This is a genomic window from Pseudomonas fluorescens (assembly GCF_005938625.1).
GTDB classification, from domain to species: Bacteria; Pseudomonadota; Gammaproteobacteria; order Pseudomonadales; family Pseudomonadaceae; genus Aquipseudomonas; species Aquipseudomonas fluorescens_BD.
In genome coordinates, this window is sequence record NZ_VCNJ01000023.1 from 57,672 (window position 1) to 112,318 (window position 54,647).

At 57.4% G+C, this 54,647-nt stretch carries 61 protein-coding genes (1 of these 61 only partly in view); 28 read left to right on the forward strand and 33 right to left on the reverse strand.

The features are described 5' to 3' along the window. Positions 1-46: the 3' end of a LysR substrate-binding domain-containing protein gene (locus tag FGA82_RS14800; RefSeq protein WP_141127631.1), read on the forward strand. The gene continues 839 nt to the left of window position 1, outside the view; the window shows 46 of its 885 coding nt (coding positions 840-885); its start codon lies beyond the left edge, outside the window; its stop codon occupies positions 44-46. 103 nt (positions 47-149) lie between these two features. On the opposite strand, the gene FGA82_RS14805 is transcribed toward FGA82_RS14800, so the two are convergent. Together FGA82_RS14805 and FGA82_RS14810 are read right to left on the reverse strand one after the other, a co-directional pair. Further along, positions 150-1,424 (reverse strand): glucarate dehydratase family protein, encoded by a 1,275-nt coding sequence (locus FGA82_RS14805; RefSeq protein ID WP_141127632.1) that lies wholly within the window; start codon positions 1,422-1,424, stop codon positions 150-152. Between the two features lie 30 nt (positions 1,425-1,454). Continuing rightward, complete coding sequence (locus tag FGA82_RS14810) at positions 1,455-2,822, reverse strand: MFS transporter (protein WP_141127633.1); 1,368 nt, start codon at positions 2,820-2,822, stop codon at positions 1,455-1,457. Between the two features lie 117 nt (positions 2,823-2,939). Between FGA82_RS14810 and FGA82_RS14815 the strand changes: the two genes are divergently transcribed. Continuing rightward, a complete protein-coding gene (locus FGA82_RS14815) occupies positions 2,940-3,839 on the forward strand; it encodes a LysR substrate-binding domain-containing protein (RefSeq protein ID WP_141127634.1) in 900 nt (299 codons plus the stop codon). Between the two features lie 126 nt (positions 3,840-3,965). Here FGA82_RS14815 and FGA82_RS14820 read toward each other — a convergent pair whose 3' ends face one another. Together FGA82_RS14820 and FGA82_RS14825 are read right to left on the reverse strand one after the other, a co-directional pair. Continuing rightward, entirely contained in the window at positions 3,966-4,571 is a 606-nt protein-coding gene (locus tag FGA82_RS14820; RefSeq protein ID WP_141127635.1) for a DUF6338 family protein, read from the reverse strand. A gap of 172 nt (positions 4,572-4,743) precedes the next feature. Then, on the reverse strand, positions 4,744-5,949 hold the full coding sequence (locus FGA82_RS14825; RefSeq protein ID WP_141127636.1) for an NAD(P)/FAD-dependent oxidoreductase: 1,206 nt from the start codon (positions 5,947-5,949) through the stop codon (positions 4,744-4,746). Positions 5,950-6,242: 293 nt separating this feature from the next. On the opposite strand from FGA82_RS14825, the gene FGA82_RS14830 reads away from it, so the two are divergent. Further along, positions 6,243-6,791: an RrF2 family transcriptional regulator gene (locus tag FGA82_RS14830; RefSeq protein ID WP_141127637.1), complete on the forward strand. Its 549-nt coding sequence runs from the start codon at positions 6,243-6,245 to the stop codon at positions 6,789-6,791. 76 nt (positions 6,792-6,867) lie between these two features. Here FGA82_RS14830 and FGA82_RS14835 read toward each other — a convergent pair whose 3' ends face one another. Continuing rightward, the gene (locus tag FGA82_RS14835; protein ID WP_141127638.1) at positions 6,868-7,203 is read right to left on the reverse strand and encodes a hypothetical protein; all 336 of its coding nucleotides are present in this window, start codon (positions 7,201-7,203) and stop codon (positions 6,868-6,870) included. Positions 7,204-7,386: 183 nt separating this feature from the next. Between FGA82_RS14835 and FGA82_RS14840 the strand changes: the two genes are divergently transcribed. Beyond that, positions 7,387-7,626 carry a hypothetical protein gene (locus tag FGA82_RS14840; protein WP_065259780.1) on the forward strand — a complete coding sequence of 80 codons (240 nt, stop codon included), beginning with the start codon at positions 7,387-7,389 and terminating at the stop codon, positions 7,624-7,626. Positions 7,627-7,689: 63 nt separating this feature from the next. On the opposite strand, the gene FGA82_RS14845 is transcribed toward FGA82_RS14840, so the two are convergent. Beyond that, positions 7,690-7,887 (reverse strand): hypothetical protein, encoded by a 198-nt coding sequence (locus FGA82_RS14845; RefSeq protein WP_034152400.1) that lies wholly within the window; start codon positions 7,885-7,887, stop codon positions 7,690-7,692. A gap of 223 nt (positions 7,888-8,110) precedes the next feature. Between FGA82_RS14845 and FGA82_RS14850 the strand changes: the two genes are divergently transcribed. Then, positions 8,111-8,473: an NUDIX hydrolase gene (locus tag FGA82_RS14850; RefSeq protein ID WP_141127639.1), complete on the forward strand. Its 363-nt coding sequence runs from the start codon at positions 8,111-8,113 to the stop codon at positions 8,471-8,473. Between the two features lie 4 nt (positions 8,474-8,477). Here FGA82_RS14850 and FGA82_RS14855 read toward each other — a convergent pair whose 3' ends face one another. The 3 genes from FGA82_RS14855 to FGA82_RS14865 all read right to left on the reverse strand — a co-directional run bounded on the left by FGA82_RS14855 (position 8,478) and on the right by FGA82_RS14865 (position 10,810). Continuing rightward, positions 8,478-8,720, reverse strand: coding sequence for a DUF1652 domain-containing protein (locus tag FGA82_RS14855; protein WP_141127640.1), 243 nt, complete (start codon positions 8,718-8,720; stop codon positions 8,478-8,480). Between the two features lie 111 nt (positions 8,721-8,831). Beyond that, entirely contained in the window at positions 8,832-9,731 is a 900-nt protein-coding gene (locus FGA82_RS14860) for a polysaccharide deacetylase family protein (protein ID WP_141127641.1), read from the reverse strand. 131 nt (positions 9,732-9,862) lie between these two features. Further along, the gene (locus FGA82_RS14865; protein ID WP_141127642.1) at positions 9,863-10,810 is read right to left on the reverse strand and encodes an ABC transporter substrate-binding protein; all 948 of its coding nucleotides are present in this window, start codon (positions 10,808-10,810) and stop codon (positions 9,863-9,865) included. A gap of 293 nt (positions 10,811-11,103) precedes the next feature. Between FGA82_RS14865 and FGA82_RS14870 the strand changes: the two genes are divergently transcribed. From FGA82_RS14870 to FGA82_RS14885, 4 genes are all read left to right on the forward strand, one after another. Further along, positions 11,104-12,084 (forward strand): aliphatic sulfonate ABC transporter substrate-binding protein, encoded by a 981-nt coding sequence (locus tag FGA82_RS14870; protein WP_141127643.1) that lies wholly within the window; start codon positions 11,104-11,106, stop codon positions 12,082-12,084. 60 nt (positions 12,085-12,144) lie between these two features. Further along, positions 12,145-12,987: an ABC transporter permease gene (locus FGA82_RS14875; protein WP_141127644.1), complete on the forward strand. Its 843-nt coding sequence runs from the start codon at positions 12,145-12,147 to the stop codon at positions 12,985-12,987. A 28-nt stretch (positions 12,988-13,015) separates the two neighbouring features. Continuing rightward, entirely contained in the window at positions 13,016-13,696 is a 681-nt protein-coding gene (locus FGA82_RS14880) for an SOS response-associated peptidase (protein WP_141127645.1), read from the forward strand. Between the two features lie 333 nt (positions 13,697-14,029). Continuing rightward, complete coding sequence (locus FGA82_RS14885) at positions 14,030-14,302, forward strand: hypothetical protein (RefSeq protein WP_141127646.1); 273 nt, start codon at positions 14,030-14,032, stop codon at positions 14,300-14,302. A 47-nt stretch (positions 14,303-14,349) separates the two neighbouring features. Here FGA82_RS14885 and FGA82_RS32110 read toward each other — a convergent pair whose 3' ends face one another. Genes FGA82_RS32110 through FGA82_RS14895 form a run of 3 tightly spaced genes read right to left on the reverse strand, consistent with a single transcriptional unit; the run spans position 14,350 to position 15,559 of the window. Then, the gene (locus tag FGA82_RS32110; RefSeq protein ID WP_171057291.1) at positions 14,350-14,496 is read right to left on the reverse strand and encodes a hypothetical protein; all 147 of its coding nucleotides are present in this window, start codon (positions 14,494-14,496) and stop codon (positions 14,350-14,352) included. Positions 14,497-14,549: 53 nt separating this feature from the next. After that, entirely contained in the window at positions 14,550-14,861 is a 312-nt protein-coding gene (locus FGA82_RS14890) for an AzlD domain-containing protein (RefSeq protein WP_171057292.1), read from the reverse strand. Beyond that, complete coding sequence (locus FGA82_RS14895; protein ID WP_141127648.1) at positions 14,861-15,559, reverse strand: AzlC family ABC transporter permease; 699 nt, start codon at positions 15,557-15,559, stop codon at positions 14,861-14,863. Before FGA82_RS14895 ends, FGA82_RS14890 begins: the two co-directional genes overlap by 1 nt. Before the next feature lie 186 nt (positions 15,560-15,745). On the opposite strand from FGA82_RS14895, the gene FGA82_RS14900 reads away from it, so the two are divergent. Further along, positions 15,746-16,120 carry a DUF2784 domain-containing protein gene (locus FGA82_RS14900; RefSeq protein ID WP_141127649.1) on the forward strand — a complete coding sequence of 125 codons (375 nt, stop codon included), beginning with the start codon at positions 15,746-15,748 and terminating at the stop codon, positions 16,118-16,120. On the opposite strand, the gene FGA82_RS14905 is transcribed toward FGA82_RS14900, so the two are convergent. Beyond that, entirely contained in the window at positions 16,121-16,648 is a 528-nt protein-coding gene (locus tag FGA82_RS14905; RefSeq protein ID WP_141127650.1) for a DUF3087 domain-containing protein, read from the reverse strand. A gap of 224 nt (positions 16,649-16,872) precedes the next feature. Between FGA82_RS14905 and ppnN the strand changes: the two genes are divergently transcribed. Then, positions 16,873-18,246: a nucleotide 5'-monophosphate nucleosidase PpnN gene (ppnN, locus tag FGA82_RS14910; RefSeq protein WP_105704980.1), complete on the forward strand. Its 1,374-nt coding sequence runs from the start codon at positions 16,873-16,875 to the stop codon at positions 18,244-18,246. Between the two features lie 205 nt (positions 18,247-18,451). On the opposite strand, the gene FGA82_RS14915 is transcribed toward ppnN, so the two are convergent. Both FGA82_RS14915 and FGA82_RS14920 read right to left on the reverse strand, forming a co-directional pair. Continuing rightward, positions 18,452-19,846 (reverse strand): FAD/NAD(P)-binding protein, encoded by a 1,395-nt coding sequence (locus FGA82_RS14915; protein ID WP_141127651.1) that lies wholly within the window; start codon positions 19,844-19,846, stop codon positions 18,452-18,454. Next, positions 19,847-20,410: a helix-turn-helix domain-containing protein gene (locus FGA82_RS14920; RefSeq protein ID WP_141127652.1), complete on the reverse strand. Its 564-nt coding sequence runs from the start codon at positions 20,408-20,410 to the stop codon at positions 19,847-19,849. An 85-nt stretch (positions 20,411-20,495) separates the two neighbouring features. On the opposite strand from FGA82_RS14920, the gene FGA82_RS14925 reads away from it, so the two are divergent. The 7 genes from FGA82_RS14925 to FGA82_RS14955 all read left to right on the forward strand — a co-directional run bounded on the left by FGA82_RS14925 (position 20,496) and on the right by FGA82_RS14955 (position 27,734). Further along, a complete protein-coding gene (locus FGA82_RS14925; protein WP_141127653.1) occupies positions 20,496-21,431 on the forward strand; it encodes a DMT family transporter in 936 nt (311 codons plus the stop codon). Between the two features lie 245 nt (positions 21,432-21,676). After that, entirely contained in the window at positions 21,677-24,595 is a 2,919-nt protein-coding gene (locus tag FGA82_RS14930; RefSeq protein ID WP_141127654.1) for a monovalent cation/H+ antiporter subunit A, read from the forward strand. After that, positions 24,595-24,939 (forward strand): Na+/H+ antiporter subunit C, encoded by a 345-nt coding sequence (locus FGA82_RS14935; protein ID WP_007910763.1) that lies wholly within the window; start codon positions 24,595-24,597, stop codon positions 24,937-24,939. Before FGA82_RS14930 ends, FGA82_RS14935 begins: the two co-directional genes overlap by 1 nt. Next, a complete protein-coding gene (locus FGA82_RS14940; protein WP_141127655.1) occupies positions 24,936-26,615 on the forward strand; it encodes a monovalent cation/H+ antiporter subunit D in 1,680 nt (559 codons plus the stop codon). Before FGA82_RS14935 ends, FGA82_RS14940 begins: the two co-directional genes overlap by 4 nt. Continuing rightward, positions 26,612-27,100: a Na+/H+ antiporter subunit E gene (locus FGA82_RS14945; protein ID WP_141127656.1), complete on the forward strand. Its 489-nt coding sequence runs from the start codon at positions 26,612-26,614 to the stop codon at positions 27,098-27,100. The genes FGA82_RS14940 and FGA82_RS14945 overlap by 4 nt, the downstream gene beginning before the upstream one ends. Beyond that, a complete protein-coding gene (locus FGA82_RS14950) occupies positions 27,097-27,375 on the forward strand; it encodes a K+/H+ antiporter subunit F (RefSeq protein WP_007910754.1) in 279 nt (92 codons plus the stop codon). Before FGA82_RS14945 ends, FGA82_RS14950 begins: the two co-directional genes overlap by 4 nt. Further along, the gene (locus FGA82_RS14955; RefSeq protein WP_122600082.1) at positions 27,372-27,734 is read left to right on the forward strand and encodes a Na+/H+ antiporter subunit G; all 363 of its coding nucleotides are present in this window, start codon (positions 27,372-27,374) and stop codon (positions 27,732-27,734) included. Before FGA82_RS14950 ends, FGA82_RS14955 begins: the two co-directional genes overlap by 4 nt. Before the next feature lie 96 nt (positions 27,735-27,830). Here the strand turns inward: FGA82_RS14955 and FGA82_RS14960 are convergent, their stop codons facing one another. Further along, entirely contained in the window at positions 27,831-28,271 is a 441-nt protein-coding gene (locus FGA82_RS14960) for a DUF3995 domain-containing protein (protein ID WP_141127657.1), read from the reverse strand. Between the two features lie 94 nt (positions 28,272-28,365). Between FGA82_RS14960 and FGA82_RS14965 the strand changes: the two genes are divergently transcribed. Both FGA82_RS14965 and FGA82_RS14970 read left to right on the forward strand, forming a co-directional pair. After that, a complete protein-coding gene (locus FGA82_RS14965) occupies positions 28,366-28,755 on the forward strand; it encodes a DUF2946 domain-containing protein (RefSeq protein ID WP_141127658.1) in 390 nt (129 codons plus the stop codon). A gap of 92 nt (positions 28,756-28,847) precedes the next feature. Beyond that, a complete protein-coding gene (locus FGA82_RS14970) occupies positions 28,848-30,980 on the forward strand; it encodes a TonB-dependent receptor (protein WP_141127659.1) in 2,133 nt (710 codons plus the stop codon). 96 nt (positions 30,981-31,076) lie between these two features. On the opposite strand, the gene FGA82_RS14975 is transcribed toward FGA82_RS14970, so the two are convergent. The 3 genes from FGA82_RS14975 to FGA82_RS14985 all read right to left on the reverse strand — a co-directional run bounded on the left by FGA82_RS14975 (position 31,077) and on the right by FGA82_RS14985 (position 32,864). Beyond that, a complete protein-coding gene (locus FGA82_RS14975) occupies positions 31,077-32,093 on the reverse strand; it encodes an ABC transporter substrate-binding protein (protein ID WP_141127660.1) in 1,017 nt (338 codons plus the stop codon). 127 nt (positions 32,094-32,220) lie between these two features. Then, the gene (locus tag FGA82_RS14980) at positions 32,221-32,418 is read right to left on the reverse strand and encodes a hypothetical protein (protein WP_141127661.1); all 198 of its coding nucleotides are present in this window, start codon (positions 32,416-32,418) and stop codon (positions 32,221-32,223) included. Beyond that, positions 32,415-32,864, reverse strand: coding sequence for a hypothetical protein (locus FGA82_RS14985; protein ID WP_052178306.1), 450 nt, complete (start codon positions 32,862-32,864; stop codon positions 32,415-32,417). Before FGA82_RS14985 ends, FGA82_RS14980 begins: the two co-directional genes overlap by 4 nt. Positions 32,865-33,286: 422 nt before the next feature. Here FGA82_RS14985 and FGA82_RS14990 point away from each other — a divergent pair, with 422 nt between their 5' ends. Together FGA82_RS14990 and FGA82_RS14995 are read left to right on the forward strand one after the other, a co-directional pair. Continuing rightward, on the forward strand, positions 33,287-33,538 hold the full coding sequence (locus FGA82_RS14990) for a hypothetical protein (RefSeq protein WP_141127662.1): 252 nt from the start codon (positions 33,287-33,289) through the stop codon (positions 33,536-33,538). 48 nt (positions 33,539-33,586) lie between these two features. Continuing rightward, complete coding sequence (locus FGA82_RS14995; RefSeq protein ID WP_141127663.1) at positions 33,587-33,823, forward strand: DUF2789 family protein; 237 nt, start codon at positions 33,587-33,589, stop codon at positions 33,821-33,823. 7 nt (positions 33,824-33,830) lie between these two features. On the opposite strand, the gene FGA82_RS15000 is transcribed toward FGA82_RS14995, so the two are convergent. From FGA82_RS15000 to FGA82_RS15010, 3 genes are all read right to left on the reverse strand, one after another. After that, positions 33,831-34,034 (reverse strand): hypothetical protein, encoded by a 204-nt coding sequence (locus tag FGA82_RS15000; RefSeq protein WP_141127664.1) that lies wholly within the window; start codon positions 34,032-34,034, stop codon positions 33,831-33,833. A 113-nt stretch (positions 34,035-34,147) separates the two neighbouring features. Next, on the reverse strand, positions 34,148-35,752 hold the full coding sequence (locus FGA82_RS15005) for a methyl-accepting chemotaxis protein (protein ID WP_141127665.1): 1,605 nt from the start codon (positions 35,750-35,752) through the stop codon (positions 34,148-34,150). A 228-nt stretch (positions 35,753-35,980) separates the two neighbouring features. Beyond that, entirely contained in the window at positions 35,981-36,385 is a 405-nt protein-coding gene (locus FGA82_RS15010; RefSeq protein ID WP_003225981.1) for a TraR/DksA family transcriptional regulator, read from the reverse strand. A gap of 402 nt (positions 36,386-36,787) precedes the next feature. Here FGA82_RS15010 and FGA82_RS15015 point away from each other — a divergent pair, with 402 nt between their 5' ends. From FGA82_RS15015 to FGA82_RS15025, 3 genes are all read left to right on the forward strand, one after another. Further along, positions 36,788-37,696, forward strand: a complete 909-nt coding sequence (locus FGA82_RS15015; RefSeq protein WP_102902071.1) for a MurR/RpiR family transcriptional regulator — start codon at positions 36,788-36,790, stop codon at positions 37,694-37,696. A gap of 61 nt (positions 37,697-37,757) precedes the next feature. After that, positions 37,758-38,363, forward strand: a complete 606-nt coding sequence (locus FGA82_RS15020) for a glutathione S-transferase (protein ID WP_110720452.1) — start codon at positions 37,758-37,760, stop codon at positions 38,361-38,363. A gap of 2 nt (positions 38,364-38,365) precedes the next feature. Next, complete coding sequence (locus tag FGA82_RS15025; protein ID WP_141127666.1) at positions 38,366-39,472, forward strand: DNA alkylation repair protein; 1,107 nt, start codon at positions 38,366-38,368, stop codon at positions 39,470-39,472. Positions 39,473-39,768: 296 nt separating this feature from the next. On the opposite strand, the gene FGA82_RS15030 is transcribed toward FGA82_RS15025, so the two are convergent. From FGA82_RS15030 to FGA82_RS15075, 10 genes are all read right to left on the reverse strand, one after another. Next, complete coding sequence (locus FGA82_RS15030) at positions 39,769-42,225, reverse strand: hypothetical protein (protein ID WP_141127667.1); 2,457 nt, start codon at positions 42,223-42,225, stop codon at positions 39,769-39,771. A gap of 339 nt (positions 42,226-42,564) precedes the next feature. Then, complete coding sequence (locus FGA82_RS15035; protein WP_007910707.1) at positions 42,565-43,221, reverse strand: DUF2931 family protein; 657 nt, start codon at positions 43,219-43,221, stop codon at positions 42,565-42,567. 11 nt (positions 43,222-43,232) lie between these two features. Further along, entirely contained in the window at positions 43,233-43,886 is a 654-nt protein-coding gene (locus tag FGA82_RS15040; RefSeq protein WP_141127668.1) for a DUF2931 family protein, read from the reverse strand. Further along, positions 43,886-45,427 (reverse strand): T6SS phospholipase effector Tle1-like catalytic domain-containing protein, encoded by a 1,542-nt coding sequence (locus tag FGA82_RS15045; RefSeq protein WP_007910705.1) that lies wholly within the window; start codon positions 45,425-45,427, stop codon positions 43,886-43,888. Before FGA82_RS15045 ends, FGA82_RS15040 begins: the two co-directional genes overlap by 1 nt. Positions 45,428-45,566: 139 nt before the next feature. Further along, the gene (locus FGA82_RS15050; RefSeq protein WP_016982978.1) at positions 45,567-45,929 is read right to left on the reverse strand and encodes a DUF6124 family protein; all 363 of its coding nucleotides are present in this window, start codon (positions 45,927-45,929) and stop codon (positions 45,567-45,569) included. A gap of 575 nt (positions 45,930-46,504) precedes the next feature. Next, a complete protein-coding gene (gene dapF, locus FGA82_RS15055) occupies positions 46,505-47,323 on the reverse strand; it encodes a diaminopimelate epimerase (protein WP_141127669.1) in 819 nt (272 codons plus the stop codon). Next, positions 47,304-47,807 (reverse strand): GNAT family N-acetyltransferase, encoded by a 504-nt coding sequence (locus tag FGA82_RS15060; protein ID WP_141127670.1) that lies wholly within the window; start codon positions 47,805-47,807, stop codon positions 47,304-47,306. The genes dapF and FGA82_RS15060 overlap by 20 nt, the downstream gene beginning before the upstream one ends. Before the next feature lie 13 nt (positions 47,808-47,820). Further along, positions 47,821-48,033 (reverse strand): DUF4287 domain-containing protein, encoded by a 213-nt coding sequence (locus FGA82_RS15065; protein WP_141127671.1) that lies wholly within the window; start codon positions 48,031-48,033, stop codon positions 47,821-47,823. Next, positions 48,030-48,773: a hypothetical protein gene (locus FGA82_RS15070; RefSeq protein WP_141127672.1), complete on the reverse strand. Its 744-nt coding sequence runs from the start codon at positions 48,771-48,773 to the stop codon at positions 48,030-48,032. The genes FGA82_RS15065 and FGA82_RS15070 overlap by 4 nt, the downstream gene beginning before the upstream one ends. Before the next feature lie 141 nt (positions 48,774-48,914). After that, positions 48,915-49,814, reverse strand: a complete 900-nt coding sequence (locus tag FGA82_RS15075; RefSeq protein WP_141127673.1) for a LysR family transcriptional regulator — start codon at positions 49,812-49,814, stop codon at positions 48,915-48,917. A 133-nt stretch (positions 49,815-49,947) separates the two neighbouring features. On the opposite strand from FGA82_RS15075, the gene FGA82_RS15080 reads away from it, so the two are divergent. The 3 genes from FGA82_RS15080 to FGA82_RS15090 all read left to right on the forward strand — a co-directional run bounded on the left by FGA82_RS15080 (position 49,948) and on the right by FGA82_RS15090 (position 54,150). Continuing rightward, a complete protein-coding gene (locus tag FGA82_RS15080) occupies positions 49,948-51,594 on the forward strand; it encodes a GMC family oxidoreductase (protein WP_141127674.1) in 1,647 nt (548 codons plus the stop codon). Positions 51,595-51,764: 170 nt separating this feature from the next. Next, positions 51,765-53,387, forward strand: a complete 1,623-nt coding sequence (locus FGA82_RS15085; protein WP_141127675.1) for an MFS transporter — start codon at positions 51,765-51,767, stop codon at positions 53,385-53,387. Positions 53,388-53,541: 154 nt separating this feature from the next. Further along, on the forward strand, positions 53,542-54,150 hold the full coding sequence (locus FGA82_RS15090) for a hypothetical protein (protein ID WP_141127676.1): 609 nt from the start codon (positions 53,542-53,544) through the stop codon (positions 54,148-54,150). 37 nt (positions 54,151-54,187) lie between these two features. Here FGA82_RS15090 and FGA82_RS15095 read toward each other — a convergent pair whose 3' ends face one another. Then, a complete protein-coding gene (locus tag FGA82_RS15095; protein ID WP_141127677.1) occupies positions 54,188-54,553 on the reverse strand; it encodes a DUF427 domain-containing protein in 366 nt (121 codons plus the stop codon). Between the last annotated feature and the right edge of the window lie 94 nt (positions 54,554-54,647).

Genomic DNA, 54,647 nt, shown 5'->3' on the forward strand with positions numbered 1-54,647 from the left:
GCCGTCGCTGAAAGCGTTTCGGGATTGGTTGATGCATACACTCTGAGGAATTGAGTCGCCCCCTTCGCGAGCAAGCTCGCTCCCACACGTTGGAATGCATTCCCCCTGTGGGAGCGAGCTTGCTCGCGAAGAGGCCAGCGAGAACGACATCAAAACCTCGGTTTGAGCGTCTTCCAGTCCGGCTTATAACGCTGCATCTGCCGCACATCATCACGCTGGCGAATCCCGCACGTCAGATACTGATCATGCAGCTTGCCCAACTGATCCTGGTCCAGCTCCAGCCCAAGCCCCGGTGCGCGGGTGATCTTCACGCAGCCATCGACAATCGGCAGCTTGCCGCCCTTGATCACCTCTTCATCCGGCTCCTGCCACGGGTAATGGGTGTCGCAGGCGTAATCCAGATTCGGTACCGCCGCCGCGACATGGGCCATCGCCATCAGGCTGATGCCCAGGTGTGAGTTGGAATGCATCGACACGCCAACGCCGAACACATCGCACATCTTCGCCAGCGTCTGCGTGTCACGCAGGCCACCCCAGTAATGATGATCGGCAAGGACAATCTGCACACTGTTCTGCGCCACGCTGCGGCGGAACTCGTCGAAATCGGTCACCACCATATTGGTCGCCAGCGGCAGACCGGTGCGCTTGTGCAGCTCGGCCATACCGTCGAGGCCCGGGGTCGGGTCTTCGTAATATTGCAGATCATCGCCGAGCAATTCGGCCATGCGAATTGAAGTTTCCAGTGACCAGTTACCATTCGGATCAATGCGTAACGGGTAACCGGGGAAGGCTTTTTTCAGCGCCTTGATGCACGCCACTTCATGCTCCGGCGGCAATGTGCCAGCCTTGAGTTTGATGCTTTTGAAACCGTACGCCTCGATCATCCGCGCGGCTTGCGCAACGATTTGCTGCTCGCTGAGTGCTTCGCCCCAATTGTCCGGTTTGTACGGCGAATCGACATGCTGCGCATACTTGAAGAACAGGTAGGCGCTGAACGGCACTTCATCACGAATCGCACCGCCGAGCAGATCCACCAGCGGCACATTCAGGTAATGCGCCTGCAAATCGAGGAAGGCCACTTCGAACGCCGAATAAGCATTGCTCACCGCTTTACTGGCGTGGGAACCGGGTGCCAGTTCGGCGCCGGCAAGACTGGCCGGTTTGTTCGCGGCAACGGTGGCCTGCACGATGGCGCGCAACTGGTTGAGGTTGAACGGATCGAGGCCGATCAGCTGTGACTGCAACTGCTGCTGGATTGCCAGCGCCGGGGCATCGCCATAGCTTTCGCCGAGGCCGATGTAGCCGTTGTCGCTTTCGATCTCGATGATCGAGCGCAGGGCGAAGGGTTCGTGGATGCCGCTGGCGTTGAGCAGCGGCGGATCGCGGAAGGCGATCGGAGTAACAGTTACGCGGGTGATTTTCAAGATAACGCTCCTGACAGATCAACAATCAATTCAATGGCTCGCGGCTGGGCTGACCGTCGCGACAACGGCGGTGACCTCATGCGGCTTTGCGAGGTTTTTGCCTTTCGCGCCAGGCGCCGTGCGGGCAAAGAAGATCACCACCGCAGCGACCAGCGATGTCGCCGCCAGGCCATAAAGACCACCCTCGATGGAGCCGGTGGTTTCTTCAAGGAAGCCAAACGCGGTCGGCGCGACGAAGCCGCCGAGGTTGCCGATGGAGTTGATCAGGGCGATCACCGCAGCGGCGATACGCGCATCCAGATAGCTCTGCGGAATCGGCCAGAACAACGCCGACGCAGCCTTGAAGCCGATGGCGGCGAAACAGATGGCAACGAAGGCGAAGATCGGACCGCCAGTGGTCGACATGAACATGCCGATCGCCGCGATCACCAGCGTCAGCGCCACCCAGGCTTGCTGAAATTTCCACTTGCCGGCCATTGCCGCGAAGCCGTACATGGCGACAATCGAGATGATCCACGGAATCGAATTGAGCAGGCCAACCTGGAAGTCACCGAGATTGCCCATCTTTTTGATCATGCTCGGCAGCCAGAACGTCGCGCCGTAAATGGTCAGGGCAATGGAGAAATAGATGAAGCAGAACAACGCAATCTGCCGGTCCGCCAACAGTTTGAACATCGACGGTTTGGCCACCTGCGACGCCTCACGAGCGCGCTGCTCTTCGGCAATCGCCGCCACCAACGCTTCGCGCTCTTCTTCGCTCAGCCACTTGGCCTGACGCGGATGCGATTGCAGCCAGAACCAGACAAACGCGCAAAGCACCACCGAGGCTGCGCCCTCGATCAAGAACATCCATTGCCAGCCATGCAGGCCCAAGCCGCTGATGTGCAGCAGCGCGCCGGAGACCGGGCCGGAGATCACCGAGGCAATCGCCGAGCCGCTGAGAAACACCGCCATGGTCTTGCCGCGCTCGGAGGCCGGTAGCCATTGGGTGAAGTAATAAATGATCCCTGGAAAGAACCCCGCCTCCGCGGCACCGAGAATAAAGCGCAACACGTAGAAACTGGTTTCCCCTCTGACGAAGGCCATGGCCATGGCCGCTGCGCCCCAAGTGAACATGATCCGCGTCAGCCAGACCCTCGCGCCGTAACGCTGCAGGAGCATGTTGGAAGGCACTTCGAACAGCGCGTAGCCCACAAAGAACAACCCGGCGCCCAGGCCATAAGCCGCAGCGCCGATACCCAGATCGGTTTCCATGTGACTGCGCACAAAACCGATGTTGACCCGATCGATGTAGTTGACGATGAACATCACCACGAACAGCGGCAGCACGTGGCGCTTGACCTTGGCGGCGGCACGGGCGAGAACCGTGACATCCAGTGGACTCTGGAGGGTTTTCAAGGGCGACTCCCGATCTTGTTTTTTTAGGAATGGCGTGAAGCGTTGAGCCGATCATGGACGGGGTCATTGATCCCGTCTAATCTAACTTGGCATTCGATTGATACCCGGATTAGATCAATGTTCGAACTGACCCAACTGCGCTGCTTCACCACCGTCGCCACCGAACTCAACTTTCGCCGCGCTGCTGAGCGACTGAACATGACCCAGCCGCCGCTGAGTCGGCAGATTCAATTGCTCGAACATCACCTCGGCGTCGAGCTGTTCACCCGCAGCACTCGCAGCGTCGCGTTAACAGCCGCCGGCCGGGCCTTTTTCATCGAAGCACAGAACCTGCTGGAACGTGCACAGCAAGCGGCCGTCACCGCCCGGCGGTTTGCCGAAGGCGATATCGGGTCGGTGAACATCAGTTTTGTCGGCAGCGCGGTGTATGAGTTTCTGCCCAAGGTGATCGCCGAGGCGCGACTGAAGCAGCCGCAGGTGAAAATCGATCTGTCGGAAATGAACACATACCAGCAACACGAAGCCCTGCGCGCGCGGCGCATCGATCTGGGCATCGCCCGTGCGCCGTTACTGGAGCCGGGGTATGCCACCGAATGTCTTGTGCGCGAGCCGTTTGTACTGGCGGTGCCGAGCGGACATCCATTGGCGACGGCGGCTGAAGTGGCGGTCAGTGATCTGGATAAACAACCGTTTCTGATGTATTCCCACGCCGCGTATCCGCCGTTCAATGAACTGCTGACCGGCATGCTGCGCTCGGCTAGGGTCGCGCCGGATTATGTGCAGTGGCTGGGGTCATCGTTGACGATTCTGGCTCTGGTCAACGCCGGCATGGGCTTGGCACTGGTGCCGCGTTGCGCTACCAGTGTGGTGTTCAAAAATGTGGTATTTCGCGAGATCGATCTGGGCGAAGGGGTGCAGAGCGAGCTGCATCTGATCTGGCGGGAAAACAATGACAACCCGGCGTTCGCGATGTTGCTGGAAGCGATTCGCCGGGCGGTGGCTGAGGGTTGGGGCTAAGGAAATACTAGCTCTTCAGCGGTGGTGGAGCGCTCGGTGCTCTGGGCTGAGCATTTGCCACTGGCTTGCCATCTTTCGTGTAACGACGCGCCACCCATTCTGGCATTGGTTGCGGTGCTCTGGCTGTCATAACGAAACCTCCGATTTCGGGCCGAATTCGACCCACTTGACCTTCCCGGAATCTATCAGCAAAAACTCAGCGCCAAAAGGCACTTCTGCCCCTTCCGCATCCAGCCAACAGGGATTCTGCATCACGAACTGGCCACTGCTGGACTCCGGTGGCCACTCCACGGGCCAGCCAAACACGCGCCTTTCGTCGTTCAAATGCAGTGTGACCAGACGATGGTGCTGGGCAAAAATGCTGAACCAGTCGCTGGGATAGGAAGTTTGTTTCGTGACATTTCGACTACGTAACCAAGCGTGCAACTTGTCATTCGTAGCCAGGTAACAGGAAAGCAACCCGAGCGTCACCGACACAACGAATGCCCATATCGTTTCGGCCTTCGCATTCCAGGGTCCTACAGAAAAACCTTTCGAACCCACCCACAAACACAGAGAGCCAATTCCCCAAACTGCTCCCTGAATCACAAACGTAAAAATCAGCGCCTGCACAATCTGTCCGAACGTATCGGGTCGCTTGAACGCCGTCAGCGAATAAAAAATCCACGCTGACAAAAATCCGGGAATCAAGTACTGCAACAGCGGAATAACTTCTTTGACCAGATCATCCATGATCCGTGGCTCCTTGAAGGTCATGCCGGTCTGACTATCAACCAGCTCCCGAAAGCCTAGTGCACACAACTGCAAACCCTCATGCGCAACTGTCACCGCTCATTTCACGGGAACAGTTCTTTTTGCTGACAAAAAAATCCCGCTCAGCGAGCGGGATCATTGGTCAGGCAAGTTATGCAACCACAGGAATCGTCGGATCCGCAGCGGCCAACGCACTCACGCGATCAGCCGCAGGCGGATAGATCCACTGAGTGTTGATCTGGGTCTTCAGGGTTTTGCCTTCCTGCTTGACCAGTTTCACCTGACGATCCCAGCCTTCGGTGTACACCGCGCCCCAGGCACCGAGATCCAGGCACGTCACGTATTTTGGCTGGCTGTACGGCGTCGGGTCGACACCGAGAATCTGCGCAGCGACGTTGTTGCCGGCGTGTCGACCCAGCGAAATCGCGTGCTGGCAGGTCATCAACGCGTAGTTACCGATGTCGTCGGTGGCGGCGTAGGCGACATCGCCGGTGGCGAAGATGTCGTCCTGACCGATGACTTTCAGGTGGGCATCGACGTGCAGGCGCCCTTGCTTGTCGCGCTCGGCGGGGATCTGCTCGGTCAGCGAACTGGCGCGTACACCGGTGGTCCAGACCACGGTTTTCGCCTCAATGTGCTGACCGTCCGAAAGCGTTACGCCATTGGCATCGACTGACTGCACCGACACGCCCAGACGCCATTCGACGCCCAACTCTTCGCTGGCTTCGAGGATGGATTGGCTGATTTCTTCACCCATCGACGCGCCGATCTTCTGCCCGCGATCAACGATGATCACGTTGATGTCGGCATGCTCGCCAAGAATCTCACGCAGACGGCCGGGCATTTCGGTTGCCGTTTCAATCCCGGTGAAACCACCGCCCGCCACCACAACGGTATTGCGCGCCCTGGTTTCGGGAAGGTCTTTCAAGGATTTCAGATGTGCCTCCAGACGAATCGCTGCTTCGATCTGATCGACGTCGAATGCGTATTGCGCGACACCCGGCGTGGCGGATTGCGCCAGACCACTACCGCTGGCCAAAACGAGTTTGTCGTAATGGAACACTTGCTTGGCGCCGGACGCATCAGTGTAGCCGACGGTTTTTTTCGCCACGTCGATGGTTTCCGCTGCCCCTTTGATGAAGTGAACGCCGACTGATTCGAACAGTTCATGCAACGGAGCGGCCAGTTGATGAGCATTCGGCTCATAGAAGCGTGGACGTACGCGCAACTCGGCTTGCGGCGCGAGAACGCTGATTTCGACGTCGTCGCGACCCTGCAGGTCAACCAGACGCGTAGCACTTAATGCCGACCACATGCCGCCAAAACCTGCGCCGATAATCAGAATCTGCTGCTTCATTGTGTCTCTCCAGAAAACGCCAAACGAGTAAAAGAGTTGAAATCGAATTCGTCGTGAGCCAACCCTCGCCAGCCCAATACCGCCGACTTTATTGGTCGGATATAAAACCAACAAGTCAGATTATCCGATAGATTCAATCGGACTTATCGATAGTTATTACGCTGAATCGATTTAAGAAAATCTGTACAAAACGAGTCAATCAGCCTGTTTTGTGGTCTATCAGCCCTCTGAGATCGATTGCCGACTTCTCTTCAGACTGTTAGCATTTACGACAAATCAAGTCGGACTTACCTATGTCTCTTTACAGCGCAGGCGTCGAATACGGCATCCATTGCCTGGCGTTTCTGGTTACCAACAGCGGCGATACGCGCGAAGCCAGCGTACGGGACCTCGCCGAACTGCAAGGCGTACCGGTGGAATACCTGGCGAAAATCTTCACCAAACTGGCCAAGGGCAAACTGGTGGTGGCCTCTGAAGGCGTGCGCGGCGGATTCAGCCTGGCGCGGCCGGCCGATGAAATCACCCTGCTCGACATCGTCAAAGCCATCGACGGGCGCAAGAATATTTTCGAATGCCGCGACATTCGTGGGCGTTGCGCCCTGTTTGAAGGCAATGTGCCGGAGTGGGCCATCGACGGTACGTGCTCGATTCACGCAGCCATGATGACCGCGCAGCAGCGCATGGAAGAGGCGCTGGCCCAGCAGACGATTCTCGATATCGCCAGAAAGGTCGGACGCAAGGCGCCGAAGGAGTTCGGCCAGCAAGTCGAAGACTGGATTCAAGATCGACGGGAGAAAAAAGGCAACGTCGGCAGCATCCCGCTAATCGACATTTCCGACTGACGTTTCAGCCTGAAAGCAGTCAAAAAAAGCAGAAACCGTCGAGCCGGTTTCTGCTTTTGTGCATCCAGAAATATCGTTACAGGCAGTCACGCACCGATTGGCGCAACGACCCGGACTTCGCCCACGGCGGCCCCTGATACAACGAAACCCGACTGCCATCCTTGTACTTGACGATATCGAGAATCTCATCGGCAGTGATGATGCTCGGCGCGGTGATGCGATAGCCGTTGGAAATCGAGGTCTGCGAGGTTTTCGCAACATCCCGCTGCCACAACGGTAATACACACGCGGCATAGTCCTTGGGCGTTTTGACGCTGGTCTTGCTGACATTCGGCTCACCCGGCACCAACGACGTCGGCAACGAGCAACCCGTCAACAGGGCCAGCGCCAGACTCCCGATCCATATCCGCATAATGTTTTCCTGATCTGAAAAAATAAATGTAGCGCGTAACCGGGTGCACATCCATCGTGGCACCGCGCCCTCGGCGCAATCTGCACAACTTTTCACAACCGCCCGGCTTACTGACGAACAGGCTTTGCCCGCCGACGAAAAATGCGACTACTCTTTTCTACCGAGAATGTTCTGGAGGTGATCATGCGGCTCAATGAATACGAACACGAACTTCAACGCGACCTGCAAAGCGTTGCATCGGACTTGAGATGGTCGGCGGTCGACCTGAAGCGTATCGCGGAACAACTGCGCAAATCCGGCAACGAGGCGGACGCGCAAACCGTGCTGAGATCCTGCGAGGTGCTGCAAAGCGACGAAGAGCGGCTGCAACTGTATGCCAGGGAAGTGAAAGCCCGCGCCATCAGCCGAACCAAGGTCCACTAAGACCACCCTCCCCCAAAACAAAAGCCCCGACACATGCCGGGGCTCTTTCGATATAGCCGCTTGTCAGTGGGTTTTGTGACTTTGCGCGCGCGTCGAGCGTTTTTTGTAGCCAGGCAGTGCGGCGGCGTAGGCCAGCGCTTCCTCCCGGCTGCCAAACGACGCCAGTCGATCGCCTTGGGTGCAAACCCGCCATGGGCCATTGTTCACGCTAAGCACGTCATAGCCGTTCATGTGCATCTTGTTCAACATCGGCATGCTCATGGACACCTCCATTTTTGCTAACGGTCAGATCCAGCTTCACGCTTTTACCTTACACCTTGATCCGCCCGAAATGCCGACCGGGCGTCGCGAGCTGCAACGGTCAGGGATCTGGCACTTTTCGCTGTAATCATCGCTCAAAATTCCAATGACCCCTTGCCGCAGGCTTCGGCTCAAATATTGCAGTTTTATTTCTTTTTTGTGACAGGCAGTAAACAGGTAACAGATGAAAGTACGTGCAACCGTAATATGCGAGCAGGATCGCCATATTCTCCTGGTGCGCAAACCGCGCTGTCGCTGGACATTGCCCGGTGGCAAGGTCGAGCCCGGAGAAACCCACGCGCAGGCCGCCGTACGCGAATTGCAGGAAGAAACCGGCCTGAACGCCGACGACGTGTTGTATTTGATGGAACTGCAGAGCGGCAGCACGCGGCACCATGTCTATGAAGCGTCAGTGCAGGATCTTGAACAAGTGCGGCCGCAGAACGAGATCATCGATTGCATCTGGCATCCGCTGGACGCAGTGCGCAATCTGAACACCAGCGAAGCGACGTTACGCATCGTTCAAGCATTTCAACGACGTTTATAAGGCGTTAGCCGGCGAACGCTCGGCGGCCGGCGCTCATTTCGGTGCGTAATTCACCAATGAAGTTGGAAATGTCACGAATCGTGACGAGGTGTTCCGGGGAGACACCATTCAACAGCAACTCGACTCGCCCGCTGTCCGGCTCATACACCTTGATTTGCAATAGCCCTTGCGTGCTCGGAATGCAATCGCACTTGAACGCAGGAAAGCCGGATTCGACAATCCGGCAAATATCGATAATGGCAAGCATGGCTGAACGCCTCGCAGGCGGTGGGTCGGTCGACTCGTAGAGCATAGATGAGCAATTTGTGTCTCGCTCGACACAAAAATGCCAACCGGATCACAACTTTCAAGCACGCCGTCAATGCGCGTCGTGATCCCAGATCCAGTTCCACATCCCCGGCAAATTCACCGACTCCGAACTGTTCTCCACGGTACGCGCCAGCGCGGCTTTCTCAAGTTCAGCGTGATCATCATAGAAAGGCTTGTCCGCCAGCTTCACGCCCGTGGCAGCGGCGCTATCCAGCAGAATCTGCAGGTATTCGCGGGTGTGCCGCGCGGTATAGCGGTTGAGATCATGAAACGTCACCACGACCGGGATGACCCCGTCCACGGCGGGCAATTCGCCACGGGCGATACGTTCACGGACTTCAGATAACTGTCGCAGCATGTTGGCCCGACGTCGCGGGCTGGCATTGAAGCCCCAGATCTTGCCGTCATTGGCGCTTAAATCGGTTAGCAGCACATGCAAGCCATGCTGCTGATAGGCGGCGAAGGTGCGCTTGTCGTAATTCCAGAATGGCGGGCGCAGCAGCGTCGGCGGCGCCCCGGTGATGGCAGCGATATCAGCCGTGCCGTTGGTCAACGACTCTTCGAGTTCTTGCGGGTCGAGCAAGCGATGATTGGTGTGCCAATGGGTCGCTGTGTGAAACGCGAGGATGTGCCCCTCCTCATACTCACGTCGCATGATGCCGCGACCGATCTCACTGTTGCCCGCTCGCGGTGCACGCGTCTGCACGAAGAACACCGCTTTGATATTCGGCATCAACGGATTGTCCTTGAGACCGTCGAGCACCGTGGCCGACGGATTCCAGAAACTCGAAGCGCTGGGGCCGTCGTCGAACGTCAGCAGAAAACGCACTGGCGCCTGGGTCTTCAGGCGCGTTTCGGTTTGCGCAGTCATTTCTATCGGGGCGGCGATGCAACCGGCCAGCCCGAGAGCAATCAGCGCGGCACAAATAAGTTTGAATCCGGATGTCATGTTTTGCCTTGAGCACGGCGGCTGCCGTCATGTGGTCGATTGGCAAAACTCCCTCGCCCCTATCCATCCCTGCGCTCGGATATTCGAGCCGAGGTTGGATAAGGTACACAGGGTTTGGTTCCGGCGCTCGCTCAGTGAGCCAATGCCTGTTGAAAAGACGTGTCGATAATTCCAGCGGTGGCCAACGGAGCTGGCAGCGCTTTCACTTTGAACAGGAAATCGGCAGTGCTTTGCAGATCCGTCGCCGCTTGCGTGTCCACCGGCCCGACCGTCATGTGCGCTTGACGCAACCAGTGGCGCGACACCTGCTGATCGAGATTGGCTTTCTTCGCCCACAGATCGGCGTATTCGTCCGTGTGGCTGTCGACCCAGGCCCGAGCCTGTTTCAAACGACCGAGAAAATCCGCAATCGCTGCACGCTTGCTGTCGATGGACGGTGTCGATGCCGCGATTGCGCTGAGCCCCGGCATCAGGTTTTTTGCAGTCAGGATCGGCCGCGCGCCGGAGAACACGATCTGCTGGGAAATGTACGGTTCCCACACCGGGAAGGCATCAATACTGCCCTGCGGAAGCGCTGCAGCGGCATCGATCGGCATCAACTTGACGAAGTCGACGTAGTTTTCCGGCAGACCGCCCTGCTCCAGGGCGCGCAAGGTCAACTGCTGACTCCAGGCTCCGGGCCAATAAGCGACCTTCTTGCCCTTCAAGTCGGCGATGGTTTTCACCGGAGAATCCTTGGGCACCAACAATGCGATGGTGTCCGGATTCTGCCGCGATACGCCAATCAGTTTCACCGGCGCCTGCTTGGCGGCCAGAAACAGAAAACCGGAATCGCCCAAAAAGCCCAGATCCAGCGATCCGGTTTGCAAGGCTTCCGCCAAGGGTGCTGCGGCCTGGAAGTGTTTCCAGTCGACGGTATAAGGCGCGTCTTTCAACACGCCGGAGGCCTCCACCGATGCACGGATGTTGTAGTAGTTCTGATCGCCGACATGCAGGACCAATGGCTCGGCTGCGTAGGAAAGCGGCGAGGTGAATAATGCAGTGATTAACGCACGGCGGAGGAAACGAGAAAGCTTCATGGCGAGTCCTGCAAAGGTAATTACATAGACCATAACGCTCTTGATTCACCATTTTGAAATTCGATAAGTGCATAAGCTCATCACGGTTAATACTTGCTGTTTGCTGGGCAACAGTGGCGAACCACACTGTTGTCTACGCAACAGCTGAATACTCGGATCCGCCCTTAAAACCCTTATAAACCGGCGCTTTCAAGCACATGGCACAGAGCCTGCAATATTCCATTCATGCAGGAAGCATTCGATAAAAATATCTTTTTGGACATAAGAAACCTGTGCCTTTGCCGGAGCGTCCCATGATATCGTTCTTTCCTCGACTCAAAACCTTGCTGGCTGCCAGCGCAGTGGCACTGAGCCTGCAACCACTCGCCCACGCGGCTGAAACCGCGCCGGCGGAAGTGCATCTCGACTACGCCTATTACTCGCCAGTCAGTCTGGTGCTCAAGCACTTCGGCTTCCTCGAAAAAGCCTTGCCACAGACCAAGGTCAGCTGGGTACTGAGCCAGGGCAGCAACCGCTCGCTGGAATACCTCAACAGCGGCGGCGTGGATTTCGCTTCCAGCGCCAGCCTCGCCGCCGTGCTAAGCCGCGCCAACGGCAGCCCGATCAAATCGGTCTACGTCTACAGCCGCGCCGAATGGACAGCGCTGGTGGTGCGCAAGGATTCTCCTTACCAGACCATCGCCGACCTCAAGGGCAAAAAGATCGCCGCCACCAAGGGCACCGACCCGTACCTGTTCACCCTGCGCAGCCTGCAACAGGCCGGACTGAAAAAAGACGATGTGGAACTGGTTCACCTGCAACATCCGGACGGCCGCACGGCGCTGGAAAAAGGTGATGTCGACGCTTGGGCCGGACTCGATCCGCACATGGCCGCCAGTCAGGTTCAGGCCGGTTCGCGCCTGCTCTATCGCAACCCGGCGTTCAACAGTTATGGCGTGGTCAGCGTCACCGAGCAATACGCCAAAGAACATCCGCAAACCATCGACACCGTCATCAAAGCCTACGAACAGGCCCGCGACTGGGCGCTGAAAAATCCCGATGAGTTCGCCGCCCTTCTCGCCAAGGAGTCCGGCCTGCCGCTGGACGTGGCCAGGCTGCAACTGTCGCGCACCGACCTGAGCAGCCCGCAACTGACCCGGCAGGACATCAGCGCCTCCAAGGCAGCGGCGCCGATTCTGGTCTCCGAAGAACTGGTGCGCCGTGGGGTAAATGTCGACCAAGTCATCGATCAATTGCTCGACAGCGGTGTGCAGCAAGCCGTCGCCCACCAGTAACCGATCAGCCTCACGACAAATCCGCGCCCGTCGCGGATTTGTCGTGAGCGGAGCCAAACCATGACCACTCACAGCAAAGACCTGCCCGCGTCACTTGTGGTGTCGCGACAGCGCCCAGCAGGTTTCAGTCCGACATGGCAGCGCCGCTGCAAAGGCCTGGCCCTGCCGCTGCTGATCATCGTTGCACTGGAAACTATCGTCCGCCTCGGTTGGCTGCCGTCCTACCAGATGCCGGCACCGAGCGAGATCGCCGTGACCCTCACCGACCTTGCTGAGGGTGCGCTGTGGAAACACATCGGCGCCAGTCTGATTCGCGTACTGCTGGGTTTTGCCATTGGCGCCAGTCTGGCGCTGGTGTTTGCTGCCTGGGTTGGCTTGAGCCGCGAAGCCGAGGCCTATCTGGAACCGACCTTTGCGGCGCTGCGCTCCATTCCGAGCCTGGCCTGGGTGCCGCTGCTGCTGTTGTGGCTGGGCATCGACGAGACGTCGAAAATCGTTCTGATCGCCATCGGCGCGTTCTTTCCGGTGTATGTAAATGTCGTCGCAGCCATTCGCAACATTGATCGCAAACTGGTCGAAGTTGGTCGCATCTATGGCTTCAGTCGCTTGCAATTGGTGCGACGAATCTTGCTGCCAGCCGCCCTGCCCGGCCTGTTCACCGGATTGCGCAGTGGCATGAGCCTGGCGTGGATGTTTCTCGTCGCGGCGGAGTTGATCGCGGCCACCAAGGGGCTTGGCTATCTGCTCAGTGACGGCCGGGAAACCTCGCGGCCGGACATCGTGCTGGCTGCGATCATCGTGCTCGCCTTGCTCGGTAAATTCAGCGATAGCTTGCTGGCCATGCTCGAACGCCGCTGGCTGAACTGGCGTGACACGTTCACCGGCCAGGACGCCAGCGACTAAGCTGAACTCTCCAACCGGAGATCGGCCCATGTGCGGAAGACTCTCGCAGTACCGTGGCATTCATGACTTCGTCGCGGTGCTGAGCATTCCCGACGCGTTGATCAATCACGTCGGCGACGCGCCACTCGATCGCTACAACGCGGCGCCGACCACCGCGCTGGCCGTCCTTCATCAACAAGGACAACACCTGCATGCCGACAATCTGCGCTGGGGCTGGCGCCCGCATTGGGCCAAGGATCGTCCGCCACCGATCAATGCCCGGGTCGAGAAAGTCGCCCATGGCCCTTTCTTTCGAGGGATCTGGCGACATCGTTTGATTGTGCCCGTGGACAACTGGTTTGAATGGGTCGATAGCGCAGACAAAACACGACAACCCTGGCTGATCCGTCGCGCGGATCACGAAGCGGTTTTCTGCGCAGCCATCGGACAATTTCCGACAGCCGAAACGCCAGCTCGGGATGACGACGGTTTCGTGATTATCACCGCCGATGCCGTCGGCGGCATGCTCGATATCCATGATCGCCGACCAGTAGTGTTTCGCGCAGAGCTGGTGCATGAATGGCTGGATCCTGCGACTCCCGTTGAGCGTGCCGAGCAAATGCTGCTGTTCGAAGGTGAACGCAGCGAAATGTTCGAATGGCATAAAGTCGGCAAAGCCGTCGGTAACGTACGCAATCAGGGTGCCAGTTTGATTATTCGGCAAACTTAAACATTTGCCGACTTCACGCGTTTATCAATGTAGGAGCTGCCGAAGGCTGCGAACTTTTGACTTCTTGTTTTCTCAGAATCGAAAGATCGCAGCCTTCAGCAGCGCCTACAGGTGACGCATGGTCGTTACAACAACTGTTTCATCTTTGAGACGCTGCAAATAAAACACACGTTCGAATGAACTAACCGCCTGTCTGACATTTCAACCGTCATACATACATTTATATGCACTACGGCTAGCATGCGCGCCGCATTTCCATTTGGTATACCAGTTGACCAAAGAGTCAACAAACCAGGAACCCCCTAACGTCTACAAGCCTTGCAGAGAAATAAGTTGCGCGACGATTTTGCAATCAAACAGGTCAGCGGCCTGGAGTGTATTTATCTGTCGATGACAGAACGCTTTGAACTCGACTGTTTTATCGGCCACTACATCAAGACCCGAAACCTGCGTTCCGTACCCGATATAGACCGTATCTTGCGCACCACCCTCGAAGCGTATCCCGGCCACCCACCGGTGATGGTCAACGAGCTGAATGCGTGGATTGACCGAACCTTGGGATATCGGGCCACACACCCCGATTTCACGCAGTTGGACGATCTCTGAAACCACAAAAAAGCCCCGCACTTGCGGGGCTTTTTCGTAAAAGTCACTCAAAACTTGCGATCAGGATCGGAAAGCTCTCGGCCATCATCGTGCTTCCAGGTCTGTTCCTTGTGCTTTTCACGCTCTATTTCTTCTTGCGTTGGTTCGTCCGTATCTTCGTCATCCGTGTCTGGATGGTTTTTCTCAGTCGCCATGTGCACCTCCCGCTATCAGTAACCCTTCATCACTAAAGCGTAGAACAGACAACTTACAGCCACCAGCGCAGCAAGAAGAAGAACCCCATGCTCAACAACATGCTGAGCAAAGTACTGCGCGTGTAGATCACCAGTGCGATCGCCACCAGCGAACTAAGCAGATACGGATTGTCCCACTGCAGATTCAATTGTTTGTCGGGCATGAAGACAATCGGCCCGCAGATCGCAGTGAGCATCCCCGGTACTGCAAACCCGAGAAACTGTCGCGCATTGCTGCTCAGACGTACTGGCAAACGCGGCTCGAGAAACACGTAGCGATTGAGAAACACCAACAGCCCCATGCCAAAAATCACCGCCCAAACCATCATGTACGCTCCCGATACAGCTTGTTGCAGATAAACCCTGCGGTCATTCCGGCCAGCCCGGACAACACCAGGGCCGAGCCCCATTGCCAGTAACTGAACAGCACCGAACAAAACAGCGACACCGCCACACACACCACCGTCGGTACGTTACGCACCACCGGCGTGATCAACGCGATAAACGTGGAGGCAATCGAAAAATCCAGTCCCAAGTGCTCAAGCCCGGGAATGCTGCTGCCGAGGACAATGCCGGCGAGGGTGAACAGATTCCACGCGATGTAGAAAGTCAAACCGACGCCCAGCGCATACCAGCGGTTGAACTGCTGGCGATCATGTTGACTGGTCAGCGCAAACAACTCATCGGTGAGCAAAAAGCCCAGACCTATGCGCCAGCGCCCCGGCAGCGGCGAAATCACCGAACGCATGCTCATGCCATACAGCAGGTGCTGCGACGTCAGCAGCAGCGTGGTCAACAGAATCGAAAAAATCCCCGCGCCGCCCTTGAGCATGCCGATCGCCACCAATTGCGCCGCCCCGGCAAACACAATGCTCGACAAGCCTTGGCCTTGCAGCGGCGTGAGATTGGCTTCGATCGCCATGGAGCCGGCCAGCAGCCCCCAAGGCGCGGTGGCCAGAGACAACGGCATGATTGCCGCAGCGCCGCGAAGGAACGCACTGCGCGGCATAAGAGAATCAGACATAAACGTTCTTCAACCAGGAAAACGGTCGAAGACTGTGCCAGCCATTTCGCCTTTTTGGCTTGAACAATCTTGCGCACTTGTGGGAAATCGGCCGGATGCGCGCGCAATTCGCTGATTTTCGCACTGACCTTTGATCTCCTGACCGGCGTAACATAGCGCCATTCACAATTGCGTCAGGGAGACGACATGCTGTACCGAATCGCAGCCGACGGGCTGGTGCTGTTCCACTTGTGCTTCATTTTGTTCGTGCTGTTTGGCGGGCTGCTGGTGCTCAAATGGCCGCGATTGATGTGGCTGCATTTGCCGGCTGCCGCCTGGGGCGTGGCTGTCGAGGTGCTGCACTTGACCTGCCCGCTGACCTACTGGGAAAACCTCATGCGCCACGCTGCCGGGCTGACCGAATACGCGGGCGGCTTCATCGAGCATTACATCTGGCCGATCATCTACCCAGCCGGGCTCACCCCGCAGATTCAACTGGCGCTCGGCAGCGTGGTACTGGCGGTGAACCTGCTGGTATATGGCCGCTTGATCCGTTCGTGGAAGCTGCGTCGAGCGCTGTAATCAGCGCGACGTCGGCTTCAAGGCTCCGAGCCAGGCCGGATCCAGGCGCGTCTGCTCGGTATCGAGTCCCAGCGCCTGCATCCGTTCCTTGTGCGCTTCGGCTTCGTGCCACAGTTGCCCATGATCGCTGGAGTTACCGTCCAGTTCATGCATCTGCGTCAACCCAAGATGATAGAAACGCAGCACTTTCATGGCCGTCGGATCGTTCTGCTCCACCGCCGCAGTGACCTGATGCATCACATTGGTGATGCTCATCAGACTGCGCTTGAGGCGCCAGCTATACACCGCTGGCGCCATCCAGCTCTGATTCCAGAAGCGCCCGCGCAGTAACGCAGCCGTCAGCAGAAACGCGACAAACACCCCACCGACATTGAAGCGCAGGTTATCGCCGCCAGGCTCGCCGAACAGCGCCACCGCCACGCTGGAAAACAGCATCGCCAGCACCAAGAACAGCACGGCGATGATGATCGTGCTGCGTCGGGTCTGCTGGCGAAAGGTGGCGGCGTCCATCGGCTGAATCTCGAACATCACAAATGACTTCCTTGAGCGACAAAAGGGCTAACTGAAAAAACCGGCCGGCGCATTATCGCCTCTAGCGCGGATTTAGCTATGCTGGGGCTCCTTTTCATCTTTTCAGCGTCCAACGGGGACATGGCGGTACAGCGCAGATCGTGCCATCTTCATTCATGGATACACACTATTCGGATGCCATTCGCCTGGTTTTGGGATGACATCGTTTTAAGGATCATTGCATGACCCAACGACACGTAATCAATGCCTCGGTCAGCCCGAAAGGCAGCCTGGAAACCCTTTCTCAACGTGAAGTTCAGCAACTGAGCGAAGCCGGATCCGGCAGCACCTACACCCTCTTCCGCCAGTGCGCCCTGGCCATCCTCAACACCGGCGCCCATGTCGATAACGCCAAGACCATCCTCGAAGCCTACAAGGACTTCGAAATCCGCATTCACCAACAGGATCGCGGCGTACGCCTGGAGCTGCTGAACGCTCCGGCCGACGCCTTCGTCGACGGCGAAATGATCGCCAGCACTCGCGAAATGCTCTTCAGCGCCCTGCGCGACATTGTCTACACCGAAAACGAACTCGACAGCCAACGCATCGACCTGACCACCTCGCAGGGCATCAGCGACTACGTTTTCCACCTGCTGCGTAACGCGCGCACCCTACGCCCGGGTGTCGAGCCGAAGATCGTCGTGTGCTGGGGCGGCCACTCGATCAACACCGAAGAATACAAATACACCAAGAAAGTCGGCCACGAACTGGGCCTGCGCAGCCTCGACATCTGCACCGGTTGCGGCCCCGGCGTGATGAAAGGCCCGATGAAAGGCGCAACCATCGCCCACGCCAAACAGCGTATCCACGGCGGGCGTTATCTGGGTCTGACCGAGCCGGGCATCATCGCCGCCGAAGCGCCGAACCCGATCGTCAACGAGCTGGTTATCCTGCCGGACATCGAAAAACGTCTGGAAGCGTTCGTCCGTGTTGGCCACGGCATCATTATCTTCCCGGGCGGCGCGGGTACGGCTGAAGAGTTCCTCTATCTGCTCGGCATCCTCATGCACCCGGACAACGCAGGCCTGCCGTTCCCGGTAATCCTTACCGGGCCGAAACATGCCGCGCCGTATCTGGAGCAGCTCGACGCCTTCGTCACCGCGACCCTCGGCGAAGCAGCCAAGCAGCACTACGAAATCATCATCGACGACCCGGCCGAAGTGGCGCGGCAGATGACCCAAGGGCTGAAAGCGGTGAAGCAGTTCCGTCGCGAGCGCAACGATGCGTTCCACTTCAACTGGCTGCTGAAAATCGACGAAGGCTTCCAGCGTCCGTTCGATCCGACCCACGAGAACATGGCCAACCTGAAACTGCACCGCGACCAGCCACCGCACGAACTGGCGGCCAACCTGCGTCGGGCGTTCTCCGGGATCGTTGCCGGCAACGTCAAGGACAAGGGCATTCGTCTGATCGAAGAACACGGGCCTTACCAGATCCGTGGTGATGCGGCGATCATGCAACCGCTCGACGCGCTGCTCAAAGCCTTCGTCGCCCAGCACCGGATGAAACTGCCGGGTGGCGCGGCGTATGTGCCGTGTTATCGAGTGGTGGCGTAACCTTTAAGCCATCACACAATCCATGTGGGAGCTGGCTTGCCATCGATAGCGGTCTTCCAGTCAACAGAGGTGTTGAATCAGATGACCCCTTCGCGAGCAAGCTTGCTCCCACAGGTTCTGTGGCGTGGCACAAATGGTGTTTACAACCTGAATCCCTGTGGGAGCGAGCCTGCTCGCGAAGAGGCCCGATAGAACACCATCAACCTCATCCCACCAACCGCGCCGCCAACGCCTTGGCCTGCAACGCCACATCCGTCACCGCCGTACTCTCCCACCACATCCCGCGCAACGGCGGCCCCATCGCAAACAAGCGGTCAGCCGCATGCCCCTCGGCATCCAGCACCGCACCGTCCACTGCCGCCGCAATTCCCAACGCCAATGGCCCCGACTGCACCAGACCGCGTGCAAGCACCTGCTGCGGCAACGGTCGCGCCACCCGGCGCCAGTCGTATTCGATGCCACTGGAATTGATCAACGCAGCGCCCTGCACGACGCACGTTTCAGACTCCCCGCGACGCCGAACACGAATGCTCACGCCACCTTCCGGGCTCGGCTCCAGCCCTTTGAAAGAAGCTGCCTGAATGCGCAATCGCCCTTTTTTATAAAGACGCTCAACCAGCGCCGCACTCAACGGCGGCGAACGGTGGTGATGACTTTCCCACCACGGCCGCACATGCCGTACGAATTGTCGACGCTGCCTGTCAGTCGCCTGACTCCACAACCGAGCGATGTGCACGCGAACCGTGTCCAGCGGCGCCTGCCAATCGATGCCTTGTGCCATGGCTGCATGGCATTGCCGACGCAATTCGCGCAATAACTGCCGCGGTGTGCGCAGGCTGTGATCGTTGCCAAGAAAGTCCACCCAAACCGGCGGTTGCCGGCGCACGTGAGGCAACAAACCATGCCGCGAAAACACTTCAATCGGCCCGCGATGCCCGGCCTGTTCCAACGACACCACGGCATCGACCATGGTCAGGCCGGAACCGATGATCAGCACGGTGGATTGCGGATCGAGCTGGCGCATGGCCGCAACATCCCAGGGATCGAGGGCGGCGGCGTTGAGGCCACTGGAAGCTTTCTGCGGGGTTCGTGCTGCGGGGAACATACCGGTTGCCAGCACCGCGCAGGCTCCGTGCAATGATTGCCCATCGCTCAGTGTGAGCTGCACCGAACCGGTATCGACTTGCAGATCGACGACCTCCGCGCGGATGTGCTCAGCGCTCGAGCCATTTTGCATTCCGGCAATGCGCGCTTCGGCCAGACGCTGCTGCACATAAACGCCGAACAATCCACGCGGTGGAAACAGTTCGCTGACCGGTACATTCTGCTCGGCCGATTCAGGCCAGCCACCGCCGGCAATGTGCTCGGTAAGCCATTGCGTCAGATCATCAGGATTATCCGGATCGACGCTCATTCGCGCGGCGTTGCCGTTGAGCGTGTGACCCAACTCGACCGCGCTGTAGGCCTCGCCCCTTCCCAACTCAGCACGCGGTTCAATGATCAGAGTCTTGCGCCGGCCTGGCAGACGCAACAATTGCACTGCCAGCATCGTGCCGCTGAGGCCACCGCCGATAATCAGGATGTCTGCGCTCTGACTCATTCAAATCACCACATTGCGAACAAACCGCACCGCAACATCCCCATCATTGCGATAGGAGTGCGGTTGATTGCTGGCAAACATAAAGAACTCCCCAGTGCCGATGTGCTGCGGCTGGTCGCCGAGCATCAGCGTCAGGCAACCTTCAAAGACGAAAATCTGCTCGCTCCAGCCCTCGGCATCCGCTTGCGACGGATAGACCTCACCGGGTTGCAGGCACCATTCCCATTGCTCGACTTCGCGGGTCGCCGTGGCTTTGGAGAGCAACACCGCTTTACTGCCCGGGTGGGTTCCTGCCCAGGCCACCTCGTTGATGCGGCTCGGATCACGCGCATCCGGCGCCTGAATCAGATCGCTGAACGCCACATCAAGCGCCTCGGCGACGCGGTCGAGAGTGGTCAGGCTGACGTTCTTTTCACCCGCCTCGATCGCCACCAGCATGCGCCGGCTGACCCCGGATTTTTCCGCCAGCGCAGTCTGGCTCATGTCGGCGGCATGCCGTAGACGCCGCACATTCAGGCTAACGTGTTGCAGGACGGACGCCCGTTGAGTTGAATCTTTGTGCACTATATTGCTCACTCGGTGAGGTTGGGCAGTATACTGCGCAACGTTGGGCGCATTGTGCGGCCTCCTTTTTATAGTGCGCAAGGTCATGACGTCGCAGAACAGCTCCCCCACTCCCCTTCGTTTCTCTCGTTTCAGCAAAGCCGAGTGCGTGCTGGTACTGATCACCATGGTCTGGGGCGGCACCTTCCTGCTGGTTCAGCATGCGATGACGGTCAGCGGACCGATGTTTTTCGTGGGTCTGCGCTTCGCCGCTGCGGCGGCCATCGTCGCGCTGTTCTCATGGCGGCATTTGCGCGAACTGACACTGTTCGAACTCAAGGCTGGGGCCTTCATCGGCGTGGCGATCATGCTCGGTTACGGCTTGCAGACGGTCGGTTTGCAAACGATCCCGAGCAGTCAGTCGGCGTTCATCACCGCGCTGTACGTGCCGTTCGTACCGTTGCTGCAATGGCTGGTGCTGGGACGGCGGCCGGGGCTAATGCCGAGCATCGGCATCATGCTGGCGTTTACCGGGTTGATGCTGCTGTCGGGGCCGTCCGGGGCTGCGCTGAATTTCAGTCCGGGTGAAATCGCCACGCTGATCAGCGCCATCGCCATTGCCGCCGAAATCATTCTGATCAGCACCTATGCCGGCCAGGTCGATGTGCGCCGGGTGACCGTTGTGCAACTGGCAACGACGTCCGTGCTGTCGTTCCTGTTGGTGGTGCCGACCGGTGAAGCCATTCCGGATTTTTCCTGGACCCTGCTGGTAACCGCGCTGGGGCTGGGCGCAGCGAGTGCGGCGATTCAGGTAGCGATGAACTGGGCGCAGAAGAGTGTCTCGCCAACTCGGGCAACGCTGATCTACGCGGGTGAGCCGGTGTGGGCCGGGATTGTCGGGCGGATTGCCGGGGAGCGCTTGCCGGCGATTGCGTTGGTGGGCGCAGGGTTGATTGTGGCGGCGGTGATTGTCAGTGAGTTGAAGACCAAGGGTAAGGTTGCTGAAGCAGAAGTTGAGCTGGAGCGAGAAGCGCAGGGTTAATCCCAACATCTTCAGCGTCTGACCCGACGCTTTCGCGAGCAGGCTCGCTCCCACATTTTGAAATACATTCCAATGTGGGAGCGAGCCTGTTCGCGAAAGGGCCATCTGCCACAACGTCATCGCCCTGAAACAATGCCAAACAGAAAATTCCAGACTACTTTGTAGGATTCTGAGACATCCTGGCGTTTGGTGATCGGGGAGCTGGCACGTATGATGCTTCACAAACTTCCGCAGATTAGAAGCCTATGTCCCTGATAGTTCTACTGCTTCTGCCATTCATTGGCAGCTGTCTGGCAGCGGTGCTGCCTCACAACGCGCGTAATACCGAATCCCTGCTGGCAGGCCTGGTCGCTTTGATCGGCACCGTCCAGGTCGCGATGTTGTACCCGCAAATTGCCCACGGCGGCGTGATCCGCGAAGAATTCATGTGGCTGCCCAGCCTCGGCCTGAACTTCGTCCTGCGCATGGACGGTTTCGCCTGGTTGTTCTCCATGCTGGTGCTCGGCATCGGCACCCTCGTCTCTCTCTATGCGCGTTATTACATGTCGCCGGACGATCCGGTGCCGCGCTTCTTCGCGTTTTTCCTAGCGTTCATGGGCGCCATGCTCGGTCTGGTGATCTCCGGCAACCTGATCCAGATCGTGTTTTTCTGGGAGCTGACCAGTCTCTTCTCGTTCCTGCTGATCGGCTATTGGCACCACCGCGCCGACGCCCGTCGCGGTGCTTATATGGCGCTGATGGTCACCGGTGCCGGCGGACTATGCCTGCTGGCGGGGGTCATGATTCTCGGCCATGTCGTCGGCAGCTATGACCTCGACAAGGTCCTGGCCGCCGGCGACATGATTCGTGCACACGCCCTCTACCCTATTCTTTTACCCCTCATTCTTATCGGCGCACTCAGCAAAAGTGCGCAGTTCCCCTTCCACTTCTGGCTGCCCCATGCGATGGCGGCGCCGACACCCGTCTCCGCCTATCTGCACTCTGCCACCATGGTCAAGGCCGGGGTTTTCCTGCTTGCGCGCCTGTGGCCGTCGCTGTCAGGCAGTGAAGAATGGTTCTACATCGTCAGCGGGGCCGGCGCGTGTACGCTGTTGCTCGGCGCCTATTGCGCGATGTTCCAGAACGACCTCAAGGGTCTGCTCGCTTACTCGACTATCAGCCATCTCGGCTTGATCACCCTGTTGCTGGGCCTGAACAGTCCGCTGGCTGCCGTGGCGGCGGTGTTCCACATACTCAACCACGCGACCTTCAAAGCCTCGCTGTTCATGGCCGCAGGCATCATCGACCACGAAAGCGGCACCCGCGATATCCGCAAGCTCAGCGGCCTGATCAAACTGATTCCCTTCACCGCGACGCTGGCCATGGTTGCCAGCGCCTCGATGGCAGGCGTGCCATTGCTTAACGGTTTCCTGTCGAAAGAGATGTTCTTCGCCGAGACCGTGTTCATCAATGCCACAGCGTGGGTCGAAGCGGCGTTGCCGATTGTTGCGACCATCGCCGGTACGTTCAGCGTTGCCTACTCGCTGCGTTTCACCGTCGATGTGTTCTTCGGTCCGCCGGCCACCGACCTGCCGCACACCCCGCACGAGCCACCGCGCTGGATGCGTGCCCCGGTCGAGTTGCTGGTGTTCACTTGCTTGCTGGTGGGGATTTTCCCCGCGCAGATCGTCGGCCCGTTGCTTGCCGCTGCTGCGTTGCCAGTCGTTGGCGGCACCTTGCCGGAATACAGCCTGGCGATCTGGCACGGCCTCAACGCACCAATGATCATGAGCCTGATCGCCATGTCCGGCGGCATCGTCGTCTATCTGTTGCTGCGCAATCAGCTCAAGCGCGGACGCTTCAAATACCCGCCACTGGTAGGCCGTTTCAACGGCAAGCGCCTGTTCGAGCGCAGCCTCGTGGTGATGATGCGCCTGGCCCGGCGCCTCGAGCGGCGACTCGGCACCAAGCGTCTGCAGATGCAATTGTTCCTGATGGTATTGGCGGCGGTGCTCGCCGGTCTGATCCCGATGTTGCACAGCAGCCTGAGCTGGGGCGACCGGCCGAAAATTCCCGGCTCGATCGTCTTCGTGACCCTGTGGCTGCTGGCGATTACCTGCGCCCTCGGCGCCGCGTGGCAGGCCAAGTATCACCGTCTGGCGGCCCTGACCATGGTCAGCGTCTGCGGTTTGATGACCTGCGTCACCTTTGTCTGGTTTTCCGCGCCGGATCTGGCCCTGACGCAACTGGCGGTCGAAGTGGTCACCACCGTGCTGATCCTGCTCGGCCTGCGCTGGTTGCCGCGCCGTATCGAAGAAGTCTCGCCACTGCCAGGCAGCCTGCGCAAGGCGCGCATTCGTCGTCTGCGCGACTTGCTGCTGTCGATTGCCGTCGGTGGCGGTATGGCGCTGCTGTCCTACGCGATGCTGACGCGGCAGACACCGAACGACATTTCCTCGTTCTATCTCAGCCGCGCCATGCCCGAGGGTGGCGGCAGCAACGTGGTCAACGTGATGCTGGTGGACTTCCGCGGCTTCGATACCCTCGGTGAAATCACCGTACTGGTCGCCGTGGCCCTGACCGTGTTCGCCCTTCTACGGCGTTTCCGCCCCCCGAAAGAAAGCCTGCAACTGCCAGCTCAGCAACGCCTGCTGGCGCCGGACGTGGTCACCGATCTGGTCAACCCGCGCTCGGCCAGCGACACCGCGCTCGGTTTCATGATGGTGCCGGCGGTGCTGGTGCGTCTGCTGCTGCCGATTGCTCTGGTGGTGTCGTTCTACCTGTTCATGCGTGGGCACAACCAGCCGGGCGGTGGTTTCGTCGCCGGGTTGGTGATGTCGGTGGCGTTCATCCTGCAATACATGGTCGCCGGAACGCAGTGGGTCGAGGCGCAAATGAGCCTGCGGCCGCTGCGCTGGATGGGCACCGGATTACTCTTCGCCACCGCCACCGGGCTGGGCGCGATGCTGGTCGGTTATCCGTTCCTGACCACGCATACCTGGCATTTCAGCTTGCCACTGCTGGGTGACATACATATCGCCAGCGCATTGTTCTTCGACATTGGCGTGTACGGCGTGGTGGTCGGCTCGACGCTGTTGATCCTCACTGCCCTCGCCCACCAATCGGTGCGGGGTCACAAGACCGCATCGCTGCCCAAGTCCGTCGCCACCAAGGGAGCCGTCTGATGGAAGAAGTCATCGCAATCGCCATCGGCGTGCTCGCCGCGTCCGGTGTCTGGCTGATCCTGCGGCCACGGACGTTCCAGGTGGTTATGGGCCTGTGCCTGCTTTCGTATGGCGTCAACCTGTTCATCTTCAGCATGGGCAGCCTGTTCATCGGCAAGGAGCCGGTGATCAAGGATGGCGTGACCCAGGACTTGCTGCACTACACCGACCCGCTGCCACAGGCACTGGTACTCACCGCAATCGTCATCAGCTTCGCTATGACCGCGTTGTTCCTCGTCGTGCTGCTCGCCTCGCGCGGCTTGACCGGCACCGACCACGTCGATGGCCGGGAGCCTAAAGAATGATGGCGATGACTCACCTGATCGCCGCACCGATCCTGCTGCCGCTGCTGACCGCCGCCATCATGCTGATGCTCGGTGAACGGCACCGGCCGCTGAAGGCGAAAATCAACCTGTTCTCCAGCCTCGTCGGCCTGTTCATTTCGGTGCTGTTGCTGCAATGGACGCAAACCACGGGCGTGCCCGGTTCCATTGGCGTTTACCTGCCGGGCAACTGGCAGGCGCCGTTCGGCATTGTGCTGGTGGTCGATCGGCTGTCGGCGCTGATGCTGGTGCTGACCGGGATCATCGGCGTCAGCGCCCTGCTGTTTGCCATGGCCCGTTGGGATGGCGCGGGTTCGAGTTTCCACGCGCTGTTCCAGATTCAGTTGATGGGCCTTTACGGCGCGTTCCTGACGGCGGATCTGTTCAACCTGTTCGTGTTCTTCGAAGTGCTGCTCGCCGCGTCTTATGGGTTGCTGTTGCATGGATCGGGTCGGGCGCGGGTCTCGTCGGGGCTGCATTACATCTCGATCAACCTGCTGGCCTCGTCGCTGTTTCTGATCGGCGCGGCACTGATTTACGGTGTTACCGGCACCTTGAACATGGCCGATCTGGCGCTGAAGATTCCGCTGGTACCTGAAGCCGACCGTGGCTTGCTGCACGCCGGTGCGGGGATTCTCGCCGTCGCGTTCCTGGCCAAGGCCGGTATGTGGCCGCTGAACTTCTGGCTAGTGCCCGCTTACTCTTCGGCCAGTGCACCGGTGGCGGCGATGTTCGCGATCATGACCAAGGTCGGCGTGTACACGTTGCTGCGTCTGTGGACGCTACTGTTTTCCGGGCAGGCCGGGGCCTCCGCGTTCTTCGGTGGCGACTGGCTGATCTATGGCGGCATGGCGACCATGGTCTGCGCCGGGCTGGCGATTCTCGCCGCGCAACGCCTGGAGCGCATGGCCAGCCTGAGCATTCTGGTGTCGGCGGGGATTCTGCTGTCCGCCGTCGGTTTCGCCCAGCCGAACCTGATCGGCGCAGCGCTGTTCTATCTGGTCAGCTCGACTCTGGCGTTGAGTGCACTGTTCCTGCTGGCCGAGTTGATCGAGCGTTCGCGCTCGGCCAACGAGATCCCGCTGGAAGACGAAAGCGAACTGCTGCCGCGCCCGCAGGAATCCCTGCAGCCACCCAAAGGCATCAACCTCGATGACGAGCAGAAAGCCGTGGTCGGTCAGGTCATTCCGTGGACCATGGCGTTTCTCGGCCTGAGCTTCATTGCTTGCGCCCTGCTGATCATTGGCATGCCGCCGCTGTCGGGCTTCATCGGCAAACTGAGCCTGATCGGGGCATTGCTCAATCCGCTGGGCATAGGCACCGGTGCGCCGATTTCCAACGCAGCATGGGCGTTGCTGGCACTGCTGATCCTCACCGGGCTGGCGTCGCTGATGGCGTTCTCACGCCTCGGTATCCAGCGCTTCTGGACGCCCGAAGAGCGCCCTTCGCCGCTGCTGCGCAAACTAGAATGCGCGCCGATCTTCCTGTTGCTGGGGCTGAGCATCGTCCTGACCTTCAAGGCTGAACCGCTGCTGCGTTACACCCAAGCCACCGCCGAGGCGCTGAATAATCCGCAGCAATACGTGATGGCGGTACTGGGCACCCGTGCGGTACCGAGCCCGGAAGCCAAGTCGGTGATGCTGGAGGTGCAGCCATGAAGCGTGTATTTCCTGCTCCGTTGTTGTCGCTGGCACTGTGCGTCTTGTGGCTGACCCTGAACCTGTCGATCAGCCCGGGCAATCTGCTGCTCGGCGCGATACTGGGTTTTGCTGCACCGTTGATGATGCGCAAACTGCGTCCGAAACAGGTACGCATTCGCCGCCCTGGAACGATCCTGCGCCTGTTCCTGCTCGTGGGCCGTGACGTGGTGACGTCCAACCTGATCGTTGCGTGGGGCGTGCTCAACGCGAGTCGTCGCCCGCCGCGTTCAGGCTTTGTCAAAGTGCCACTGGACTTACGCGATGCTCACGGCCTGGCGACGCTAGCAATGATCTGCACGGTAGTGCCCGGCACGGTTTGGTCGGAGCTGTCGCTGGATCGCAGCATTCTGTTGCTGCACGTCTGGGATCTGGATGACGAAGCGCAGTTCATCGAGCACTTCAAGAGCACCTACGAGCGGCCGTTGATGGAGATTTTCGAATGAGCCCATTACTGTCGAACGCGATTCTGCTGACGCTGTTCCTGTTCTCGCTGGCGATGGTGCTGACGCTGGTGCGCCTGTTCAAAGGCCCGTCGGCGCAGGATCGAGTCTTGGCGCTGGATTACCTGTACATCGTCGCGATGCTGATGATGCTGACTCTGGGCATTCGTTATTCCAGTGACACTTACTTCGAAGCGGCGCTGCTGATTGCGCTGTTCGGCTTCGTCGGCTCGTTTGCCTTGGCGAAGTTCCTGCTACGTGGCGAGGTGATCGAATGAATGCTGAATTGTCGCTGTGGGTCGAGATTCCGGTGGCGATCCTGCTGGTACTCAGCGGTCTGTTCGCGTTGATCGGTGCGATCGGGTTATTGCGCATGAAGGATTATTTCCAGCGCATGCACCCGCCGGCACTTGCTTCAACGCTGGGCGCGTGGTGTGTGGCGCTGGCTTCGATCATCTGCTTTTCGGCGCTGAAGTCCGGGCCGGTGGTGCATGCCTGGCTGATTCCGATTCTGCTCGCGATCACCGTGCCGGTGACTACTTTGCTGCTGGCGCGGGCGGCGTTGTTCCGCAAGCGCATGGCTGGGGATGATGTGCCGGCTGAGGTCAGTAGCCGCCGGACCGAAAGCGGTAGCTGAACCGTTAAAAGATCGCAGCCTTCGGCAGCTCCTACATTGGAATGCGCTCCCCCCTGTAGGAGTTGCCGAAGGCTGCGATCTTTTGATCTTGCTTTTCTAGACCCAAGCCACCGCCAACAACCCCACCCCCAACACCGCACACAACGGCGAATACACCCAGGTGTCCAGCCGCGCAAACCGTGAACCTTTCACATCCTTGAAAAACCCCACCAGATGCGAATCACCAATCGCCCTGGCAAACATCAACAGTGCAATCGCGCTGATCACCCATTGCAGCGCCTTGTGCGTCACCGCCGGCACTCCCCAGCCAACCCGCATGCACACCAATGCCGCAATCACCAGCAACGCCGCCGCCACGATCAACGTGAGCCAGCCCGAAGGCTTGAAGGCCGGCCGCACCGATGCGACAAATCCGCGCACCGGCACCTGCGGTACCACCACCGCTGCCGCCCACTGTCCACCCAACGCCCAATACACGTGCATCAAGGCGATTACCGCAAACGTTGTCACCAGCCATTGAGCCAACACAAAGGTCATGGTTGAAATCCTTGGAAAGGGATTTGAACAAATCATCCTAGTCGGATTTTTTTCAAGTGCACGACCGATCAGCGGTACGGTAAAGTGCCGCCCCATGAAATTCTCCCGTTCCGATCGCTCACTGCTGGCCTGGATGCTTTATTGCTGCGTCCTGTTCAACGTGTTCGCCTGCAGCATCGGTCACGGACAAATGATCGGCATGCAGCTCAACGGCATCGGCGGCCAGTTCTGTACAGTCGACCCGGCCACCCAAGCGCCACTCGCCAGCAATCCCACCGAAGAACAACTGCCAACCCTGTCCAAGGCCTTCGGCTGCCCGTTGTGCTCGGTCGGCGGCGGCATGGGCCCCGCGTTCAATTCCAGCCTGACACTGGCAATCCTGCCGGAACAGCACAGCCCGCCGCTGGCGCCGATTGTCAGCGCTGACCTCCCTGCTCGCTTCACCTGGCCTTCGGCCAACCCCCGCGCCCCTCCGCTCGCCTGAGTGTCTCTGCCTTTTTGATTTGTCAGCCCACTGCGCCAACGCGCGGCGTTCGCCTGTGCGCTGACTCCTAGACAAGCATTCAGGATTCAATGATGAAACGACTCACTCTACTGGCGAGCCTGTGCGGCTGCCTGTCCGTTAACGTCTGGGCGCAATCCACCGTGGATCTGGCGCCGATCACCATTGATGGCGAGTCCGGCGCAGAACCGGGCCTGAGCCTCGACCAATCCAGCGGCATGGCCTCGCGTCTGGGTTTGAGTGTGCGTGACACACCGGCATCGGTGGCCATCGCCAATCGCAACGACATCGAGCGTCATGGCGCGCAAAACTTCCAGGACGCTGCCAACACCTTGCCCGGGGTGAACGCCAGTGCGCCGCCGGGTTTCGGTGGATTCGTGTCGTACCGTGGCTTCACCAGCAGCCAGATCACCCAGATGTTCAACGGCATCAACGTTTCCGGCGGTCTCGCGCGGCCGGTCGATTCGTGGATCTATGATCGGGTCGAACTGGTCGGTGGTCCCTCATCACTGATCAACGGCGCAGGTTCGGTCGGCGGTTCGCTGAATTACGTGACCAAACTCGCCACCCGCGATGAACAAGCCGTTGAAGGCCGGGTCAGCTACGGCAGCTACGACACCACCGAAACCGCCTTCGGCCTCAACCACGCGCTGACCGATCCGAGCGCCGATGTGCAGCACTACGCGCGCCTCGACGTCAGCCACAACACCAGCAACGGCTACATCGACCGCCAGGAGCGCGATGCCTGGAGCGTGGCGTTCTCGCTGCTCAGCGATCTCACGCCCGACCTGTCGCACACGTTGGCGCTGGAATATCAGGACGAGCACGAAGACAGTCCGTACTGGGGCACCCCCGTGCTCAATCCCAAGGCCGGCGAGTTGAAGATCGATAAACACAACCGCTTCAACAACTACAACGTCGAGGACGGTCGTTACGAGCAGCGAACGATCTGGGTCCGTTCGATCATCGACTACCGAATCAACGACAGCACCACCCTGCGCAACACGCTGTATCACCTCGACAGCCAGCGCGATTACCGCAACCTCGAAACCTACCAGTACAACGCCGATAACACCGCGGTGAACCGCTCCACCGCCTATCAAGTGCGTCATCAGGGCGAGCAGAACGGCAACCAGTTCGAGCTGCGTCACGACAACACGCTGTTCGGTCTCGACACGACGTGGTCGGGGGGCTTCGAATACAAGGTCAACCAGACCACCAACTCGCCGCTGAACGTCAAAGGTGCCAGCACGGTAGACCCAAACAATTATCGCCCGGGGCATTTCTACGACATCCCGGGCACCAATCCCAAGCTGATCAGCGACAAAACCAACGAGGTCACCACCAAAGCATTGTTCGTGGAAAACCGTTTGGCGTTGACCGACAAACTGTCGCTGCTCACCGGTCTGCGCTATGACGACATTGACCTCGATGTGACCAACCATCGCACTGTGACCGCTGCCAACCCCAAGCACCTCAAGCGCAGTTGGGAGCCGGTTACCGGCCGCGCTGGCTTGACCTACCAGTTCATTCCATCGGCCAACGTCTACGTGCAATACAGCACCGCCGCCGAGCAACCGAACGGCACGCAAGACTTCGACGTCTCGACCGGCAAACAGTGGGAGATCGGCAGCAAATTTGATTATCTGAACGGGCGTGGTTCTGCGACGATTGCCGCCTACACCATTGAGCGAAAGGACTTCGCGGTGACCGACCCGTTAGATCCGGCCGGCAGTATTCCGGTCGGTCAACAGACGTCGAAAGGGGTAGAAATCGCCAGTTCTTTGCGAATCACCGACAAGCTTTTGGCCGAAGGCAACTTCGCCTGGGTCGACGCGCAGTACGATGATTTCACCGAAAAGAATGCTGCCGGCGTGGTGGTGTCACGCAAGGGCAACACGCCAACCAACGTGCCGGATCGGGTCGGCAATCTTTGGCTGACCTATGATTTTTCGCCGCAATGGCAAGGTGGGGTTGATGCGCGGTATGTCGCGTCGGTGTATGCGGACACGGCGAACACCATGACGGTGCCGTCGTACACCTTGTTCGGCAGTTTCCTCAGCTACAAGGTTGATTCGCACACCACTGTGACCGGGCGCGTGCGTAACCTGACCAATGAGGTGTACGCCGAGTTTGCACATGTGTCCCCGGCGTATTATTTGGGAACGCCGCGTACCTTTGAATTGGCGGTGATGACGAAATTTTAAGAGCTTCGCGAGCAAGCTCGCTCCCACAGTGTTGTGAACGACACATATTCATTTTGGGAGCGAGCTTGCTCGCGAAGAGGCCGGCCGCTACAGCCTCTATTTCAAATCAGCCGAAACCTTCTCCGCTACATCCTTCGGCAACCAGGCCTGCCACACATCCGGGTGCGCCTTCATGAACGCCACCGCCGCATCACGCGGCGCCGTGTGCTTCTCGCTCATATCGGCTAACGCCTTGTTCAATGGCTCAATCGGAAAATCCACCTTGCTGAAAAACTCTGCAATCTGCGGATACTGCTTTTGAAACGGCGTAGACACACCGATCGACAGCTTCGATGCCAGCGACCGGGTCGGCTTCGGATTGGGGTTATCAGCATCAGTCAGCGTCTTCCACGCCTCGGCATCAAACGGCGGCTCTTCCAGTTGCACCAGTTTGAACTTGCCGAGCAAAGGCGTCGGCGACCAGTAGTAGAACAACACCGGCTTACCGCGACGAATCGAAGAACTGATCTCAGCATCCAGCGCTGCACCCGAGCCACTGCGGAAATTGGTGTAATCGTCCTGCAACCCATAAGCCGTCAACTTCTGCTTGTTGACCACTTCAGAGGTCCAGCCGATCGGGCTGTTGAGGAACCGCCCCTTGCCCGGGGTTTCCGGGTCCTTGAACACATCCTTGTACTTCTTCAGATCACTGACACTGCGCAGATCCGGCGCCAACGGCTTGATGCCTTTGGCCGGGTCGCCCTTGATCACGTATTCCGGCACCCACCAGCCCTCGGTAGCACCCTTGACCGTATCACCGAGACTAACGACTTTGCCTTCGGCCTCGGCTTTGACCCACACCGGACTGCGCCCGGCCCATTCTTCGCCAATGACTTGAATATCATTGTTGGCCAGTGCGGTTTCCAGCGTGATGGTGGTGCCAGGCAAGGTGTCGGTCGGCAAGCCGTAGCCCTTCTCGACGATGATCCGCAGCACATCGGTAATCAGGCTGCCGCTTTCCCAGTTCAGGTCGGCAAAATGGATCGGCGCCTGGGCGGCCGTCACCGATTGCGCTGATGTCAGCAAACCGAACGTGGCCACGCTGGCGGCCAGTAACCGTCGAAATCCGTTCATGCATTGCACCTCGTGCTGTTCACAGCAATGGCAGGTTGGCCTGACAGAAGACCGCAAGCCTCTGAATACTCAGTCAACTGACTGTAGCCGAGGTTCCTGCTTTTTCCGGGCCGCGCTCCGGACGAGGTTATGAATCAGACTTTTCCTGCAGGCCTTGCAGCTCACGTCTGACCATGCTGGCGTATTCCGCGGGACGCAACTGATAGATCTGCGCAGCCACCCAGTTCAACCAGGCGCCCTGCAACTCGGCCTTGGCCGCGTACAAGCGCCGGGCCTCTTCGCGTGCAGTGTCGAGGTTCTGCGTATGGAAATCCGCGCGGCTCACTCGCTGGCCTTGAACGTCACCAGTTCACCCTTGCGCCACTTGGCGGCTTTGGCGGTCACGGCTTTCAGGGTTTTGGTCAGGCCTTCCTGCAATTGCTGATGCGCGGCGAACACCGTCACCACGCTGTGGCCTTCCTTGAACAGGATCGCGTGTCCGTCAGCGGTTTCGACGAAGGCGTAATCGCCCAGTCCATAGACCGTGAGTTTGATTTCACGAAAACGGATATCCATCTTGCCGCCTTCGCGGCTGGGCAAGACCGATGCACTGAAATGATCGCCGACCTTGAGTTTGAGCCCCGGTTTGTCATCAACCACCAAGGCGCTTTCGGTGTCGATCTCGGCCACGTAAATGCCTTCGGCGTTCTGCTCGGTGATGTAAACAAAACGCGACTGGAACAACTTGACCAGCTTTGCACGCAAATCACCCAACACGAACAAAGCATGCATATCGAGATTACTGACTGCCAAAGAAACATCCCCACATCTGAAAGAACCGCACACGGATAACGCGCACGGCAAAAAACGGCCAGGCCGATGTAACTGCCAAATGACTCAAATGAAAACCCGAATAGAGCAGAGTGCTCATTCAGCGCGAGGTCCGTAAGACTACTGGATTGTCACTCGCGAAACTCATCCCGATGTCGCCAAAGCTTGAAGGAAAATTCCTCACCGCTGGCGAGAGCAGTCTGACTACAAACTTTAGGGAAAATTCTCACGAAAAAAAGCACTTTTCCGACATATCGCTGGCGAAAAATTGCTTTAGATAAGCCCTGTCGTCAACAGGTACTGGCGATTCTAGAGCAGCGATACTCATTCCGACTACCCGAAACGGCCTGTAAATAGCGGCCAACTGATGAAAAGGACTTCATATGTGCACTCTGACTCACTTTGCCATGACTGCTGAAGCACGGATCGAATCGCCACTGATACTACGTGTCACCGATATCAATGACCATTGTCCGCGCTTCCAGGTCGTGCCTGCTGGCAATGCTTTTTTCCATATAAAAGAAACATCGACCGGGCGTGTAAGAGGTTTCCGCGAAGATCACAACGAAGCCTGCGCCCTCGCCCGTTCGCTTGAGTCTAAGATCGAACTCCTGGCGAATGGCTGCCTCAGATAAAGAGAGTGATCGACCGCGCCGTACCGGCGCCCACCGAAGGAGTACACGATGGAACTGCCAGCATACGATCTGAAAACCCTGTTCGATCAACTGGGGTTGCCTTCAGAAGATAACGCAATCGACGATTTCATCGAGGCGCATCCACTGGATGCCAACACCAAACTGATCGACGCCGACTTCTGGTCGCCGCAACAGGCGCAATTGCTCAAGGAATGGTTAAGGGCCGATGGTGAAGAAGCGGTCATGGTCGACGAACTGAATGTGCGCCTGCATCGCGGCAAGTAATCCCGGATCAGTGAAGGCTGTCACATGGCTCGGAGTGCAATTGCGCGAGCCATGCAGCCTTGCACTCCTCAGCCTCGTCGCGGCTGGCAAACGCAGTGCCACGACGCTCGCCATTGAGTAACACCACCCAGCAGACGCTGGGACCCATTGCGCGCAAACCGGCCGGTACGCCACTGCCGATCATCACGGCAACATCAACTCTGCACTGCATGCAGCCCTCCCGAAATCATTAGCACCCTAACTAAGCGGTCAGATTAATGGTTTCTTTCGGTCGGAAACAGCAAGCTCCCTGCACAGATTCATTGCATCGGAAGTAACAATCCCTCAACGCGGCTTTTCCGGCTTATAACCCAGACGCAATCCCCCCCAGTGCCGGCCCTTGATCATGATCGGCACCGACAGGTCATGCATCAGTTCACCGGTGTCGCGGGTGTAGGTCTGCAATAACACCGGTTGCTGATGGCTGCCGCAGCGAATACCAGTGCGATCAGCGAACTTGCGTTTGGTGCGATTGTTCACAGCATCGACCTGCGCATCGCCGGTCAACGGCTGACTGAACAGCTGATTGTGCGTCGGCACATAACCCTGCTGCGTACAGGCGATGGCGAATACCAGCCCTTCGTGACGCGGCAACAATGGCTCCTGAATCACCGGCAGCACCTGATCGGTGTAACGGTCGAAACGGGTTTGAAATTTCGCCGGATGGGTATTCGGGATCGGCTGATACTGGCGATCGAACAAGTCTTCAATACTGATTCGCCCCTGATCGACGTCTGCTTCGAAACGCGCGGCAATCTGGCTTGCCCCTTCGCGGGCCAGATCATAGATACGCTGGTGATAGTCATCCAGACCGACTTCAGCCAGACGCTCGCTGATGGTTTCCGCCTGCCCTTCCATCTGCACCGCCGCTGCGGCAAGGCGGCGAGTCTGTTGATCGCTGATCGCCAAATCGCTACGCATTTGCTCAATCGCCTTAAACAGGCTGTCGAGTTGCTCGCGATTGGTTTCCGCGCCCTGCGCAATTTCACCGACCTGAGTTTCCACCCCGGCAGCCAGTCGCGCGATGTTCTCCAGATGCTGACCGGTATGCTCGACCTGATCGACACCGATCTGCAGATCACTCGACAACTCGCGAATCTGCTCCACCACTTGCGCTGTACGCTGTTGAATGTCGGCGACCATCTCACCCACTTCACCGGTTGCCGACGCTGTGCGCGCCGCCAATCCGCGAACTTCGTCCGCCACCACGGCGAAACCGCGACCATGCTCACCCGCCCGCGCCGCTTCGATCGCCGCGTTCAATGCGAGCAGATTGGTCTGGCTGGCAATCGACTGAATCACCAGAGTCACACGCTGAATGTCGTCACTGCGCAGGCTCAAGGCTTCGATCAATTCACGGCTGGCATTGGCGCGCTGACTGAGTTGATGCATGCGCGCGATCGAGTCCACCAGTTCCGTGCGCCCCGCCGCGCTGCTGTGATGCGCCTGACTGGCCGCCTCAAGTGCGGCACGGCTGAGCTGCGAAGTCGCGTGTTCGGTGGCGATCATCACCTCGGCATTGCTGACGATCTGCGCCGCCGCATCGAGTTGCGATTCGAGTTTGCTCGCCAGTTCCTTGACCGAGAATGCCACGCCAGCCGCCGACAAAGCGTTATGACTGGTGGTGTAGGAAAGATCGCGGGTCAGTTCGGACATGGCGCTGCCGCTGTCGGCAGGCTGAACATCAGGGATGGTGCGGGAACGCAGGCGCGGCAGCCAGACAATCAGCACCGCCAGCGGCATGCCAATGTACAGCGACCATTCGGCCAGGGACATGCCGGCCAGCAACAGCATCAGGGCGATGCTTTGCAGGGTCGGTGCGATCCAGCGGTTTTTCGGCAAAAGCACTGGTGCAGGCAAAGCCCCAACCAGAGATCCATCTCTCGTCATATCAACACCCCACGCTTGTTCTCATTGTTGTGACTGCATTAAACGCCACTACAACGCCATTATCCATGGTCCGTTAGTCGTGGGGTCTGTGGCAGGTCAATGGAACGGCTCGGGATTATTGCAGACGAGCAAAAACAAAGATCGCAGCCTCCAGCAACGCCCGTGTGGGAGCTGCCGAAGGCTGCGATCTTTTCAAGGCGCCCCTATTTAAAGGGTCACCTCACAGAATCAGGCCTGACGCTGGTGCTTGTCGATCTGCTCGTGACGCTCTTGAGCTTCGATGCAGTACTTGGTGGTCGGGCTGATCAGCAGGCGCTTCAGGCCAATGGCCTCGCCGCTGTCATCGCACCAGCCAAAGCTGTCTTCCTTGATGCGCTCAAGGGCTTGTTCCAGTTGCGGCAACATGCGCTGGTCGCGATCGATCGCGTTCACCAGCCAAGTGCGCTCTTCTTCAACCGAAGCCGCATCCGCCGGGTCAGCCGGGGTGTCCAGGCTTTCGATGGCGATACGATTTTGCTCAATGCGCTCGTGGGTTTCGACTTTCATGTTCTGCAACAGCTCAGTGAAGAAAGCGTGCTGCTCGGCATTCATGTAGTCATCTGCCGGCATGGCCAGCAACTTGTCCTTTGTCATTGATATCTCTATAAAAAAACGTGCATTAAGGCGAATTAGGGAGCGTTTCGGCGAACCGCGTGCGGTCGGCGAAAAGGCATCGTTTATTGCAAATGCCACCCGGCACTCAATTTACGAGGGGCGGCAGTCTAAGGCCCGAATGAGGCCTCAGCAACTGTAAATACAGGGAATTTGTCCGACAAAGCCCGGAAACTGCTCTGACACAGGGTTCACACGGGCAATCGGAGTGCGTTTATAGCAAGAAATTCAGTCGAGCGGCTGTATATAGAAGACAAACGGCTAACCGCGCAGCGTTCGGACGCGATTTTTTACCACGCACTGCATCGTTTCAGCAAAGCAGACCGGGAATAGCCCCACTACTATCAGGCCCACCGTGTGATCAAACAGCCTTAAGGATGACCTATGCCCCGCCCCGATCTGCCGGCCACCGACGAGGTCTCACTCGCCAGCCCCCCGATCAATGCCGAGCGCCTGCTGCAACTGATCACCGACGAATACGACGCCCTGCCGCGCCAGCTCAAACGCATCGCCAGCTACATCAGCCAACAGAGCGACCGGATCATGGTCGACCGCATCAGCGACATCGCCCGCGAGTGCGAAGTGCACCCGTCCGCCATCGTGCGCTTCTCGCAACGCTTCGGTTTCAGCGGCTTCAGCGAAATGCAGGCGCTGTTCCGCAGTGCCTACACGCACAAAGCCTCGCCGGTGCAAAACTACCAGCAACGCATCCGCAGCATGATCGCCAACCAGTCGCAGCAAGCCAGCGCCGGCGACCTCGCCCGCGAATGCATCGACGCCACCCGCTCCGGCATCGAACGCCTGGGTCGCGAACTCGACGACGCCGCGTTCGAAAAAGCCGTCGACCTGATCGTCAACGCCGACAACATTTATGTCGTCGGCGTGCGCCGCTCCTTCGCCGTCGCCGACTACCTCGTTTACAACTTGCAACACACTCAGAAAAAAATTCATCTGGTGTCCGGGCTCGGCGGCAGCTATCGAGAACAAATGCGCAGCGTGCGCGCCAACGATCTGGTCATCGCCATCAGCTTCGTGCCCTACGCCAAGGAAACCCAACACTGCCTGCGCTTCGCCCGCCAGCAACAGGCCAACACCCTGATCCTCACCGACAGCCACCTCTCGCCACTGGCAAAACTCGCCAACAGCGTATTGCTGGTCAACGAAGGCAGCGCCCTCGCCTTTCGTTCGCTGAGTGCGACGCTGTGTTTATGTCAGGCGTTGTTTGTGGCGGTGGCCTATCGGCTGGAACTGAATGTTGATGAGATTCACGAACAACCCGGCTTCGACGACTGACAATTGCCTCAGCGTCGGCTAGGTTATGCCTTCCCACCGGTTTGACTTGAAGGAACGCGTCATGAAACTGATCGGCATGCTGGACTCCCCTTACGTACGCCGCGTGGCGATCTCCGCCAAACGCCTGGGCATCGACCTCGAACACGAGTCGGTCTCGGTGTTCCGCCACTTCGAGCAATTCCAGCAGATCAACCCGGTGGTCAAAGCGCCCACGCTGATCCTCGACGACGGCGTAGTCCTGATGGACTCGACCCTCATCCTCGACTACCTCGAAGCCAGCTCCGGCAAAAGCCTGCTGCCAACCGACCTGAAACAACGCGCCCAAGCCCTGCGCCTGATCGGCCTCAGCCTCGCCGCCTGCGAAAAAGCCGTGCAGCTCTACTACGAACGCAACCTGCGCCCGGCCGACATTCAATACCAACCGTGGGTCGAACGCGTCGAAGGTCAACTCGCCGCGGCGTTCACCGCCCTCGAGCAAGAACTGGAAAAAACCGGCCTGCCCACCGACGGCACCCTCACCCAGGCCGGCATCAGCCTCGCCGTCGCCTGGAGCTTCACCGACCTCGTCGTCCCCGACCAGATCGACACCCGCCGCTACCCCCACATCGCCCAATACACCGCCTACGCCGAAACCCTCGAAGCGTTCGTCAGCACCCCGATGACCTGACCATGAGCACCACCGACACCGCCGCCCCGGCGTTAAAGGAAATCTTCAACGCCGAGCGCTTGCAGCACATCGCCAGCGAAATGAGCGCCGTGTACCCGGCGTTCAAGTCCAAGGCGTTTCTCAAACACGCCCAGGACGGACTCGCCGAATTATCAGTGATGCAACGCATGGCGCGTGTCAGTGAAAGCCTGCATGCCGTGTTGCCGCTGGATTACCAAGATTCCCTCAATGTATTGCGTGAACTCGCGCCAAGGTTGAACAGCGGATTCGTCAGCATGTGTTTGCCGCACTACGTCGCCAGCTACGGCGGACACGCGTTCGATACCTCCATGGACGCCCTGAAGTACTTCACCACCTTCGGCTCCTCCGAATTCGCCATCCGCCACTTTCTGCGCAGCGATCTGGAACGCTCGCTGGGATTGATGCACGACTGGACCCGAGACGAAAACCACCACGTTCGACGCCTCGCCAGCGAAGGCAGCCGCCCTCGCCTGCCTTGGTCATTTCGGCTGGAAGCGGTGCAGGCGGATCCGCAGTTGGCCGCCGGGATACTGGATCGGTTGAAGGCGGATGAGAGTTTGTACGTGCGCAAGTCCGTGGCGAATCATTTGAATGATGTGACGAAAGTGCATCCGGAGTGGGTGCTGGACACGATTGAAGGTTGGTCGCTGGAGAACAAGCACACGGCCTGGATTGCCAAGCATGCGTTGCGGAGTTTGATTAAGCAGGGGGACTTGCGGGCGCTGACGGTGATTGGCGCCGGGGCGAAGGCTGAGGTTGAGTTGTTGGATGTGCGGGTTGAGCCGGCGGTGGTTAGGTTGGGGGAAGCGATTACGTTGTCGTTTGTGGTGAAGTCAACGGTGGCGCATGAGCAGCGGTTGGTGATTGATTATGCGATTGACTATGTGAAGGCGAATGGCGGGGTTTCGGGGAAGGTTTTTAAGTTGAAGACGGTGGGGTTGGCGGGGTTTGAGAGGGAGGTTGTGGGGAGGCGGCAGGTGATTAGGGATTTTACGACGCGGAAGCATTTTGTGGGGCGGCATGGGGTGAGGGTTATGGTTAATGGGGAGGTTTTGGCTAGCACGGTATTCGAAATCGTCGCCGGATGACGTCACGTATAAAATCCGTTGATCTGGCAGTAATACTGATTGATATGGAATTACGGATAGGGCAATTTTCGGCCAATAGCGGCCGGTTACAGTCAACATTTACCTAGTGCGATTGCCGACCGTTTGCCAGGCGGTGGCGCCCCTTTAGTTGGCCACTACGGACTAAAAAAATTGGTTCAGCTTCGAAAGTAAAGTTACCAAGTCGCTATATATCATTGGAACTCTATCCGCCCCTCCCGGTGGGAGTTATCCCCCTTTCACTGACGCACTCTCCATTTTTATGAGCTCCTCGTATTTCATCTATTTCTTTTTTTCTGCGCGCTATTCAGCACTTCTTGTTTTTCAATCTCAAATGAAGCTCGGATCTTTGGAGTAAATCTCTGCAAGTTTGGCCCAAAGAAATTAAGTTCCTGTTCCTCTTCACACTCTAAATACGAAATGAACGCTTCAGCTTTGGCGATCCGCGTCCTAATACGTTCCAGACGTTTTCTCGCATTAAATAGCCTGAAATCCTCATTCGATAGTTCTACCATCTCATGAGCCTTGGCTTCATTGAATATTCCGCAGTCCGTTGACACCAATTCGATATATGTAAAAAAAGACGATAAAACGTTGAATATATACAGTCCATAAGTAGTTATCTTTAAGCTATCTACAGCCTCGCAATAGTAGTCAATGCGATTATTTGACTCAATCAGATCCCACTTCAAAAATACGTCGAGATTCTTCTCAAGATCCTCGACCATATTAAAGTTTTCTGAAAAGTAATCCTTGAGCTCGCTTATCGATATATAAAATGGGTTCGATGGATCGATTCCATCCGCCAGCTTTTGTAGTATCCTCATTCCAGTAAAATGAGAGCCGTTAGACTTGCTTCTAATTTGAAAAAGGTTTGGGATACTACTTTGCGACTCCTCGTAAAAAAATCGGTAAGGTATCATCACAGGCTTCAATACTTGATGAATCTTCAGCTTCCAAAGTCCACCTTTCGCTGAGACCATCTCATCCACACCGGTATATCCAGATTTTAGGAAATCCCTAAACAGCTCCAAAGCTAGTCGAATATTGCCGTGTGCACATGCACTTAGAAATTCGTTTAGAGGAGAGTCATTACCTTGACGAAACTCATTAGAAAATATTCTGAACAGAATCTTGAAGACTTTCGCTTTTTCGTCGAATTTTTCTCCGAAAAGCTGAATACAAAAATCTCGATCTTCAAGCATTAGCTGAACAAACTTTATTCGCTTTTCAAATACCGCCTGAGCTACAGGGGAGCTAATGTGAAAGCCAGAATTCTGATAGGCATCTAAAGTGCCATGTATTCGAGATGCATGGAAACGTTCTTCACGCATTGAAATAATAACTAGGCACCCAAGTTGATCGGAGATTTCTTGAGATGTTGTGAAGCAGAAATCTTGTAAATTGTGCGGTAGCTGATCAGTATTATCTATTGCTATTACACAACCCTTATGCTTAAACCTCCAATAAGCAACTAGGCGTCTCGCAACGTATTGCTTGTCACAAAGCCAAGTTTCGACAAGGCTGTTGAGTGCAATATTGAACGCTTCAGAGGTCTCTACCAAACCAAAAAGAACTTGTTTCTTGGCAAGTTCGTACCTGTCTTCAAAAAGCTGCAAGAGGTTTGCGCGGTCGGACTCTAACAAATTATCAACATCTAGGCAGCGTATGATTTCGCTCCATATTTTTTCATAGATTTTGCTTTCTTCTTCTGGGGTATTCAGAAGATCCGCAATTGCAACTCTAGAATACTTCGCCAAATATTGAGGAGGATTGTGGTACAAAAGCTTTCGTAAAAAAGTCGACTTACCAGCTCCCTTTCCTCCGAATAAAACTATCACCTCACCAGACTTTTTGTCTTTCAAGCTTCTCGCAATTCTATTTCCAAATAGTCCTCCTCTCTCATTATCTTCGGACTGTTGAATGCCGCGATCAGCCATGTATGGAGAAAGAGAATCTTTAATGATCAATCTAAAATTAGAAAACGCGTTTTCGTAATCTCTCTGACTAACATAGCAGGCATCCATAAAAACTGGCTCTGATACATCGATACTACCAAAATACTTGTTTGCCAGAGGTCGAAGCTCCCTCGCGTAGCCGTTAGAGTTGACTTCATGATTATAAGAAGAAATTTTATCTTTCGGGTAAAAAATCTCTCGATTGTTCCTACTCACACTTCCGAGCGATGTTTTTAGTGAGCCTTCCTTGATGGAGCTATACCCCAAAATATTAGTTGCCTCAGTAAAGCAATCGGCAAAATATTTGTTTCCATGTATCACCAGCGCCTTGAGGTTCCGCCAGTTCTTACCTGACTCGAAGGTTTTAAATAGAATCCATTCGTGTCCATTAGTAATACCAGCAAAGCTACAGCCTTCTTCCATGCAATACTCTCTGACCTGCTCAACCGCAGCTCTGATATTAGCGTCAGTTAAAAGGGTTTGAATGGTAATGTACTGGTGTGTCTTGGTACTATTGAAGCTATTGGGGATGTTAAAATAGACCCCCTCTTTTTTCGCCTCCAAAAATAGAAGATCGTCACCATTGCCTCGTTTAAGACGATAATCAGCATACCCCGGCGATATGAAACTCTCGTGCATTGTCTGACTTACGGGCCAACTAAGTACACCGTGCAGTATTTGGTCTATTATTTTATGTCTAGTGTCAGCCTCATTGAAACTTCTATCGTGACTATCCATTTTGGAAATTCGAATCGCAATATCGTGCGGGCTTTCCATCCATGTTTCCTTATTCATGAAAATGCCGAATAGTTCCGTAGCAATTCAAGACGCAGGACCAAACAAACGAGATCCGTTCATCCCTCGATGAACCATAGTTTCATGTTGCCATGTCGTCAAAGGCAAAAAAAATACGGTGAAAAACAAACGATTACGCGATGCAGTGCTGTCGAGAGCGTTAGAAGTTCGTATTTGGCCACCCTCTGCCGGTCACGAGTGGCTGCTTCTGGCCGAAAGCGGACCTTCGTTGAAACCAGCATTGACGCGGTAGCTGTCAAAGATGATTACTCAAAACAGCGCTACTAAAAGACAGGCAAGAGAAGTGCCTCCTGCCTGCTGCTACCAACTCCCATACGGTATGCCGAATTTATCGATATACCGCTTGGACTTTTCGCTGATGGGATACGCATAGCGCCCTTGGTTCTTACCTTGACTAGGACCTAGTGGCTCAATCTCGGCCTGTGCTCTGGCGATCTTGACCGGACGATGGCATGAGTCCCGAACAAAAACCTGTACAACGCCCCCTGGAGCCAAACCCAAATAAATAGATGCGCTATAGCTGGCTTGTTCCTCCGGTGTTTCCGGGCAGCGCTGACTGACTGATTGCATCATCAGTTGCCTCACCTCTTCAGGCACATCCAACCAAATCTGATAGGTCTGCGGCTCAACAATGGATTGCCAGCGCACGTAAATGCGTTTGGGCAAGCCAGCGCCAATCACTGGTGTCGCAGCCGCACCTACCGCATGCCAACCGCGCGCGGACTCTTTGCCGTTTTCTGGCTCCCCGCCAGCGGCCGTCCCTCCTCCTGTGCGCGTGAATAGCTTGCCGTTTATGTCTTCAACGGCGCTGTCCTCAACCCAAACTTTCATGTAATAGGGTTCGGTGAACGCAAGCTCCCATGAATCGGATTTCGGGTCGTTTTTTCCGGATAGAGGATAGGCAGACTGGCAGCCGCTCAGGAACAACACACATACCGCCACAATGCATTGCTTCATTGGTTTACCGCTTACCAACTCCCGTAAGGGATACCGAATTTTTCGATATATCGCTTGGACTTTTCACTGATGGGATATGCATATCGTCCTTGGGTTTTCCCCTGACTTGGTCCTAGCGGTTCGATTTCAGCGTGAGCATTAGCCACTTTGATTGGATGGTGGCAGGAGTCTCTAACCCAAACTTGTACGACACCTCCGGGAGCCAATCCCAGATAAACCGAAGATATGTAGGTAGCTTTTTGGTCTGGGGTTTTCGCACAGCGCTGGTTGACCGAGGTCAGCATCAATTGTCTGGCTTCTTCGGGTATGTCCACCCATGCACGATAGGTCTGAGGCTCTACGATGGACTGCCAGCGAACGAAAATTCGTTTTGGGAGATCGGCGCCAACCACCGCTTTTGCGGACGCGCCCACTCCGTCCCATCCTCGGGCCGACTCAGTACCATCCTCTGGGTACCCGCCCGATGCTGAACCGCCACCCGTGCGCAGAAACGTCTTGCCCTTTATGTCTTCCACTGCAGTGTCTTCAACCCAGACCTTCATGTAGTTGGGTTCAGTAAAACCGAGTTCCCACCATGGGGATTTAGGGTCGTTTTTTGCTGAAAGCGGATCGGCTTCACAACCGACCACAAACAGCATGCACAGCAGTGCTGTAAATAACTTCATTACCAAAGCGTCCAGTCAGGTACGTGTGGGTGCTTTACTCGGATTGCATCTTCCGTGGGGGCGTTGATGTAAACAGCTCTGATGCCACTTCCGTCTCTCCTGCCAAGCGGATGATTCCAATTGGCGGACGTGTGAATGTACTTGAGTTTGAGCATTTGCTCCTCCTCTGGCGTGGTGCTGTAGTCGCCGGAGACAAAACGATCACACATGGGCTGAAGTTCTTCAGCAACGGCGAAGTCTGGCGTCTCGGGAATGTCTTCGAAGCGAACGCCCTTGGCTTTGGCGAGTTGATGCATCACGCGCAGGCTCACTCTCGACAGTAACCCACTCACCGGACGCTTGAGTTGAACGGCGGCGTAGACTCGTTTGACTCGAGGACTCAGTCGATCCTGAGGACTGATCGGCATCAGTAAAGGAGGTGGTGTAACGACTTCCAGCATTTCGGAAGGCCAGCCGTTGGCTAACCACTGATTTCTCACATTGACCGCATCCTGGTAGATCGATGTGGTGGTGACATCCACGTAGTTGCCGACTTCTAGCGTTTGCATTGGGCTAATGAGCACACATTCTTCAGCGTCCTCCAGGTAACCTCCACCCACATCGGAATGCACACCCGGCAAGACAATTTCCGGATGATCCATCGCTACGCGATTGAGAGCAAAGTTAGCCCGGCACTCATCCCGCGCCGCCAACTGCACAACGTCGGTGAAGTAACGTCGGTCGAGGTAGAGTTTGATCCCTGTTGCGACTGCACTTTTGATATTGCCCAAATTGGACCATCCAGCAATCGACGGCACAGTGTCGAACAAACCAATGAAGCCCACATTGATGTCGCCGTTGTATTGATCGACAAAGGTCGGACTGAGGACATCTGATTTGCTGCGAAGAATCTCGCCTAAAGGGCCTTGTTTGCCACGCACGATCTCATTGGCGAAATGCCTGGCGGCTGCCGCACCGCGACTGAAGCCAAACGTGTCGAAGGTCAACGAAGCAATTTCACTACCGGGATTTTTATCCAATACCTCAGTGATACGCTGTTCGATCAACGTGAAAGAAGATTGGACGCGCCCGGCAACACCGGTTTCGCCACGTCCTGTACCGGCGCCGAATTTACTGTCTTCCTCACCTGAACGGGTACCTATGCCTTCGACGTAGACCATACCGAAAGCTTTCTTTCGTGGTCCCTCTCCCTCAGCGAGTCGCGGTGCCTCATACAGTTCGCTCAGCTTTTTCACGTTGCTGATGTCGTTAGCGTAACTGCTATCCGGATCGCTCATGTAAGGCTGGCAACTAGCCGGAATATCTTCCGGCGCAATGGGATGCTGCGCCCCACACAGCAATCCAGCCGCCGTGTTATTCGCATTATTCCCAGTGCCATCAAAGAAAACCCCAATCCTCAACGCAATCCCGATTTTCTCAGGTTCGCGCGCAGGTTCTTTCCCGTGTTTCTCATATTCCGCCCAACGCTGGGCGTGAATATCGACGGGTTTGGCTTCTTCGTAACGAAAATTTTTCGGGGGGTTGGGTACGTAGCCACTCATCCGTGATTCCTGGTTCTGATCCTTGAGAACGGTTCGAAGGGTGACAGCCGAGGCTGGGGGGCGCAAGCCGTGGCCGTGTGCCAGCCAGGGTGTGACAACGGGGTTCGACGAGGGTTTCCCCTCGTCGGGGTGGGATTGGTTAGCTAGCGATTTCGACGTTATCCAGCGCTTGGTTGACGGCGATTTCGCCGAGCATCACCACCTGGGCGATGCCCAGTGCGGTTTTGCGGTGCGGGGTGTCGAGCATGGCGGCGAAGTTGAGGAGCATTTCGCTGGCGGAGCCGAGGGTTTCGCTGGCGTTGGCGAGCAGGGATTCGCTGTTGTACTTCGGGTTGGCGAGGTACATGCGTTCGGGTTGTTGGGTGCTGGCCATGATTTGGCTGGCGGGTTTGAGGTAGTGGTCGAGGGCGCGTTCGGCGGCTTCGTGGAATCGCTTGGAATCGGGGGATTCGTAGGGGGATGTTGGGTCGGTTTCGGGTGGGTTGGGTGTTGGTTTGATCATTGATGAAGCTCCTACGTCAAAAAAAGGAGCCATCACTCTCGCTACCAAACGAGGGTGGCGGCCATGCGCAGGTTGGTAGACCGGGACGTAGAAAACCGGCGCGCCCGAAGACGCCCTGTGCATGACCACCATAAAAGCCGTGTCGAACAGACACTGCGAATGATGATGCTTATGCAATCTACGAAAACTCAGGGCTACCAAACCCGATCACTGTTTTTCAGCGACCGACAGACGATAGAACCCGCGCCCTAGACGCACAAGCCGGCGGATTCTGGCTTAGTCGTAGGTAACGGCGCAAGGCGTTGTAGGGTTTCGGTGGTTACTTGAGGCTTCGTTTAAACAGTGGTGGTTTTTACTGTTTATTTCGGTCAGTGGTTGATGGGGTGACTGGGTGGGTGTCTTCGCGAGCAAGCTCGCTCCCACAGGGGATATGTGGTGGGTTTGGGGTTTGCGGTGACTGGGCTGGCGTCTTCGCTAGCAGGCTAGCTCCCACAGGGTTATGTGGTTGGATTGGGATTTGCGGTGGCTGGGCTGGCGCTATCGCGAGCAGGCTCACTCCTACAGGGGGATCGTGGTCACTTGAGGTCGAGTTGGGTGTCTGGGAGGGTGCCGGAGAAAGTGGCTTCCACCGGGCCGCTCAGGGTTACGGAGCCTGAGCCATTCCAGTGGACGGTGACGGGGCCGCCGTCGCATTCGACGTTGACGGTGTGGTCGAGCAGGCCTCGGCGGATGCCGTTGACGGCCGCGCCACATGAGCATGAGCCGGAGCCGAGCGGGATGGCACCGTTGCGCTCCCAGATGCGCAGGCGGATGTGTTGGCGGTCGATGATCTGCACGAAGTGGACGTTGGTTTTGTGCGGAAACAATGGGTGGATTTCTAGACTCGGGCCGAGGGCGGTGATGTCGACGGTGCTGAGGTCGTCGACGAAATAGGTGCAGTGCGGATTGCCCATGTTGCAGGCGGTTGGGGCGCCGGCGAGCGGTAGAAAAAGCGTGTCGTGTTCTTGCGCCAGAGGGATGTCTTGCCAGTCGAACAACGGTTCGCCCATGTCGACGGCGATCAATCCGCTGGGCGTGCGTTCGCAGGTGAGCAAGCCACGGTTTGTGCGCAGGGTGATCGATGTTCGGCTGGCTTCGCGCATCAACCTGTCCGCCACGCCACGGGTGGCGCTGCCGCACACGTCGAGCGCTGAGCCATCGGCGTTCCAGAACTCCACGCGCGCATCGGCGTCTGCGCAATCAAGGACCACGGCGAGCTGGTTGAAACCGATGCCGCGATGGCGATCACCCAGACGCCGGGCGAGTTGGCCGGTGATGGGGTTGGCAATGTTGCGTGAGTCGATCACGACGAAGTCATCGCCGTTGGCGTGCATCTTATGGAAGGTGAGTGGCATTCGCTGCGCCTCTGCTGCGCGTCATGTTGATCAGCGCTGAACGTTTGCCACCCGGTGCCGGGCGCTCTTCGATGGAGTACGGCACGAAACCAAGTTTCGGGTAGAGCAGCAGGCCTGCGGTGTTTTCATTGAAGCAAGACAGTTGCACTTCCTTGGCCTGGTATTTTTCGAAGCCCAGCGCGGTCATGGTCTCGACGATGTACCGCGCAACACCCTGGCCACGAGCGTATGGCGCGACGATGACGTTGCCGATGGAGCAGATGCCATCGTGCTCAGCGCGGTAGAAATTGGCGAAGCCGACGAACTCGCCGTTGGCCAGAAAAGCCGTGGAGTCGAAGCGTTGGCTGATTGCGCTGTGCATCTGTTCTTCCGTCAGCGGGAAGTTGGCTTTCGGGAACATGAAGAACAGTTCTTGTTCACCTTGGGGAAAGCTGCAGAGGGTGTTGACGTCGTCCGCCGTCACTGGCCGGTGGGAGAAATTCATCGCTGCCCTGCCCTCACTTTTTACCCGCCAGATGATGCGCAACCAGGGCGTTGGCATGGCCGTGGCCCATGCCGTGCTCGTCTTTAAGCATGGCAACCAGTTCCATGTGTTTCTTGTCGGTAATGCCGGCAAGCAGGTTTAGCCAGTGATCGATGGGCTGGCCGTACTTCTTTTCAATGGAGGGGAAGTAGGAGGCTGGGCCTTTTACTTTGTTGTCTTCGCTCATGCTGTTGGCTCCGTTTGCTTGCTCATCGATAAAACCGGCGAAGACTCCACCGGATTCAATTCTCGAACATCCTGAACCGCTTCTTCCAGATCATAGGCGGCCAGATCAACATAGCGTTTTATCCGCAGTCTTTGGTAGGGCGTGCTTTGAATGCCATCCCAGACAATCCAGTAAATAAACGAAACCGCGGCGACCAGAATGAGGATGACAGCACCCTTCCCTCCTAGAAAAAATGACGTCGCTTTGATCAGTTCAGTGGACAGCCCGACCATCAGAGCAAATAGCGAAACGAAGCCCAGATTTTGTGAAAGAGCAGGTTTGGCCGGCGCGACGGTCAGGTCGGAATAAGCCGACAGCTCCCGCAGTTTGGCGGCTGTGTAGCCGTCATCCTTCACAATCTGCAAAAAGAACGCGTAGCAAAGAATGTTCTCTTGCTCGACCCAGGGTTGCTGGTCAATGGCATGTTCCGCGAACTGCGTTGGATAAACCCTGCGAATGGCATTGAGTCGAGTGAAGAACAGTCCGCCCGCCCACACGGCAAGACAGACATAAGAGATCGGAACGAATATCGGGTATTTGATACCGAGAGCGGACAAAGCAATGAGCGGCAACGTGGTCGCAGCGGACGTCCACATCGGCCATAACCGGCGCGCATTCTTCCATGTGAACAGCAATTTGTTAGGCTGTCGGCGGCTGCGCTTGTACAACGCCGTCAAATCCACCCATTCCTTGAATTTCATAACCAACACTTCCTTGAGTTTGCTCGTGACACGGTGATGCGCCGATATCCTATGTGATTAGGTCAGCATTTGCAGCCGGCCATGTAACGCACGGATATCCGTATTTCAATCAATCCCGAATGTGCCACTCCTACAAGGGATCTACGGTTGGCAGGTCTGGCCGCGCAGCAACCCCTGCTCCGCCTCACACAACCCCACCACATAATCCCAGACCACCCGCAGCCGCACCGACTTGTGCAACTCGCGCCGCGTGCTGATCCAGTAACTGCGCTCGATGCTTTCATCCGGCAGCAACGGCACCAGATCGGGATCCGACTCGGCCATGTAGCAAGGCAACACCGCAATGCCCAATCCCGACCGCGCCGCTTCCTGCTGAGCAATGACGCTGGTGCTATGGAACACAACCCGAGGGCTGCGGCAGAAACTATTGAGAAACATCAGTTCCTGGCTGAACAGCAAATCATACACATAACCGATCCACGCATGCCGCCCGAGGTCTTCGCGGCTTTGCAATGGCGGGGCTTTATCGAGATAGCGTTGGCTGGCGTACAACGCGAGTCGATAGTCGGTGAGTTTGCGCGTGACGAGCATGTCCGCCGCCGGGCGCTCGAGATGAATGCTGATTTCCGCTTCTCGGTTGAGGATGCTGACAAAGCGCGGCACGGCGACCAGTTCCACTTCCAATCCCGGATAGCGCTCGAACAAGCCGATCATGCGGCTGGCGAGAAACTTGATGCCCAGCCCTTCGGTGACGCCGACACGAATCTTGCCCAGCGGCGCGGTGGATTGGGTGATCTCTTCCTGGGCCAGCAACGCCACGTTTTCCATCGCCTCAGCATGCTTAAGCAACGCCTCCCCCGCCGGGGTCATTTCGTAGCCTTGCGCATGCTGGACAAACAGCGCGGTGCCGAGGCTTTTTTCGATGGCTTCGATATGGCGGGCGACGGTGGCGTGGGTGGTGTTGAGACGGCGGGCGGCGGTGAGCAGGCGGCCGCTGCGTTGCAGTTCGAGAAAAAACCGCAGGTCGTTCCAGTCGAACATGGCGTGTCCTTGTCGGCTATGGTCTATCCAGGCTGTTTGAAAACGCACAGCGGCTGCGCAAAAACTAACATTCTTTTGACGAAAGCTAACAACTAGAGTGTCCGACAATAAAAACAAAAAGCGAGGTCAGGGAATGCAGACTTCCCTCGATGAATACGACTACATCGTGGTTGGCGCCGGCCCTGCCGGGTGCTTGCTGGCCAATCGACTGTCGGCGGATCCGCAGCAGCGCGTGCTGTTGCTCGAAGCCGGCGGGCGCGACAACTATGCGTGGATTCACATTCCTGTCGGTTACCTGTTCTGCATCGGTAACCCGCGCACCGACTGGTGCTTCAAGACCGAAGAACAACCAGGCCTCAACGGCCGCGCGCTGAGTTATCCGCGCGGCAAAGTGTTGGGCGGTTGTTCGTCCATCAACGGCATGATCTACATGCGTGGCCAGGCTAACGACTACGATGGCTGGGCGGCCGAGGACAATCCGGGCTGGGCGTGGAATGACGTGCTGCCGCTGTTCAAACAAAGCGAAAACCATTTTGCCGGTGCGGCTGAATTTCACGGCGCCAAGGGTGAATGGCGGGTCGAACAACAGCGTCTGTCCTGGCCGATTCTGGATGCCTTTCGCAGTGCCGCCGAGCAGAGTGGCATCGCCAGCATTGATGACTTCAATCAGGGCGACAACGAGGGTTGCGGTTACTTCCAGGTCAATCAGAAAGCCGGGGTGCGCTGGAACGCGGCGAAGGCGTTTTTGAAACCGGTGCGTGACCGGACGAATCTGACGGTACTGACCGGGGTTGAGGTGGATCGGGTGTTGCTGGAGGGCGGTCGCGCTTCAAAAGTCAGCGCGCGTCATGAAGGTCAGACCAAGCAATTCAAGGCGCGCAAAGAGATCGTCCTGTGCGCTGGCGCGGTTGGATCACCAAGCATTCTGCAGCGCTCCGGGATTGGTCCGCGGCCATTGCTCGAACGCTTGGGCATCGGTGTGATTCATGAGCTGCCGGGCGTCGGCGGCAACCTGCAGGATCACCTGCAACTGCGCCTGATCTACAAGCTGGAAAATGCCCGTACGCTGAACCAGATCGCCGGCAGCGTGTGGGGCAAGATGGGCATGGGCCTGCGTTATTTGTATGACCGCAGCGGGCCGCTGTCGATGGCGCCGAGTCAGTTGGGCGCGTTTGCGCGTTCGGGGCCGGAGCAGACCTCGGCGAACCTGGAATATCACGTGCAACCTCTGTCGCTGGAGCGTTTTGGCGAGCCGCTGCACAGCTTCCCGGCGTTTACCGCTTCGGTGTGCGATCTGCGTCCGCAGAGTCGTGGTCGCATCGACATTCGTTCGGCGGATCCACAGGAAGCGCCGCTGATTCAGCCCAACTATCTCAGTCATCCCGAGGATCTGCGCGTCGCGGCGGATGCGATTCGCCTGACCCGCCGCATCGTCAGCGCCCCTGCCCTGCGCGCGTTCAAACCGGTGGAGTATCTGCCCGGCGCCAACCTGGAAAGTGAGGAAGAGTTACAAGAAGCAGCAGCGAAAATCGGCACGACAATTTTCCACCCGGCCGGCACCTGCCGCATGGGCAATGACGCTGAGGCGGTGGTCGACGCACAGCTGCGCGTACACGGCGTGCCAGGTTTACGCATCGCTGATGCGTCGATCATGCCGCGCATCACCTCGGGCAACACCTGTTCGCCTACGCTGATGATTGCCGAGAAGGCTGCACAACTGATCCTCAACCCCAACACCAGGAGCAGCACCCCGAAATTGGAGCTGGCCCAAACCCTGTAGGAGCTGCCGAAGGCTGCGATCTTTTGACTTTGGATTTTCCAGATCAAAAGCAAGATCAAAAGATCGCAGCCTGCGGCAGCTCCTACAAGGGGCCGCGTTTGATTCAAGGCATCACCCGGACACGCAACACCAGTGGAACAACAAAAACAATCACTGTGAGGGATACCGATATGTCAGAACACGTTCAGCCGCTGGACGCCGTGCGCGGCGCGGAGACCAGCCCGGATACACGCAAAGTCATCTTCGCCTCATCACTGGGGACGGTGTTCGAGTGGTATGACTTCTTCCTCTACGGCGCCCTCGCGGCGGTGATCAGCAAGCAGTTTTTCGCCGGGGTCAACGACACCACGGCGTTCATCTTTGCGCTGATGGCCTTCGCCGCTGGCTTTATCGTGCGGCCGTTCGGGGCGCTGGTGTTCGGTCGGTTGGGGGACATGATCGGGCGCAAATACACCTTTCTCGCGACGATCATTCTGATGGGCGTGGCGACGTTCTGCGTCGGCCTGCTGCCGACCTACGCCAGCATCGGCATCGCCGCGCCGATCATTCTGGTGGTGCTGCGCATGCTTCAGGGCCTGGCGCTGGGCGGTGAATACGGCGGCGCGGCCACCTATGTGGCGGAGCATGCGCCGATTGGCAAACGCGGCTTCCATACCAGTTGGATTCAGTCGACCGCGACCCTCGGCTTGCTGCTGTCGCTATTGGTGGTGCTCGGTTGCCGCTACTTCACTGGCGATCAGTTTGAAGTCTGGGGCTGGCGCATTCCGTTCCTGCTGTCGATCGTGCTGCTGGGCATTTCCACCTGGATCCGCCTGAGCCTGCACGAGTCGCCGGCGTACCTGAAAATGAAAGAGGAAGGCAAAACCTCGAAAGCGCCGATCCGCGAATCCTTCGGCAAATGGGAAAACCTCAAAGTCGTGCTGATCGCCCTGTTCAGCATCAACGCCGGGCAAGCGGTGACCTTCTACGCGGCGCAGTTCTACGTGCTGTTCTTCCTCACCCAGTTCCTGAAAATGGACCCGGCGGTGGCCAACACCTTGCTGATCATCAGCGTGGTGATCGGCGCACCGTTCTTCATCTTTTTCGGCTGGCTATCGGACAAGGTCGGGCGTAAACCGGTGCTGATGCTGGGCCTGTTACTGGCCACGGCGCTGTACTTCCCGATCTTCAAATCGCTGGCGCACTATGCGAACCCGGCGATCGATCAGGCCAGCCGTCAGGCGCCGATCACCGTGCTGGCAGATCCGGCGACCTGCACCTTCCAGTTCGACCCAGTGGGCAAAGCCAAATTCGACAGCCCGTGCGACAAGGTCAAAACCTTCCTGGTCAAGCAAGGCCTGCCCTACTCCAGCGCCGCCGCCCCGGCTGGCAGCGCCGTGCAAGTGAGCGTCGGCGACGTCAAACTCGATGGCTTCGATGAAGCCGCCCTGCGTGGCGCGATCACTCTGGCCGGCTACCCGCAACAGGCCGATCTGCAGCAAATCAACAAACCGATGATCGTTGCCCTGATCGTGGCGCTGATCATCATCTCGGCCATGTGCTACGGCCCGTTGGCGGCGCTGATGGTCGAACTGTTCCCGACGCGCATTCGCTACACCTCGATGTCGCTGCCGTACCACATCGGCAACGGCTGGTTTGGCGGGTTCCTGCCGACGGTGTCGTTTGCGCTGGTGGTGTACACCGGGGACATCTTTTATGGGCTGTGGTATCCGGTGCTGATTACCGGGGTGAGCCTGGTGGTGGGGATGATCTGTTTGCGTGAGACGAAGAATATCGATCTCGACAAGAACTGATGCGTTAACAAAGCCGCTTCAGGCTGGCCCTGAAGCGGCTTTTTGCCGCCTGGAATTTGCCTCTGCTGAAGTAATGGCGTATCAGTGGCCATCCATTGCAGGCATCAAGCCTCCAATTCATTAACGTCGTCAAATGACAAGGATCATCATCTCGATGAACGATCAATATGTATGCATTACCTGCCCGACCCTGCAGCCGCTCGAACCGGTTTTAAAAAGCTGGATAGCCTGCACCCTACGCTACATTGACGTCTGGGATGGCGATGATCTGCCTTACTGGTACAACGAGCAGGCGAACGTCAGCATTCTCGCTGGCGCTGCCTGGAAAGCCGACTGGACAGCCATCGAGGAATACCAGATCAGCAAAATCGCGACAGAGGCAAGTGAGCAGGCAGCCTCGATCGGTCGCAATGATTTGTACATTGCCAATGAGCAGGTTGGGTTTTGCATAGAAGCAAAAGTGGCTTACGTAGATATCAACGGACAGGAAAAAGCCAAAAATCATATCGCTGCCAGACGTGATCAAGCGAAAGGCGACGCAAAGCGAGTCGATTACCACGATCCGCGTTTGGGCGCGGTGTTCGTTGCACCTTATTCGGTAAGTGCAGAGGCCAGTGACGAACAGATCGAAGCCTTTCAGCAAGAGTTGCTCAAGTTGGACTTTCAGGCTTTGGCATGGGTGACACCTTCACAAGCCCAAAAAACCCGTAGCCACGACAATCGCTACTACCCGATGGTCGCTCTGTTGCTGATGACGGTTTGAACTGAATGTGCGGCCCTCCACTGAGGGCCTGTACCACTCACTCCGCCTTGATCACCTCAAACTTCACCTGATCCGGATAAAACGCCACGTAATCACGGATCGGTGCCACTGACACTTTCGGATTTTCGTAAGTCCACACTGCGTTCGCCCCCTCATGTCCCGGCACCTGCAAGCTGAAGTAATTGGCGTCGCCCTTGTACGGGCAATAACTGGTGTGATCGGTGCGGGCGAAATACTTTTCGTCGATGTCTTCGCGAGGGATGTAATAGACGGGCGGGTAATTGGCTTCGTTGAGGATCAGTACGTGGGAGGACGCGGCGACCTGGATGCCGTGGAATTTAACTATCAGGCAGCCGGGAAGTTGTTCGAGGGCAATGACGGGACTGGGGCCGGAGGATTTCATGGGGTTCTCCTGAATACGGCGAAGAGACCGGTTCAGGTATAGCGCATTGGTTCTGGTTGGGGTGGTTTTATAGCCGAACGGCCAATCAACTTCA

Excerpts from the sequence above, each read along its gene's own strand:
- FGA82_RS14815 (WP_141127634.1), top strand. The coding sequence starts at position 2,940 with ATGTTCGAACTGACCCAACTGCGCTGCTTCACCACCGTCGCCACCGAA.
- FGA82_RS14820 (WP_141127635.1), bottom strand. The coding sequence starts at position 4,571 with ATGGATGATCTGGTCAAAGAAGTTATTCCGCTGTTGCAGTACTTGATT.
- FGA82_RS14825 (WP_141127636.1), bottom strand. The coding sequence starts at position 5,949 with ATGAAGCAGCAGATTCTGATTATCGGCGCAGGTTTTGGCGGCATGTGG.
- FGA82_RS14830 (WP_141127637.1), top strand. The coding sequence starts at position 6,243 with ATGTCTCTTTACAGCGCAGGCGTCGAATACGGCATCCATTGCCTGGCG.
- FGA82_RS14835 (WP_141127638.1), bottom strand. The coding sequence starts at position 7,203 with ATGCGGATATGGATCGGGAGTCTGGCGCTGGCCCTGTTGACGGGTTGC.
- FGA82_RS14840 (WP_065259780.1), top strand. The coding sequence starts at position 7,387 with ATGCGGCTCAATGAATACGAACACGAACTTCAACGCGACCTGCAAAGC.
- FGA82_RS14845 (WP_034152400.1), bottom strand. The coding sequence starts at position 7,887 with ATGAGCATGCCGATGTTGAACAAGATGCACATGAACGGCTATGACGTG.
- FGA82_RS14850 (WP_141127639.1), top strand. The coding sequence starts at position 8,111 with ATGAAAGTACGTGCAACCGTAATATGCGAGCAGGATCGCCATATTCTC.
- FGA82_RS14855 (WP_141127640.1), bottom strand. The coding sequence starts at position 8,720 with ATGCTTGCCATTATCGATATTTGCCGGATTGTCGAATCCGGCTTTCCT.
- FGA82_RS14860 (WP_141127641.1), bottom strand. The coding sequence starts at position 9,731 with ATGACATCCGGATTCAAACTTATTTGTGCCGCGCTGATTGCTCTCGGG.
- FGA82_RS14865 (WP_141127642.1), bottom strand. The coding sequence starts at position 10,810 with ATGAAGCTTTCTCGTTTCCTCCGCCGTGCGTTAATCACTGCATTATTC.
- FGA82_RS14870 (WP_141127643.1), top strand. The coding sequence starts at position 11,104 with ATGATATCGTTCTTTCCTCGACTCAAAACCTTGCTGGCTGCCAGCGCA.
- FGA82_RS14875 (WP_141127644.1), top strand. The coding sequence starts at position 12,145 with ATGACCACTCACAGCAAAGACCTGCCCGCGTCACTTGTGGTGTCGCGA.
- FGA82_RS14880 (WP_141127645.1), top strand. The coding sequence starts at position 13,016 with ATGTGCGGAAGACTCTCGCAGTACCGTGGCATTCATGACTTCGTCGCG.
- FGA82_RS32110 (WP_171057291.1), bottom strand. The coding sequence starts at position 14,496 with ATGGCGACTGAGAAAAACCATCCAGACACGGATGACGAAGATACGGAC.
- FGA82_RS14890 (WP_171057292.1), bottom strand. The coding sequence starts at position 14,861 with ATGGTTTGGGCGGTGATTTTTGGCATGGGGCTGTTGGTGTTTCTCAAT.
- FGA82_RS14895 (WP_141127648.1), bottom strand. The coding sequence starts at position 15,559 with ATGTCTGATTCTCTTATGCCGCGCAGTGCGTTCCTTCGCGGCGCTGCG.
- FGA82_RS14900 (WP_141127649.1), top strand. The coding sequence starts at position 15,746 with ATGCTGTACCGAATCGCAGCCGACGGGCTGGTGCTGTTCCACTTGTGC.
- FGA82_RS14905 (WP_141127650.1), bottom strand. The coding sequence starts at position 16,648 with ATGTTCGAGATTCAGCCGATGGACGCCGCCACCTTTCGCCAGCAGACC.
- ppnN (WP_105704980.1), top strand. The coding sequence starts at position 16,873 with ATGACCCAACGACACGTAATCAATGCCTCGGTCAGCCCGAAAGGCAGC.
- FGA82_RS14915 (WP_141127651.1), bottom strand. The coding sequence starts at position 19,846 with ATGAGTCAGAGCGCAGACATCCTGATTATCGGCGGTGGCCTCAGCGGC.
- FGA82_RS14925 (WP_141127653.1), top strand. The coding sequence starts at position 20,496 with ATGACGTCGCAGAACAGCTCCCCCACTCCCCTTCGTTTCTCTCGTTTC.
- FGA82_RS14930 (WP_141127654.1), top strand. The coding sequence starts at position 21,677 with ATGTCCCTGATAGTTCTACTGCTTCTGCCATTCATTGGCAGCTGTCTG.
- FGA82_RS14935 (WP_007910763.1), top strand. The coding sequence starts at position 24,595 with ATGGAAGAAGTCATCGCAATCGCCATCGGCGTGCTCGCCGCGTCCGGT.
- FGA82_RS14940 (WP_141127655.1), top strand. The coding sequence starts at position 24,936 with ATGATGGCGATGACTCACCTGATCGCCGCACCGATCCTGCTGCCGCTG.
- FGA82_RS14945 (WP_141127656.1), top strand. The coding sequence starts at position 26,612 with ATGAAGCGTGTATTTCCTGCTCCGTTGTTGTCGCTGGCACTGTGCGTC.
- FGA82_RS14950 (WP_007910754.1), top strand. The coding sequence starts at position 27,097 with ATGAGCCCATTACTGTCGAACGCGATTCTGCTGACGCTGTTCCTGTTC.
- FGA82_RS14955 (WP_122600082.1), top strand. The coding sequence starts at position 27,372 with ATGAATGCTGAATTGTCGCTGTGGGTCGAGATTCCGGTGGCGATCCTG.
- FGA82_RS14960 (WP_141127657.1), bottom strand. The coding sequence starts at position 28,271 with ATGACCTTTGTGTTGGCTCAATGGCTGGTGACAACGTTTGCGGTAATC.
- FGA82_RS14965 (WP_141127658.1), top strand. The coding sequence starts at position 28,366 with ATGAAATTCTCCCGTTCCGATCGCTCACTGCTGGCCTGGATGCTTTAT.
- FGA82_RS14970 (WP_141127659.1), top strand. The coding sequence starts at position 28,848 with ATGAAACGACTCACTCTACTGGCGAGCCTGTGCGGCTGCCTGTCCGTT.
- FGA82_RS14975 (WP_141127660.1), bottom strand. The coding sequence starts at position 32,093 with ATGAACGGATTTCGACGGTTACTGGCCGCCAGCGTGGCCACGTTCGGT.
- FGA82_RS14985 (WP_052178306.1), bottom strand. The coding sequence starts at position 32,864 with ATGCATGCTTTGTTCGTGTTGGGTGATTTGCGTGCAAAGCTGGTCAAG.
- FGA82_RS14990 (WP_141127662.1), top strand. The coding sequence starts at position 33,287 with ATGTGCACTCTGACTCACTTTGCCATGACTGCTGAAGCACGGATCGAA.
- FGA82_RS14995 (WP_141127663.1), top strand. The coding sequence starts at position 33,587 with ATGGAACTGCCAGCATACGATCTGAAAACCCTGTTCGATCAACTGGGG.
- FGA82_RS15000 (WP_141127664.1), bottom strand. The coding sequence starts at position 34,034 with ATGCAGTGCAGAGTTGATGTTGCCGTGATGATCGGCAGTGGCGTACCG.
- FGA82_RS15005 (WP_141127665.1), bottom strand. The coding sequence starts at position 35,752 with ATGACGAGAGATGGATCTCTGGTTGGGGCTTTGCCTGCACCAGTGCTT.
- FGA82_RS15010 (WP_003225981.1), bottom strand. The coding sequence starts at position 36,385 with ATGACAAAGGACAAGTTGCTGGCCATGCCGGCAGATGACTACATGAAT.
- FGA82_RS15015 (WP_102902071.1), top strand. The coding sequence starts at position 36,788 with ATGCCCCGCCCCGATCTGCCGGCCACCGACGAGGTCTCACTCGCCAGC.
- FGA82_RS15020 (WP_110720452.1), top strand. The coding sequence starts at position 37,758 with ATGAAACTGATCGGCATGCTGGACTCCCCTTACGTACGCCGCGTGGCG.
- FGA82_RS15025 (WP_141127666.1), top strand. The coding sequence starts at position 38,366 with ATGAGCACCACCGACACCGCCGCCCCGGCGTTAAAGGAAATCTTCAAC.
- FGA82_RS15030 (WP_141127667.1), bottom strand. The coding sequence starts at position 42,225 with ATGGAAAGCCCGCACGATATTGCGATTCGAATTTCCAAAATGGATAGT.
- FGA82_RS15035 (WP_007910707.1), bottom strand. The coding sequence starts at position 43,221 with ATGAAGCAATGCATTGTGGCGGTATGTGTGTTGTTCCTGAGCGGCTGC.
- FGA82_RS15040 (WP_141127668.1), bottom strand. The coding sequence starts at position 43,886 with ATGAAGTTATTTACAGCACTGCTGTGCATGCTGTTTGTGGTCGGTTGT.
- FGA82_RS15045 (WP_007910705.1), bottom strand. The coding sequence starts at position 45,427 with ATGAGTGGCTACGTACCCAACCCCCCGAAAAATTTTCGTTACGAAGAA.
- FGA82_RS15050 (WP_016982978.1), bottom strand. The coding sequence starts at position 45,929 with ATGATCAAACCAACACCCAACCCACCCGAAACCGACCCAACATCCCCC.
- dapF (WP_141127669.1), bottom strand. The coding sequence starts at position 47,323 with ATGCCACTCACCTTCCATAAGATGCACGCCAACGGCGATGACTTCGTC.
- FGA82_RS15060 (WP_141127670.1), bottom strand. The coding sequence starts at position 47,807 with ATGAATTTCTCCCACCGGCCAGTGACGGCGGACGACGTCAACACCCTC.
- FGA82_RS15065 (WP_141127671.1), bottom strand. The coding sequence starts at position 48,033 with ATGAGCGAAGACAACAAAGTAAAAGGCCCAGCCTCCTACTTCCCCTCC.
- FGA82_RS15070 (WP_141127672.1), bottom strand. The coding sequence starts at position 48,773 with ATGAAATTCAAGGAATGGGTGGATTTGACGGCGTTGTACAAGCGCAGC.
- FGA82_RS15075 (WP_141127673.1), bottom strand. The coding sequence starts at position 49,814 with ATGTTCGACTGGAACGACCTGCGGTTTTTTCTCGAACTGCAACGCAGC.
- FGA82_RS15080 (WP_141127674.1), top strand. The coding sequence starts at position 49,948 with ATGCAGACTTCCCTCGATGAATACGACTACATCGTGGTTGGCGCCGGC.
- FGA82_RS15085 (WP_141127675.1), top strand. The coding sequence starts at position 51,765 with ATGTCAGAACACGTTCAGCCGCTGGACGCCGTGCGCGGCGCGGAGACC.
- FGA82_RS15090 (WP_141127676.1), top strand. The coding sequence starts at position 53,542 with ATGAACGATCAATATGTATGCATTACCTGCCCGACCCTGCAGCCGCTC.
- FGA82_RS15095 (WP_141127677.1), bottom strand. The coding sequence starts at position 54,553 with ATGAAATCCTCCGGCCCCAGTCCCGTCATTGCCCTCGAACAACTTCCC.